We start from the raw sequence: 45,762 nt of genomic DNA, 5'->3' as shown, positions 1-45,762 counted from the left end.
GCGGCTCGCTCCGCTCACCGCCAGGCGCCCGGCTCCGCTCGGGCGCCAACCGCAGGGCAGGCGCCCCGCGTTGCGGGGCGCGGCCGGCCTCCGGCCGACCCGTGGCCTCCGCTGCGCTCCAGCCACTCCAGGGCGGACCCCCCAACTCCCGCGCGGGCAAGGCGTGCCACGCTCCGCGCGGCCCACCCACAGGGCTCACGCCACAAGCAGCAGCAAGAGGAGGGGAGGTGACGGGCAGTCGGGAGAGTGACGGAGCACGGGAGCCGGGCCACCCGCAGAGGGGGAACGGACTGAGGGGCCGTCAAGGCTCTGGATTGGCTTGCGATAAGGCAAGACTAACAGCTTTCAGCCACGTTAGGGGGAATCTCGGGGTTCGGTGTGCTTCATTTTTGGAGCCGAGATAAGCTATGGACTCAGAGCACACCACCCCTGACCGCTCCGGAGGGTTATCGAGATCCATCACACGGCCTTGCCGGTGCTCCGGTGAGGAAGAGTAACCAGCCGATCGCGTCAGTCCAACCGTAGCCCTTGCGGCTCCTCTACGTGCAGGTTTCCGTTTCCCGCCGCTCGAATCGACCGGGCGGCACCCCAGGAGAAGGCAGGCGAATATGTCGAGCACAGACCGCGCTGATCAGCGCGAGGCGGCCCAGCGAGAAGCCATTGACGCGGTCCTGCGTGCCCTCGAATTGCCTGCAAGATCGCTTGTGCCGGAGCGAGGGCTTCGAACGCAGGTGATCATGGCGACGGGGTCCGGGAAGACGAGGGTGGCGGTCCGCAGCGCGGAGGAGCTCCACGCGGGCCGTGTGCTGGTGCTCGTGCCCTCGCTGGACCTGCTCGCGCAGACGGAGGCCGCGTGGCGCGAGGGGGGCCGTCGGGGGCCGATGATCGGGGTGTCCTCGCTGCGGGGTGAGGAGGTGTCCTTCCCCAACACCACGGACGTGGACGAGCTGGTGGAGTGGACGCGCGGCCTGGACAAGGTGACGGTGTACGCCACGTACGCCAGTCTCGGTCTGGGCACGCTGGAGCGGGCGCACGCTGCGGGTTTGTCGGCTTGGGACCTGATCGTCGTGGATGAGGCCCACCGGGTTTCCGGCCGGATCGGGAAGCCGTGGGCGGTCGTGCACGACAACCAGAAGATCCCTTCCCTGCGCCGGTTGTACATGACGGCCACGCCCCGGCTGTGGCAGCTCGGGGACGAGGACGAGGCCGGCGCACCGGGCGAGCTGGTCGCGAGCATGGAAGACGACCCCGAGGGCCCCTTCGGCAGCAGGGCGTTCACTTTGACGCTCTCGGAGGCCATCGATCGGGGAATTTGTGCCCCCTACCAGGTCGTATGCGTGGATGTCACCGACACCGCGCTCCAGGCCGCGCAGCTCCTGGGCGCGGAGGGCCGGTCGGCAGAGGTGCGTGGGGCGCGGCTCGCGGCTCTGCAGACCGCCCTGGTGAAGGCGTCTGCGGAGGAGGGCTTCCGCCGCACGCTGGTCTTCCACCACCAGGTTCGCGAGGCCGAAGCGTTCGCGGCCGGCCTTCCCGACGTCGCCGCGCAGCTGCACGCATCCGACCCCGAGCTGTACCCGGCCACGATTTGGGCGGACTGGCTCTGTGGCGACCACAAGCCGCTCCACCGGCGGCGTCTGCTGGGCGAGTTCGCCGAAGGGATCGCCACGGACGGCACCGTCGTGGAGAAGTGCTTCCTGTGCTCGGTGAAGGTCTTGGGTGAGGGGGTCGACACCAAAAAATGTGACTCCGTGTACTGGGCGGATGTACGCGGGTCGATGCCGGACCTGGTCCAGGCGGTGGGCCGGGCGCTGCGGATGCAGCCGGGCGAGGGCAAGGTGGCAAGCCTGGTGGTGCCGGTGCTACTCGGGCCGGGTGAGACGGCGGACAACATGCTCACGTCCCGGGCGTTCGGCGGGTTGGCCAAGCTGTTGGAGGCGCTGCGGGCGCACGACGCGAGGATCGTGGAGAGCCTTGCGGAGCAGCAGGCACCGAGCCGCTACAAGCCCGTCAGCAAGGACAACAGCGGGAAGAGCACGGGCGGGAGCGGTGAGGGCTCCGGGGGCGTCAGCGGCCCCGCCAAGGCCCTGCTGAAGTTCTCCACGCCCCGCGACCCGGCCGCCCTCGCCGCGTTCATCAACCTGCGGGTCCTCAACCCCGAGCACGAGCACTGGCGGCGCGGCGTGGAGGCCGCCGTCATCTACGCCCGCCTGCACGGCGACTTGAAGGTGCCGTTCACGTTCCGTGTGCCTGCCGTCGACGACCAGGAGGCGGAAGCTGAGGGGTGGCCGGCCTCGCTCGCCGGGTTCCCACTTGGGCAGTGGACTGCTGACGCTCGCCGCTTCTATGCCCGCGGTGACATGGACGAGGACCGCGTCGCCCAGCTGGAGAAATTGGGCATGATCTGGAGCCACTTCGACGTCGCGTGGGAGGAGGGCCTGTCCGCCGCGCGCGGGTGGGCGGCCGAACACGGCCACCTCCTAGCCCCGCTGGACGCCACCTACCAGGGCGCGAAGGTGGGCATCTTTCTGAAGAACGCGCGGGCCGCCGCCCGGAAGGCTGCCGAGATCGAGCAGCGTCGTGCGGAGGGGCTGCCGGTGGAGTCGTCGGCCGGGGCGCTGTCGGACGAGCGGCGCGAGCAGCTGGAGGAGATCGACGCGTCTTGGTGCCCGGCCTGGCCTGTGACGTGGCAGCGGTGCTTCCACCTGGTGCGGATGCACCTGGACGCGGGCGAGGCGCTGCCCACCGAGGCGGGCGAAGTCCTGCGCCAGGGCGAGGATCTGGGGCGGTGGGTGCAGTCGGTCCGGCTCGGGTGGGACCAGCTCACGACCGTGCAGCAGTGGATGTGCGAGCAGGTCCTCGGGATCGAGCCCGCCAGCGAGGACGAGAAGCCGCCGCCGCGCCGTACGCAGGCCGACAAGTGGGCGATGAACTACGAGGCCGCCAAGCAGTTCTACGAGCGTGAGGGGCACCTTCAGGTCCCCAGGAAGTGGGTCGAGCGGATCGTCGGCGAGGACCAGACGGAGCGGGAGCACAAGCTGGGGGCCTGGATCGGGAATCAGCGGAGCAGGGCCGCGACGCTGACACCGGAGCGGATGGAGCTGCTGTCCGCGATCGGGATGCGGTGGTCGTGATAGGCGCCGTCGTCACCGCGGCCGTCGCGCTCGCGGCCGGCTATCTGCTCGGGCGGCTGCGCCCGTGGCAGCGGCTGGGCGACTGGGCGGCCGATCAGGTCCGCTTCACCGGGGCGTGGGTCCGGGGCGGCTTCGGCCGCCAGGCCGTCGTCGTCCTGGTCCACGCCGTCACCGCGCCGCGCACCAGCTGGCGCATCATGCGCGCCCCCGCCACCGAGACGCAGGCGCCCACGCCCGTACGCGATCCGGACTGGGTCGCCAACCGCACCCGCACCGACCAGGGAGGCACCACGTGAGCACCGAGCAGCACGACGCCGACGCGTACGGCCAGGAGCTGGCCCGCATCAGCCACCACCAGCACGAGGCCACCGACGCGCGGTTCACGGTCTTCCAGGCCCTGGCCGCCGTCGGCATCGGGCACGAGCAGGCCGACGACATCGTGGCGAAGCTGGAGGCCGGGGCGGTGGCCGGCGCCCACACCTGGATCTCCGAGAGCAGCCCCCCGCACGGGTCGGAGCAGCGGTTCGAGGACGGCTGGTTCGCCGGTGTCCGTGATGTCGCCAGCTACCTGCTGCGCATCGCCGACACCACTGCCAACGCGGGGCGCGGCCGCGCCGCCTCCAGCGCCATGCTCCTCGCCCACTTCCAGCAGCCGCACTCCCCCGCCCCGGCAGAGGCTCCGGCGGAAGACCCGGCCCCGGCCCCGGCCGTGGAGCTGGACGCGAAGGACGTCCTGGCGGCCGCGGAGCGCTTCCCGTGGGCCGTGGCCGCACCCGGTGAGCGGCACTGGCCGGACGGCGGTGACTTCCTGGACGTCGCCCTGAGCGCGGTGCGCCCCGAGGAACGCGAGGGGTACATCGAGCGCCTGGAGGCGTTCGTGGAGCAGCACCGCCCGCGCCTGGAGGAGATGCTGCGCACGCACGGGCCGGGCAGCAAGCCCGCCTCACACGGCCGGTACGCGCTGATCGGACAACCCGAGACCCTGGTCATCGTGGAGCGGATGGAGAGCGCCCCGTTCCTCCTGCGCGGCCAGTGGGAGAAGGAGCTGGAGACGGTCTTCCTGGACGACCTCGAGTTCGTGTGGGGGCCGCGTATCCGGCTCAGCCGGTGAGCAGCCAGGAACCAGCAGCGGGGCCGGGCAGGGTGATCCTGTCCGGCCCCGCTGTCGTCGGGGCACCCGAGCGCACGGGCTTGCCCAGGGTGGCCTTGGGCTTGCCCGCGGCCGCCGGCGGCTTGCCCGGCTCAGCCGCGCAGACGGGAGAGCCAGCCGGTGGCCTTCTGCTTGGGCACGGCCTGATCCTGCTCCTGGTCGGGCTCCTCCTGCCGGTGACTCACGCCCCAGGCCAGGTTCAGCTCGGCCTCGAACCGCTGGTCGCAGTCCCCGCACAGAGTCGGGCGCTTCGCCGGGGAAGGGCCCCAGCCGACGCGCGCGGTCACCTTCCATCGTTCGTCGGTAAACGCGGCACCGCATTCGGTGCAGACGGGGCGCTGGGGGTCGGGCCAGAAGTCGTCCGGCCCCGCCTCGCCACGCACCGGCTCCTGGCGCTCCTGCGTGCCAGCCGCCGGGCTGACGACGGCACCGGCCTTGCAGCCGTCACACAGGTGCGGGTGGGAGTCCTTCGGGGTGCCCCAGTCCGTCGCCTGTGCCGCCCTCCACCGTTCGTCGGTGAACTTCGCCCCGCAGCCGGCGCACACCGGACGGCGCGCCTCACGCTCGGCTGCCTGCTTCGCGGCCTGCTCCTCCGCCGCGCGCTGCACCTTCGCCTGGTACTCCGCCTGTGCACGCGCGGTCTCTTCCCGGGCGCGAGCTTCGGCGGCCTCACGGCGAGGGTTGCCGATCGCTTCCCACAGGTGCTGCTTGTGGTCACGGCCGAAGCGGAGGAACACGGCGCCGGCCGGACCGTGCTCGCGCAACTGGTTCAGGCCGGTCGCGATGATCGGGATACACCCGTCGTAGTCGTGGAAGCCCTTCCGCCGTTGCCCCTGCCACAGGTGCCGGGTGAGCTCCATGAGCCGTGGGACGGTGCGGTTGGGGTTGCGCTCGCCGATGCGGTTGAACACCAGCAGCACCGGCGGGTGTATCGCGTCGCCGGACCAGGTGGCCGGAGCGTTCCAGCGGGTGCGCCACATCGGGCGCTCGCGGCCGTCGGTGTCCTTCACCTTCCGCCGGAAGAACCGGGCGTACTTCTCCAGCTTGTCGGCGAGCTCCTCAGCGGTCTCGTGGCAGTTGTCGACCTCGATGAACAGCAGCGGCACCCGGTCCTGCGGAGCGGTCAGGACGATGTCGGCCTGGGCGCCGCCCTTGCCGGGCGCGTTCCATGTGCCGGTGGCGGGCAGCGAGACTTCGGTCCAGTACGAGGCGATGGTGCCCACCCCGCGCGGTCCGTCGACGGCGGCCTGGGCGGCGGCCTGGACGTGCGGCGGGTCGACGGTGAGCCTGGCCATGTTCGGCTTCGGGCGCAGCAGTGCGATCACGGTCTCGTTGACGGCCATCGGGTGGGAGGCGCCGCTGGAGCCCGCGCCGCGGGCGGTGGAGCCCATCTCCGTGACCGGGCGCCGCAGCTCGTAGGAGGCAGCTTGCAGGCCCTTGGGGGTGAGGTTCCGCAGGGAGTCGCCCGTCTCGGTCGAGCCGCCGTTCTCGGACAGTCCGTGCTTGCGCATGTCGGAGAGTGCGGCGGTGTGCGAGGCGGTGCGGGCCTGCTTCTGCTTCGAGGGGGTCGGCTTGTCGGCGTGCCGGAAGGTCAGGTGCGGGGCGCCGATCCGCTGGATCTGATCAGCCGTGGCGACCTTCAGCGCTCCGAGCACTTCCAGCACGTCGCCGCGGTAGTTGTTCGTCGATCCCGCCGGGTTGTTCTTCCGCTTCCCCGCCATCAGCTCTGCTCCCTCGTTGCTCGCGACCGGCCGCCGGCCGACCGCCACCGCTGGCCGCGCCCGGCCTGGGAGGGCGTCCGGGCCCCCCGGAACCCGATGCTCTCCTCCAATACGGACATCAGGAGTAGAGAAGAGGGTTGTGACGGCGCGGTTTTCGCGCCGATTGCGGGCCTGACAAGGGGTTTTCCTTCGGCCCGGGGTGCCGGGCACCAAAGGGGGTTCCCAAGGGGCCTTCGAAGTGGGCATCCAGGGAGTCCCCTTGGGCTTGCCCAGCGCGGGCCGGCCTTCGGGTGTGATCGGCCCGAGCGGTGCCGCTGCCCGGCCCTCGGGTGGGTGCTTGTCATCGTCTCGTCTCCTTCGCTGCCCCGGCCGGGGCGGTCGGGGTGAAGGAGCAGCGTGCAGGGGACCCCCTTGTCCGCGGTCTAACCGTGGCCAGGTCAAGGAGAAACGCGGCCGTGGTCGGGCGGTAGCAGAGGTGGACAAGGGGTCAGGGTCGGGTTCGCGGTCGGGCCGACCACCCTGGACAAGGGGGCCCGGTTTGGCCCTTGCAGCCCCGATTCGCCCCTTTCCCTTGAAGCAGTGATTGTGTCGGTTGGAAGCGGCAACGCGTGATGGTGAGTTCGGGGAACGCTTGAGGCGGTTCGGCTGCAGAAATGTCGGCGAGTTTCAGCAACACCAGGGCTCATCAGGGGACCCGCTCGCGATATTCGAGTGAACGCGCGAGATAGGTGTGCATAGGGTGACTGGCGTGGATCCAGCTGACTTTTACACAGGCATCGTCGCAGAGCTCTACGGACCGTTGAAGTCCTTCTCCCAGGACCCCGAGCCATATGCGGCCTTCATTCAGCAGACCGGCATGCCGGCATTGGAGCTGGGATGCGGGGACGGTGATCCTCTGCTGGAGCTTTGCCGACGTGGCCTGGAGGTCGAGGGCGTCGACTCGTCCGCGGACATGCTGGAGCGCCTCCGGCGCCGGGCGGACGAACAAGGCATCGCTGCCACTGTGTTTCATCAGCGCATGGAGGCCCTGGACCTGCCTCGCCGATACCGGGCGATCTTCCTCGCCGGGCCCACCTTCACCCTGCTCCCCGACGATGCCACCGCGTTGGCCGCCCTGCGCGGCATCCGTGCTCACCTGGCGGAGGGCGGCATCGCCTTGGTGCCCCTGTTCACCCCCGAACCGACGCCGGCAGCACAGATCGGTCGCGTGCGCACGACCACCGCACCCGACGGCGCCGAGCTTCGGGTGTCTGTCGTCGACGAACAGCGCGACGAGGCAGCTCGGACACAGACGACGCTTCTGCGCTATGAACGCCACCACGGCTCAGACAGCAGCGTTGTGGAGCGGCCGTGGGTCTTGCACTGGTATACCCGCGATGGGTTCGAGGAACTGGCCACGGCCGCCGGCCTGGCCGTGACAGCGGCCACCGATCAGCACGGCAAATCCGCTCCCTCCAGCGCCACCGCCGTGCACTTCCGGCTCCAAGCCGCCGCCTGATCACTTCCTTTGAGTAGGGTGGGGACCGGACCCCGGGCATAGCCCGCCGTGCCGGTCCCCACCGTGCTCAGGTCATGGCGGCCTGTTCGGCCTTGGCCCGGGACTGGGCAAGGCGGTAGGAGTCGGTTCCGGTCTCGATGATCGTGCCGTTGAAGGTCAGCCGGTCGACGATGGCCGTGCAGAGCCGGGGGTCGGTGAAGGTTTTGGTCCAGCCGCCGAAGGCTTCGTTGGAGGCGATGGCGACGCTGTTCTTCTCCTCGCGTTCGGTCAGAACCTGGAACAGCAGCTCGGCGCCGTGCCTGTCGAGCTCCATGTAGCCGAGTTCGTCGATGCACAAAAGATCGACACGGCCGTAGCGGGCGATCGTCTTGGTCAGCTGCTTCTCGTCCGCGGCCTCGACCAGTTCGTTGACGAGCTTTGTCGCCAGGGTGTATTTCACCCGGAACCCGGCCATTGCGGCCTCGGTTCCGAGTGCGATCAGCAGGTGGGACTTGCCGGTGCCGGAATCGCCGATCAGGCAGAGCGGCTGCCCCTTCTTCACCCACTCGCAGGTGGCCAGGGTGTGGACGACAGCGGCATCGATGTTGGGGTTGGCGTCGAAGTCGAACTCCCGCAGCGACTTCTGCCTCGGGAAGGCCGCGGCCTTGATCCTGCGCTCCGAGCGGCGCCGGGCCCGGTCGTCGCATTCGGCCAGCAGCAACTCGGCGAGGAAGGCGAGATAGGACATCTGCTCGCGGGCGGCCTGCTCGGCCAGGTCCGGAAACTTCCCGCGGATGGTAGGCAGCCGGAGCATCCGGCAGGCGCCAACCACGGCGGTCTCGGCCGCCTGCTCGCTCATCCGACGGCGGCTGGTGGCATTCATGGCATCTGCTCTCCCTTGTTGGCAGCGGTCGTGCCGCGGGTGCGGCGGCCAAGGAGCTGGTCGTAGGGGGCCGGTGAAGGCAGCGGCCGGGTGTCCGGCGGCAGATGGGCCAGCCGCCGCGCGGTCAGGAAGGTCACCGTCGGTTCCCGCCGCCGCGGCGGTTCAGGCTCGAGCGGTGCCATGTCGGCGTCATCGGCCTCCTCAGCCTTGCGGGCCTCCAAGGCGACGGCGTCCGCGGTCAGCGCGCCCACCCGCAGGGTGGCGGCGAGCCCGGCCACCAGGTGCTCGTGCGGGATGCGTCGGCCCAGCAGGAGCACGTCGATCAGGGCCCGGGTGCCGTTGCGGTCGCCGCGGGCCTTGCAGGCCGCGGCCCACCACGCTTCGTGAACCGGAGTGAACCTGCCTGCGGCTTTGGCCTGTTCGAGCGCAGTTGCCCCGGGCAGGGCGCCGGGCTTGCGCACCAGGGCTTCCAGATAGTGGTCCAGCACCAGCCGTTCCCCGCCCTTGGCGATCAGCCGTTCGTGCCGGGCGATCTGTGTGGCTCCGTCGTAGACGACCAGCTCGTTGGCGTGCAGCACGGCCCGCACCCGGCGGCCGATGTAGCGGACCGGCACCGAGTAGCAGTTGGTGCGGACTGAGATCCGGCTGTGCCTGTCCACCCGCAGGGCGAAGGTGCGGCTGGTTTCGAACGGTTCGTCCGGCAGCGGCTTCAGGAGGGGCTGTTCGACGGCGAAGTACTCGCCGACGGTGCGCGGCCGCATCCGGATGCGGCGGGCATCGTCCTGTTCGTCCCATTGCTCGACGAGCAGGTTCAGCTCGGATAAGGAGTCGACGTCGGGGACCGGGACCAGGTGGTTGCGGCGGAAGTAGCCGACATCCCCTTCCACTCCGCCCTTCTCATGAGCGCCGGCCAGGCCGGGGCGGCAGTAGAAACTGTCCAGGCCGTAGTGCTCGCGGAAGGCGAGCCACCGCTCGTTCTCGCGTCTCTCCCGGGCGAACCCGATCACCTTGGCGACCGCGGCCTTCAAGTTGTCGTAGCGCACCTTGCCGGTCGGCGCCCCGCCCAGGACGCTGAGGGCGTGCACGTGGCCCTCGAAGAATGCTTCCTGCCCGCCGGACGCGAAGATCCGGTGCACTGCCTTGCCCGAATACGACAGGCGGAAGCTGAACAGATAGCAGGTCACCGTCTGCCCGGCCAGACGCACCGTCACATCCCCGAAGTCGACCTCCGCTTCGACACCGGGGCGGTGCGACTGCGGCACGAACGCCTCGACGGGACCACGGCCGGCCATCGCGCGGATCTCCCCACGGCGCACCGCGACGTAATCGCGGACCATGCCGTAGGAGACGCCGCAAGCGTGATGTTCCTCCAACAGCCGGTCGAAGACGCGTTTTGCAGTGTGCCGCTGCTTGCGCGGGGCGTCCAGATCGGCCCGCAGCATCTCGTCGATCACCGGTTTGTACGGGTCCAAGCGGGTCGGCCGCGGCGGCAGCTTCTTACGCGGCCGGGGCCAGGCCGACTCCAACGCGTTCTGCACCGTCGGGTGGCCGACGCCGTACTTGCGCATCACGGCCCGCTTCGACAGCCCGGCACGGCAGTCCCTGCGGATCGCCGCGTACAGCTCGACCTTGGTCTTCGGCGCCATCGACGCCTCCTCGCAGCACGGAGCATGCCCATGCTCCCACCGCAAGCCCTCCGGTGTTGCCGAAACTCACTGACACTCGTACACCGCAACCCGAGGCGTTCACGGCGCTGACCGACACACGTTCTCGAAACTCACCGGCACACCCAAAGCAGGGAGAAATCTCTGGGCTCTGTCCACAGGCCCGCACGCCAACCATGCGATGAGCACGCCGCGAGTCGCGCGGCGGCCATCGTGAGGAGAGCTTGATGCCGTACCTGACCCCGTCCCGTACGCCGCTGACGCCCGAACAGGTGGAGCAGGGCTTCGACTACCTCCTGGCGCTCCAGATGGGCGGCGGGAACTACGTCTCCGGCCGCACGTCGGCCACTCCAGAGCTGGCCTTCCTGCTGCTGCGGCTCGCCGAGAACATCGTCTTCCCCGTCACGGGGGTCCTGGGCGACGGGGAGCCTCACGCGGACTCCTTCGCCCTGGACGAGGTCGGATGCATCTTGCTGTCCGCCCTGCGGGACTGGACGCGCGACTCCCCCACTACGGCCGTGCTGGGCATCGCCCGCAGCATCATCCGCTTCGTCGAGAACGTCATCCCCGACCCCGACGACCACGGAGACACCCGCGCCACCCTGGAGACCATGCGCGATGAACACCTGGAGTGGGCCCGCGCCGTGCAGTCCATGACCGCGCGCCCGTAGCCAGGCCGGATGCGCACCGGTGCGGTGAAGCGCACCGAGTCCATCCGGTGCGCATCACGTCCATCCGGTGCGCCTCCACTCGGTGGGCGGTGCGCGCACCGGTGCGGCCAGCGCGCGGGAGTAGTGCGCGCCGGGTGGATGGTGGTGCGGTGGAGTGGGCCCGGGTGGAGGCGGTGCGATTCTCCTTGACCTGAGCCGAGGTCAAGCAGAAACGCACCGGGTGGATGCGCGGCCCCACTCCCGTCGATGCCGTCCGCTTCCACCCGGTGGGCTCCACTCGGTGGAGTGGATGCCGAGCCGGTGCCGTCCACTCCCGGACGGTGGACTCCACTCAGTGGAGTGGAGCCGGGCGTCGTCGGTGCGCACCACCGCACCGGGTGCGCGCCATCGGGTCCACTCAGTGGCCGGCCTCCCGGCCGCGGTGCGGTCCGGGTTGCTGTGGGCGGTGCGCCTGTTGGTCGTCCGGGCGCACCGGGCGCACCGCGTCGGCGTCGGCCTGTGCGGTGTGGCGGTCCGCGCGGGCACGGGAGTCGTTGACCATCTTGGTGGCCGCCTCCTGGATGCGGCGCAGCCGGTCGGCGGTGAGATCGAGGGCTTCCACGTCCGTGCGGGACTTCCGCAAGGCCCGCAGCGCCGTCATGTCGATCGCCTCCCCGCGACCGGCCTCCGGCTCCTGGTCGTCGTGCTCGGGGTCGGCCGGCTCGGGCGCGAGCAGCTGCTCGGGCATCGCCGCCTGCTGGTGGGCGACGACGTCGTACGCCCGGCCCCGCACGGCGGCGGTAGTGGTGGTGCGCAGCCTCTCCCGCACCACCGCACCGGCGAGGACGGCCCGGTCGTACTGGAGCGGGATGCGGGGTACCTCCCACTCCCCCGCATCCTGGCCCGGCGGCCGGAGCGCAGCCGGCTCGCCGGGATCTGCCGGGGGCTGCCGGTCCGGGCCAGTTGCGGGAGTGGGTGGGCGGGGCCGGGCGGGGAGGTCGGCCAGGTCCCACCGGGCGGTGTAGAGGCGGTAGTCCGCCAGCAGGCCGATCGTGGTCTTCGGCTCGCTGATGTCCAGGCAGTGCGTGGAGATGGCGGCGGCCACGATCTCCTCGTCCAGGCCGGGGTCGCGGCGGCGGCCGCGCAGGACCAGGGCGAGGTGGCGGCGGGCTTCGGCGAGCAGGTGCCGGCGGTGGAAGCGCCCGCCCTCGTTCATCACGAACACCGTCGCGGTGACATCGACGGCCGCCAGGGCGACGTCGACCACGGCCGCGACGCGGGCCCGGATCGCGGCGGCCGCGGCGCGGGCGTGCTCGAGAAGGGAGTTGATGACGTCGGCGGCGACCTTGGAGGTGAGGATCGCGCTCACCTTCCACCAGGCGCGCAGCTGCGCGAGCGGCTGGGTCTTCTGCTTGGGCGGGCGGGTCTTGCGGGCGGCGATCTGGTTCATCTTCGCGCGGGCCCGCTCGGAGACCACGGGCAGGAACTTCAGCTCGCCGTCGTCGTCGACGGCGGTGACGTACTCGTGCTCCAGCTCGGCCAGGCAGGCGGCGATCTGGTCACTGCGCCGGGCGGTCCAGCGGATCAGCTCGTGCGGCACCCCCGCAATCTCCATCACAGGCCGGCGCCCCGGGGTGACGATGCGCGGCTCGGTCGCCAGCCCCAGCGCCTCGCAGACCTCGGAGGCGACCAGCTCGTTGTAGAGCGCGGAGGCCGCGACCGTGTTCTCGTACAGGGCCGTGGTGTGGATCGACCCCCACTTCCCGTCCAAGCGCTGCCCCTTCACGCTCAGAAGCAGATGGTCGTGGAGCAACGGCCGACCCGACCTCGCCTCGTAGTGGCGGAAGCGCGCGGCGACCAGACCACCGGGCGGCCGCACCCGATAGATCCCGTCCTTGCCGTACCGGATCACCGCCACCTCGTCCTCGATCCACTCCAGCACCCGCTCGATCGCCCGCTCGTGCGCGGCCTCGATCACCAGACGGGTCTCCTCATCCCCCAGCGCCCACAACAGGTAGATCGTCGGCTGCGGCCGGAACACGAAGTCCACGCCCGTCACCGTCACGCGGCGTCCGAGGGCGCCGGCCTTGAACGCCTTCTTAGGGGAGTCACCCGCGGCGAGCCGCTCGGCCTCGATCCGGTCCGCGTACGGGTGGCGGCCGCGCTCGCCGAACAGGTTCCGCAGCTGCGCCTCGGTGACCTCCTCACCCGGCGCAAGCCCGAGCGCGGCAAGTCCCCGGCCCATCCAGCGACCGACCGGGACCCCGGCTTGCTCCTGAGCGGCGCGCAGCGGCGTGCGGGCCGGGCGGCGGCCGTCACCAACAACGGTCTCGCGGAGGTAGTAGCGGTACATCTGACCGGCCCGAATGACCCTGATGTCGACTGTCATGGAGACCACGCCACACGGCTCTGACCTGCAAGGAAAGGCCGATCAGCGGGACGTCCCGCCAGGCGGGAGCAGGGGCCGAACTTTCTTCACCGCATCCCGCCTGACGGGAAGCGGCACCGGGCCGGACGCGAATGTCATCGCTCTCCGGCAGCCCTCACAGCACGACCCGAACGACACCAACAAGCACCACTGAACATCACCACGCCCCAAGGAACGCGCACCACCAACGAGCACCGCCTACAGCAGCCTCCGGCACCCGCCGGGGGCTTCGTCGTGCTGCCCGGAGGAGACCACCGTGCCCACCTTCGAGACCCTCCCCGCTTCACCGCCGACCTCCAGCACCTCACCCCCGCCCAGCGCCGGCGTTTCCGCCGCGTCGTCCTGGACGCCTTCGTGCCGGACCTGCGCACCGGCCGCCAGTTCCGCCCCGGGTTACGGGAAGCGCGCGAGTTCGCGGATTCCTGGCGGGGGCAACCGCTGAACACGCGCGTCGTCACCCCCCTGAGCCGGGAACGAGGGCGGGTTCGTCTGAGTCTGCAGGGGTGTGCGGGGTGTCAGGGCTGAGGCGATCGGCGCCGGAGGCCGCCGGTGGCGGTCCACGGTGCGATGAGCGAGGCGGCTGCGGAGAAGGTGGCCAGGAGGAGGAAGAGTGGTGTGTAGCCGTCGAGCGGTACGGCCAGGGTGGCGCCGGCGAACGGCGCGAGGGCTGCCGCTGTGGTTGCTGGTGCTGCGAGGAGTCCGGACAGGCGGCCGTACTGGGTGGTGCCCCAGCGGTCGGTGATGGCGGTGGCCTGGAGGAGGGTGAGGTTGCCGCGGACCATACCGGCCACGATCGACACGGCGATGATCAGGGCGTACGGGCCGGGGACGGCAGCGAAGGCGGCAGTAGTGAAGCCGCCGAGCGCGATCAGGGTCGTGGTGCGGGCTGTGGCGGTGGTGCGGCGTGCGAGGGCGGCGTACAGGGTGCGACCGAGGGTTTGCCCGGCGCCGCCGATACCGAGGGCCCAGGCGGCCTGGCTGGTGGTGTACCCGCGTTCCAGCAGGAGCGGGACGAGGGCGACGACCACGGCGTACATCGCGAAGCCGGACAGGGTGAAGGCGGCGGCGAGCAGGAGGAACGGTCGGCTGCGCCCGACTCCGTCGGCGCCTTCGGCCGTATGTGTGGGACTGGTTGGTGCGTCGGGCCAGGGGGCGCGCAGTGCCAGGGCGTGGGCGGGGATGGTGACTGCGGCGAGGACGGCGGCGAGGACGAGGTAGGTATGTCGCCAGGTCAGGTGGTCGGCGAGGGTCGCGGTCAGGGGTGCGAAGACGGTGGAGGCGAGCCCGCCGGCGAGGGTGACGACGGTCAGGGCGCGGACGTGGTCGGGCGCCCACCAACGGGTGAGGGCGGCGAACGCGGGCTGGTAGAAGGTGGCGGCCATCGCGAGTCCGGCGAGCATCCACCCGGCGATGAAGAGCGGGACGTTCGGGGCCGCAGCCACGATCAGCAGGCTGATGACGCCGAGCACAGACCCTGCGGTCATGACGGCGCGCGGGCCGCGCCGGTCGAGGATGCGCCCGACGCGGATTCCGGCGAGGGCGGAAACGACGAGACCGAGGGAGAACGCCGCGGTGGTCGCCCCGGCCGACCAGCCGGTCGCGGCGGTGATCTGCGGATTGAGGACGGGGAACGCGTAGTAGACGATGCCCCAGCTCACGATCTGCGTCAGGCAGAGGGCGGGCAGGGCGGCGCGGGGGCGCCCAAGCTGGTCACGAGCCGCAGCAGCCGCCTGCCGGCACCTCTTCGGCAGCCACGCCGACCGCGGCCGGGGCGCCGAGCTGGACGAGCTGCGGCGCCGGGGCGCAGCAACCGCCGCCGTCTACCTGAGCGGCGTCGGGGGCGTCGAACAGGCCCGCACCGCCGCAGACTCCGGTCTCGGGCAGGGTGAGTTCGACGCGGTCGGCGGCGTCCAGGTCGCCGGCGAGGGCGGCGGCGACGGAGCGGACCTGCTCGTAGCCGGTCATCGCGAGGAAGGTGGGGGCGCGGCCGTAGGACTTCATGCCGACCAGGTAGACGCCCTGTTCGGGGTGGGAGAGCTCGCGGTGGCCGTGCGGGTAGACGGTGCCGCAGGAGTGCTGGTTGGGGTCGATCAGCGGAGCCAGCTCGATGGGGGCCTGGAGGCGCTCGTCGAGGCCCAGGCGCAGCTCGGAGAGGAAGGACAGGTCAGGGCGGAAACCGGTCAACACGATCACTTCGTCGACCGCGTCCAGGCGGCGCCCGTCCTCGCTGACCAGGATCAGCCGGTCGTCGGCGTCGCGCTCGATAGCCTCGGTGCGGAAGCCGGTGACCGCGTCCGCGTGACCGGCGTCGACGGCGGCCTTGGCGGCCAGGCCCAGGGCCCCGCGCGCCGGGAGCTGGTCGGCTTCTCCGCCGCCGAAGGTGGAGCCGGAGATGCCCCGGCGCAGGATCCACACGCCCTTCGTGCCCGCGCCGTCGTCGGACTTGGCGAGGTCGGCGAGGTAGGCGAGGGCGGTGAACGCCGAGGCACCGGAGCCGATCACGGCGATGCGCTTGCCCGCGTACCGGGCGCGCACGGCCGGGTCCTTCAGGTCCGGGACGCGGTAGGTGATCCGGTCGGCCGCGGCCTTCTCACCGAGCGCGGGCAGTCCGCTGCCGCCGGCCGGGGACGGCGTGGCCCAGGTGCCGGAGGCGTCGATGACAGCGCGGGCGAAGGCGCGCTCCTCACGGCCGTCGGCGTAGGTGATGTGCACGACGAACGGCTGCTGCTCCCGGTCGGCGTCGACGATGCGGTCCCGGCCTGCCCGGGAGACACCGGTGACGGTCGCACGGACGCGGACGCGGTCGCCGAGGACGTCGGCGAGCGGCTGCAAGTAAAGGTCGGCCCAGTCGCCGCCGGAGGGGTAGGTGGCCGGGTCGGGCCGCGTCCAGCCAGTGGGGGCGAGGAGCTTCTCGGCGGCTGGGTCGACGACCTCGCCCCAAGTGGAGAACAGCCGCACATGCGACCACTCGCGCACCGCGGCGCCAGCGGTGGGCCCAGCTTCCAGGACCAGGGGTTCGATGCCCTGGTCGATCAGGTGGGCAGCGGCGGCCAGACCGGCGGGGCCGGCCCCGATCACGACGACGGGCAGCTCGGTGGTGGCGGGCGCGTTCACGGCGACTCCTTGCGTGTTTCGACATCTGTCGATGGCTTGCGCGGTTCAGCATGACACCTGTATTGATAAGCGTCAACATAGACATTCATCGAACTCAGGGGGATTCGCTGATGGAACGCATCGACGTTGCCGTCATCGGCGGTGGCCAGTCCGGACTCACCACCGCCCACGCACTGCTGCGGCGCGGGCTGCGGCCGGTGGTACTGGAGGCGTCCGACCGCGCGGCCGGGTCGTGGCCGCACTACTACGACAGCCTCACGCTGTTCTCACCCGCCCGGTACAGCTCCCTGCCCGGGATGCCGTTCCCCGGCGCCGACCGGGACCGCTACCCGCACCGCGACGAGGTCGTCGCCTACCTCACCACCTACGCCGACCGCCTGGACGCTGACATCCGCACCGGCAGCCGCGTCACCGCGGTCCGCCGCACTGAGGACGGCTTCGCAGTGGAACTGGAGGGCGGCGGCCGGCTGTCCACGCGGGCCATCGTGGCGGCCTCCGGGGCCTTCGGGCGCCCGCACCGGCCGGTACTGCCGGGCCTGGAGGAGTTCACCGGGCAGGTGCTGCACGCCGCCGACTACCGCAGCCCGGCCCCGTTCACCGGCCGCCGGGTGGTCGTGGTCGGGGCCGGGAACTCCGCCGTGCAGATCGCCGCCGAGCTCGCCGAGACGGCACGGGTCACGCTCGCCACCCGCGGGCCGGTGAAGTTCACAGCCCAGCGCGTCCTCGGCCGCGACCTGCACTTCTGGACGACCCGTACCGACCTGGACACAGCGCCCCTCGGCCGGTTCCTTGCGCGCCCGCCAGCGCAGCCGGTCATCGACCACGGCCGCTACCGGGCCGCCATAGCCGCCGGCCGACCCGACCGGCGGCCGCTGTTCACCGGTACCGACGGGGCCAAGCTCGTCTGGCCGGACGGAAGCAGGGAGGAGGTCGACATGGTCGTACTCGCCACCGGCTACCGCCCCGACCTGCCCTACCTCACCGGCCTCGACGGCGCTCTCGACGCCGACCGGAACCCCCGCCACCGCGAGGGCCTCGCCACCGGCGTGCCGGGGCTGGCGTTCGTCGGACTGGAGTGGCAGCGCAGCCTGTCGTCGAACTCACTGCGCGGCGTGGGCCGGGACGCGGAACGGATCGCCCGACGCCTGGCCGCCCACCTCGCGCGCCGGTGACGGACTCCCGCGCTAGTTCGACATGTGTCAACATAGACGCATGTCGAATGCCAAGGTGCTGCCGCTGCTCGAAGCCGACGGTCAGGTTGTGGTGCCGTGCTGCCCGCCGCTGACCGAACGCCCGATGACCGCTGAGGAGGCCGAGACAGCGGCGCGGATGTTCAAGGCGCTCGGGGACCCGGTTCGGCTGCGGCTGTTCTCCGCCGTGGCCTCGCACGAGGGCGGCGAGGCGTGCGTGTGCGACATCTCCGACGTCGGCGTCTCCCAGCCCACCGTCTCCCACCACCTGAAGAAGCTCAAAGAGGCCGGGCTGCTCACCTCCGAGCGGCGCGGCACCTGGGTCTACTACCGCGTCGAGCCGTCCGTGCTGGCCGCGATGGGCAAGCTGCTGACCCTGCCGGCCGCGGCCTGACGACCGGACATGACGGAGGGGAAGACAGTGAGCGGGGCGCTGAGTGCGGTGATCGTACCGCTGACCGGGGAGCATGCCGAGCAGGTGCTGGGCATCTACCAGGCGGGCATCGACGAGGGCAACGCCACCTTCGAGACCAGCCCACCGTCCTGGGAGGCGTTCGACGCCGCGAAGCTGCCCGAGCACCGCTTCGCCGCCCTCGACGAGAGCGGGGCGGTGCTGGGCTGGGTCGCCGCAAGCAGGGTCTCGGACCGGTGCGCGTATGCGGGAGTGGTCGAGCATTCCGTCTACGTTCACCCCTCCGCTCGCGGCCGTGGCATCGCCTCCGCCCTGCTCAAGGCGCTGATCGACTCCACCGAGCAGGCCGGGATCTGGACCATCCAGGCCGGGATCTTCCCCGAGAACGCTGCCAGCCTCGCTGTTCACCAGCGGGCTGGCTTCCGTGTCATCGGCACCCGGGAGCGAATCGGTTGCCATCAGGGCGTCTGGCGCGATGTCGTCCTCATCGAGCGCCGCAGCACCGCCGTCACGTGACCCTCAGAGCAGCTGTGCGATCGCGCGGGCGGCGTCGCGGGCCGGGCGACCGACACCGATGAGAGTGGCTGACGCCGGGCCGGTCCAGTCGCCGTAGCCGAGCAGGTGCAGCCGCGCTTCGCCGAGCGCGCGCGTGCCGTCGGTGGGAATGTGTCCGCGCGCACTGCGCAGGTTCAGCGGGGCGAGATGGGCGAGCGCCGGGCGGAAGCCGGTGCACCAGATGATTGCGTCCGCCCTGGCGTGGCTGGCGTCGGCCCAGCGGACGCCGTCGGCGGTGAGTTGGGAGAACATCGGCTTCGCGACAAGGAATCCCGCGTCGCGAGCGGCGCGGACGGGCGGCACGGCGACGATGTCGCCGAGCGAGGCGACCCCGCCGGTGTCGCTGCGGCCCTCCTCGAGGGCGCGGCGGCGGGCGGTGGCCACGTCGAACAGGGCACGGCCGTCGATGTCATCGGCCAGGAAACGCGGCGGGCGCTGGGTGACCCATGTCACCTCGATGTGGCCGTCCAGGGCGAGGTCGGCGGCGATCTGGGCGCCGGAGTTCCCTCCTCCGACCACGATGACCCGCTGCCCGGTGAAGTCGGCCGGGGAGCGGTAGTTCACCGTGTGCAGTTGCCGACCGGCGAAGAGGCCGCGGCCGGGAACGGCGGGGAGGAAGGGCCGCGACCAGGTGCCGGTCGCGCTAATGACCGCCCTGGCCCGCCAGGTGCCGGTGTCCGCCTCGACCAGGAGCGCCTCGCCGTCACGGCGTACGGCGTCCACGCGGGTGCCGTGCCGGACCGGCAGGTCGTAGCGCTTTTCGTAGTCGGCGAGGTAGTCCACCACGTGCCCGGCGTCCGGGTAGAGCTCGCCCGCCTGGGCGGGCATGAGCCGCCCAGGCAGCGATGAGTGCTCGGCCGGGGAGAACAGGTGCAGGGAGTCCCACATGTGCTGCCAGGACCCGCCCGGCGCCGGATCGGCGTCCAGGACGGTGAAGTCCAGGCCCTGGCGGCGCAGGTGGTAGCCGGCGGCGAGCCCAGCCTGGCCGCCGCCGACCACCACCACGTCGACTCGGTCTGTCATGGGGCCGTCGTCACCGCGTCGGCGGCGAACTTCTTTCGCCAGGCGAGCGCGACGTAGACCAGGCCGATCAGCACCGGGACCTCGATGAGTGGCCCGACGACGCCGGACAGGGCCTGGCCGGAGGTGACGCCGAAGGTGGCGATGGCGACCGCGATGGCCAGCTCGAAGTTGTTGCCCGCCGCGGTGAACGCCAGCGTCGTGGTGCGGTCGTAGGCCAGGCCCAGGCCCTTGCCGAGCAGGAACGTGCCGAAGAACATGATCGCGAAGTAGACCAGCAGCGGCAGCGCGATCCGCACCACGTCCAGCGGCTGCGAGGTGATGGTCTTTCCCTGCAGGGCGAAGAGGATGACGATCGTGAACAGCAGCCCGTACAGGGCCCAGGGGCCGATCTTGGGCAGGAACTTCGCCTCGTACTTCTCGCGGCCCATCTTCTGTTCGCCGATGCGGCGGGTGAGGAAGCCAGCCAGCAGCGGGATGCCGAGGAAGATGACGACGTTCAGCGCGATGTGCCAGACGGATACGTCCAGGCCCTGGCCGTCTCCGAGGTTCATCCAGCGCGGCAGCAGGTCGAGGTAGAACCAGCCCAGCAGGCCGAACGCGATGACCTGGAAGACCGAGTTCAGTGCGACGAGGACGGCGGCGGCCTCGCGGTCGCCGCAGGCGAGGTCGTTCCAGATGATGACCATGGCGATGCAGCGGGCCAGCCCGACGATGATCAGCCCGGTGCGGTACTCGGGCAGGTCCGGCAGGAAGATCCACGCCAGCGCGAACATGACGGCGGGGCCGACGATCCAGTTGATGACCAGCGAGGAGATGAGCAGCTTGCGGTCGCTGGTCACGCGGTCGAGCCGGTCGTAGCGGACCTTCGCGAGGACCGGGTACATCATGACCAGCAGGCCGAGCGCGATCGGCAGGGAGATCCCGCCGATCTCGATCTTCGCGAGCGCGTCGTTCATCCCCGGGATGAGGCGGCCCAGGCCCAGGCCGACAGCCATGGCCAACAGGATCCACACCGCGAGGTAGCGGTCCAGGGTGGATAGCTTCTTGACGATCGAGTCGTCCCCGGCCGGGCCGGCGCCCTGGGTGGGGGCGGTGGTGGGCTCGGTGGAGGTCACGGGCAGGCCCTCTTGTTCTCGGCAGCGGTGCGGGCGGAGTCGGCGAGCGCGGCGAACTGCTCGGAGAGCCCGGCCAGGACCTCGGGGCGCAGCTTGTAGTAGATGAACCGGCCGCAGGGCTCGGTGTCCACCACGCCGGCCTCGCGCAGGATCTTCATGTGGTTGGAGAGGTTGGTCTGCTTGGCGCCGGTCTCCTCGACCAGGTGCGTGGTGCACAGGGTCTCGCGGGCGAGCAGGGTCACGATCTTCAGCCTGAGCGGGTCGGCCAGAACCCGGATCAGATCAGTGTCGACTGACGTCATCATGGACTGATACTGTCACATCATTCGGCACTGACACCAGTCCGCACTGAACTTGCTGGGCCCGTCGAAGGGGTTCCCATGTCCGTCTCACCACCTCCCGCCTGGCCCGACGAGCGGCTCAGCGCCGGGGCCGCGCGCCTCGCCTCCCGCCACCAAGCGCACTTCTCCGTGGAGACCGTGCAGCAGCTGCTCACCGACTCCTATCGGCTCCTCGCCGAGAACGCCCGGGTCCGTACTCACCTGGTGGTGCTGGCCGAGCGCCTGACCGCGGAGCGCCTCGACGCTCTCGCCCACACCCAGACGCCGGGCCCCGGCGCCGCGGTACGCGTGCTGTTCGTGTGCGGGCACAACGCCGGCCGCTCGCAGATGGCCGCCGCCCTCCTGGCCCACCGGGCGGGCGAACGCGTGGTCGTCTCCTCCGCCGGGACCGACCCGGCCGCCGAACTCGAACCGCACGTCGCCCAGGTGCTCCTGGAAGCGGGCCTGGCCGTCATGGACGCCTACCCCAAGCCCCTGACCAGTGAGGTCGTCGAGGCCGCCGACTACGTCATCACGATGGGCTGCGGCGACGCCTGCCCCGTGGTCCCCGGCCGGCACTACCTCGACTGGCCCGTCGCCGACCCCGACGGTGCCCCGATCGGCGTCGTACGCACCATCCTGGGCGACATAGACGCCCGCATCACCGACCTCCTGGCCGCCCTCCCGGACGCCTGACGACACTGTCCGCCCCACCTGCTGATCCGCTTCACCACTTCACCACTTCACCACTTCACCAAGGGAAGAACGATGTCCGACAAGCCCTCCGTCCTGTTCGTCTGCGTCCACAACGCCGGCCGCTCGCAGATGGCCGCCGCCTGGCTGACCCACCTGGCCGGAGACCGCGTCGAGGTCCGCTCCGCAGGCTCCAACCCTGGCACTGCCGTGAACCCGGCCGCCGTCGAGGCCATGGCCGAGGTCGGCATCGACATCTCCGCCGAGACCCCGAAGATCCTTACCGTCGACGCGGTCAAGGAGTCCGACGTCTGCATCACGATGGGGTGCGGCGACACCTGCCCCGTCTTCCCCGGCAAGCGCTACCTGGACTGGAAGCTCGAGGACCCGGCCGGCCAGGGCGTCGAGGCCGTACGCCCGATCCGCGACGAGATCAAGACCCTGGTCGAGGGCCTGATCGCCGAGATCGCCCCGGAGAAGAAGCCGTGAGCGAGATACACGAAGTCGTCATCATCGGCTCCGGTCCCGCCGGATACACCGCGGCCCTCTACACCGCCCGCGCCCAGCTGAGGCCCCTGCTGTTCGGCAGCAGCATCTTCGTCGGCGGCTCGCTGACCACCACGACCGAGGTGGAGAACTTCCCCGGCTTCCCCGAGGGCGTCGACGGCCCGGTCCTCATGGAGAACATGCGGGCCCAGGCCGAGAAGTTCGGCGCCGAGATGATCGACGACGACATCGTGTCCGTCGACCTGACCGGCGACATCAAGCTGCTCACCGACTCCGTCGGCACCGTCCACCGCGCTAACACAGTGATCATCGCGACCGGCTCCGGCTACCGCAAGCTCGGCCTCCCGAACGAGGATGCGCTGTCCGGCCGCGGGGTGTCCTGGTGCGCGACCTGCGACGGGTTCTTCTTCAAGGGCCGCGACATCGTCGTGGTCGGCGGCGGCGACACCGCCATGGAGGAAGCCACCTTTCTCACCCGCTTCGCCAAGTCGGTCACCGTCGTCCACCGCCGCTCCACCCTGCGCGCCTCCAAGGTCATGCAGGACCGGGCATTCGCCGAAGACAAAATCTCCTTCGCCTTCGACAGTGAGATCGCCGAGATCAAAGAGACGAACGGCATGCTCAGCGGCGTCATCCTGCGGGACATCTTCACCGGCGTCACCCGCGACCTCGACGTGACCGGGCTGTTCATCGCCATCGGCCACGATCCCCGCACCGAACTGTTCACCGGTCAGCTCGACCTCGACGCCGAGGGCTACATCACCGTCGCCGCCCCGACGACGCGTACGAGCCTGCCCGGGGTCTTCGCCGCCGGCGACGTCGTCGACCACACCTACCGCCAAGCCATCACCGCCGCCGGCACCGGTGCGGCCGCGGCTCTGGACGCCGAGCGGTACCTCGCCGCTCGCAGTGTCCGCGACATCGACGAGCATCAGGCAGCCCTCGCGCTCTGAACCCCGGCCGCCCACGGGCACGAGGGGCCTCACCCGCCTCGGCTCCAAGAGACCAGGAGCCGAGGCGGCGCCACGCTCTCCTTCGGCCGACCGGTCAGCGGAGAGGGGTCCTGCTGGTGCTGCTGTGCCCGTGCGTGGACTATGTCATCGTCTTCTTCGGACCCGCCGGCGGCTCCAGCCGCCGCCTGCTCGCCGCGACCCCAGTCCTGCTGGTCGCGCAGATGCTGTTGCTCCCGGAGTTCCTCTACCTGTTCATGGGCTCGGAGCTGGCTGCGTTCGCCGGCAAGGCCGTGGCCCGCCTGTTCCGCCTGGACACACCCGCGAGCCGCGCGATCGTCTTCACCGGGGCGACCGTCATCCTCCCCTCGCCCATGCGCTGCCCGGCGACCTGGCCGTCGCTGCGGTCGTCGTGGTCACCCAGACGCTGGTCGAGGTTCTCGGCATGGTCGCCTATATCCGACTGATCCCTCGCCTGGTGCCCGGCCGAGAGCAGCCCGCAGCGAGCCGGTCGCACCCTGAAGCGTCACCGGGGCAGCTTCGCCGTGCGTTCGGGGTGGGCGGCGGTGACGTAGTGCATGGCGGTCTTCTCCGTGACCCCGAAGAGCCTCATCAGCCTGAGGGGGTCGGCGGTTTCGGCTGCCTCGTGGAGGATGCGGTCCTGGCGCAGGCCGACCAAGGTGAGCCCTTGGGGCACGTCGTCGCGGAGCAGGGTCTTGCCGACCGCGGGATGGTCGGGGTCGAGCGCCGATCTCTGGCTGACGATCAGGCGGGGATTGGTCGAGGCGGGCCAGCGGCGGTGGCGGTAGTCCAGCCAGTCGGCTGCGATCTGGTGGGTGAGTTCCTCTAGGTAGAGGGTGTGCCGTCGAAGGCCGCGGCGGATGACGAGGGTGCCACGTGCAAGGTCCAGGTCGCAGGTCAGGATCGTGCGGAGTTCGTGGACGGGCACAGCGTGGACAGCGGCCAGGACGAGGACCAGACGCCCGAGCGGGGTCTTCGTCTGCTGCAAAGCGTTGGCCAGCAGGTCACTGGGGACCGGCTTGGGGATCCCAGTCGGGCTGCCGACGCGAAGGTGCTGGGCGGGGTCCCGGAAGACCACCCGTTCCCTCTTCAACGTCCTGAACAGGCTGCGCAGGGCGAGGGCGAGCTGGCGGCGGGTACGTCCGGAATTGCCGTCCACGGCCGCATCGACATGGCGCCGGGTGATCTCTCGAAGCGAGAGCACACCGGCCTCCGCCCAAGAAGTGAGCACAGGCTGGAGCGAGGCCAAGTACGGGCGGATCCCGTCGTAGCCGCGGACCTCGCCCGCGTGACGCCCCCGACTTCGCAGCACCATCACCCACTGCCCTACTTCGTCGGCGACGATCTCCGGCAGCAAGGCGAGGGTGATGTCGATCCACGCCAGATCGACGTCGCGGTGGAGGTCGGGGTCCTGGAGAAGGAGGCCCCGGTCTCGCAGGAACTGGCAGACGGTCTTGGCCTTGAGGTCTGGGCCGGTCCGGGCCAGGTCATGGACGTCCCGTTCGGAGATGGCCGCTTGGGCGCCGCACCAGTAGAGGAGGATGCTCAGGGTGCGGATGTTGCTGTTGTGGCTGGGTGACTGCCGCTCGTGCAGAACCCGGCTGAAGTCCTCGACCAACCGTGCGGTCGTCCCAGTCAGCACCAGTTCGGCCGTGCTCCGGCCCTGGAGGTGTGGCAGCAGCCGCGTCCAGTCGCGCCGGATGGTAAATAGCTGCTCCTGTCCGGAGGCGGCGTGCGCTGGAGCGGGCGGCAGGTCCGGGTGAGGTGGTTCATCGACCGGGATTGGCGGGGGCGGTCCGGATCCGCCGACGGGCACGTCGATCAGCAGCTGTGTGTATTGGGTGGTGGTGGGCTGGGCGTCGTCGAGGAGACGGTACGGGCGGCAGCCGCGGCAGCGGCCCTTCCGCAGCGGGAGTTCCTGCCGACGGCAGCGTGTGCAAGTGCTCCGCGCCAGCTTGGCGTGCCAGTGCTGACAGGGAGTGCAGCGAGAACCGTACTGGCCCGAGGACATCCACGCCTGGCAGTCCGCACACGAATGCGGCATCCGGCACCAGGGCACCCGGCCAGCCACGGTCCGGGGTGGGCGCCGACCTGCTGGCAACAGTCGCAGGGGTTCCGGCTCAGAGGCCAGCAGCCCGGCCCGCTGAAGAACGAGGCGGATGGTGGTCCGGCCAGCGGGCAGGTCTCGCAGGAGCACCTCGGGCAGCAGCCAGGTACCTTCGGCCGCGCGGACCGCCAGCGCGAGCCGCAGCAGCGCGGCCTTGCGGTAGCGGTTTCCGCGGCTCATCCCCTGTTCAGCAGCGATCTCCTCCAGCACCGCCTGGGCTCTCTCCCACCCGGGCACCGGACGGGCCGCGACCGCCCGGACCGTGTCTGCGGTCAAAGTCCTGGGGATCGTGAACATCGGGATCTGCCCCCACGCGCCCGGCTCCAGCACCGCGGGCCGATGCTCGGCGCCCGCGCGCTGTTGCCTGAGTCTGAGGTTCCACACCTCGCTGGTCCGCGGCCCGGTGCCGCCGGCCCGGCTCAGCTGGCGGGCTGAGTCCGCGCGGTCGTGATAGACGCCGACCGTCAGCTGGAGGTCACGCGGCGGTGCCCCCTCGATGCCCAGGGCCCACTCGGCGTCGTCCATCAGCCGGATCGCCTGCAGGCAAGAGCGGCACAGCCCGTCGGAGTTCAGCAGCCTCTCGTGCCGGCACCGCGGACACGTTGCCCGCTCGCGGTAGTGCTGTCGCCAGCGCCTGCAACCGGCGCAGGCTCCCCTCTGGTTGAGGACGACCCAGCCCAGACAGTCCGCACAGCTCCGGGCCGTTGCCCGGTCCGCGGCCACCGGCGCTCAGCTCGGCGGGAGCGAGCGTGGCCCGCTCCCCCGGCGGCTTCCCGGCACCGGCCGCACCGGTCCCGACGGCAACTCCGCGCCGTCGGCCGTCCGCTCCCCTTCCTCCGGCACCGCCTGGGCCCCGGCGAGGGGCTCGGCCTGCAGCAGATCCGCGACGGTGCAGCCCAGCGCGGCGCACATCAGGTCCAGGTCCTCCAGCCGCACCGTGACCGGAGTGCCGCCCCACAGCGCGGCGACCTTGCTCAGCGACGGGTTGAACCCGACCTGCCGGAACGCGGCCAGCACCTCGGTCGGCCGCCACAGATCCCGCTGCGCGGCCACCATCCGCAGATTCCACTTCACCTCAGGTTCCCCCTGTCCATCACCAGTCGTTGGGCCGCCCGGGAGCTGGCCTCCAGGTTCGCGTGCTCAGGATCGGCCTGCGCGGTCGCCATGTACCGAAGAGTCGTGGTTGCCCAGGCGTGTCCGAGGACCTTCTGCACCTCCCACAACGTCATCCCGCGCTCGTAGTTGTGGGTCGCGCACGCGTGCCGGAGAAGGTGCGGGAAAAGGTCGGTGACCGGCCCGCTCAGGTAACTCGCCGCCGCGCTGTGCAGGGCGCGACGGAACGTCGAAGGCACGATCACCGGCGCGATCGGCAGGTTCAGAGCCGCGACCGCCGTCGGCTTGCGCTCCGACGGCCACAGCGGCGCCCGCGGGTGCTCGGCATCGTCGCCGAACTCGCCCCGGATCTCCTCGATGTACCACCACAGCAGAGCCCGGCCCTCCTGGAACAGGTACGCCTCGCGCGGCCGCGGCCCCGAACCGCTCGCGCCCTTGCCCAGGACGACGAACCGGCCCCACTGACCGTGCTCCCAGTGCACGTCCCCCATGCAGACCCCGCACAACTCCGCCGCACGGACTCCTGAGAGGTAGGCGATCTTCGTCATCACGTAGTCGCGGCAGGCGACCAGGTACTTCCGCGACCGGGGCAGTTCCTCGCGCCAGCGGCCGAAGAAGTCCTTCATCGCCACCTGCGACGGCGGGATCCGCAGCCCGAAGTCCCCGCGGTGACGGGGCCTGTTGAACGGATCGATCGGCGACTCGACCACAGCCCCGAAACGGCTCATGATCTCGCCCGCGTACCGCTGCTCCAGGAACGCGAAGTACCGGTCGATCTTGCCGATCTTGTACCGCATCGTCGACTGGGCCCGCTTCCCCGGCCCGGCGAAGTACCGGTCGACCTCACGGGAAGAGAGCAGCCACGGCACCGTGCCGTAGAACTCACAGACCTCAATCACCGGCTTGATCAGCCCATCCAGCGTCTCCTGCGCCAGCCCCGCCGCGTCCCGGGCCCACTGATACTCCGACAGCGTGTCCAGGAAGAAGCTCTCCTCATCGTGCGCCGAGATTCTCGCCTGTCGGCGCCGCTGAAGCGTCACAACGTCAGCGAGCCCGGCCTCGACCGACACCGAGGCCGGGTCCACCGGCACGCCTGGCTCCGGCACGGTGCGTACGAGCGACAGGGTGCGACTTTCGAGATCCGACACAAAGCCGTAGATTACGGCGATCACTCGCAGAATCTGCGAGTTATTTCGGAGATCTCACACCATCGAGTGAACGGGTCCAGCACGCTGATCTACCAGCTGAAATGCGACGTCGACACGCCAGACGGCCACGAACGAACCCGTACGTACTCCACCAGTCAAGCGTGTCCGGCTCGCCCCCGGCGTCTACGAACTCACCTGGTCTGCGGGCACCGGCTCTGCCGGGCGCGCCACCTGGGAGTACGGTCCCGAACACCGCACCGGAACCCCGCACGTCGTGTGGCACTTGATCGGTACGCACAGTGTCCGGGACCAGCCACTGAGCGCACGTCATCTTGCGTGGTAGTGCGCCATTTGACTCGGCAAGGCCCCGTCAGGTCGGTCCAGCTCAGCGGGTGAGACCGGCGGTCGGAGCAGTCGAGGCACTTGTTTGCTTGTTGTCCGCGGACAACAAGCGACGCGATCAGCTTTGTCGTAGCTCTGCGATCCGGAAGGTGAGTAAGGTAGCGCCATGACTGCCCCTTATGATCCCGCAGAGCGGCAAAAGGTAGTAGCCAAGCTACCGGCTGAGCTCCGTAAGGAACTCAAGGTCCGAGCTGCTGAAATGGATACCGACATCCAGGACGCCGTGACGCAGGGCGTCGAAACCTGGCGCCAGACAAAGGCCAAGGGCTACCCCGCTGTGGACACGGCCGGTGGTACCTCGTTCGCGACCTATCTCCCAGCTGGGCTGTACGACAAGCTGAAGCGGGACTGCAAGTCCCGAGGCATCAGCTACAACCAGGGCATCGCCCAGTCGATCCGGTTGTGGCTCGATGAGCACCCCTCACCCCGCCCGAAGCCACAGCGAGCTACCGGGGCGCGCCGCTTCATCTTCGGCAACCAGAAGGGCGGCGTCGGGAAGACGTCCGTGTCCGCCGGCGTCGCCCAGGCCCTCGCCGAGTCCGGACACCGCACTCTGCTGATCGACTTCGATCCTCAAGGTCACCTGACCAAGCAGCTCGGGCACCCGCTCATCGACATCGACTCCCCCAGCCTCGCCAAGCACGTGCTCGCAGAGGTGAAGGACGGACAGCTCGCGGACCTGCTGGTGCCCATAAAGGGCGGGGACTTCGAGGACCACCTCTGGTTGCTGCCGGCCTGCAAGGACGCCTTTCTCCTGGACGCCAAGCTCGCTACGAGCCGCGCCGTGCGGATCAAGGAGACGGCGCTGGAAAAGGCTCTCGAGCCACTGGAGCACGACTTCGACTTCATCGTCGTCGACTGCCCGCCGAGCCTGGGCTACACCATGGACACGGCCATCTACTACTGCCGCACCCGGGAGGGTGAGGAAGAGGGGGCTTCGGGCATCGTCATCCCCGTCCTGTCCGAGGACTCCTCAGCCGACGCCTACGACATGCTGGACGAGCAGATCGGCGACCTCGTCGAGGACATGGACATCTCCATCGCCCAGCTCGGCTTCGTCGTCAACATGTACGACAGCCGCAAGGGCTACGTTGCGACATCCTCGCTGGAGGAATGGCAGAAGCTCGGCGAACCGCCCGTGCTCGCCATCGTGCCGGAACTCAAGGACCAACGAGAGGCCGTACGGCTCAAGCAGCCCCTGCTGGCCTACGCCCCCTACTGCGAGCAGGCAGAGGCCATGCGGACGATTGCACGGAGGATCAGCGGATGAGCGTCGCCGACAAGCTGGGAACCGGCTCCTCTTTCAGCGGTGCCCGGCGCAGCCGCAGCGCCCGCGGCCGCGCCAAGGCCGTCACGCAGGGAGACGTCCCCGCATACGAACTGGTGCGGCTCCATCTGGACGAGGTCTCCCCCACCCCCCTCAACCCGCGCCGGAACTTCGGCAGCGACGAGGACAAGACCCGGTTCGGTGAGGAACTCCGCCAGGCGCAACTCGCAGCGTGCGTCGCTGTGACCCGGGCGGCATACCTGGCCCTGTGGCCCGACCACGAAAGCCTGATCGGCGATGCCGCGCACGTCCTGGTCAACGGTGAACGGCGTTACCGCAGCGCCGTCCATGTCGGCTTGGAGGCGCTGGACTTCGTTGTCCGCGACGACCTCGCCGCAGACCGCGAGACCTTCGTCAACCACCTGCTGAAGGAGAACCTCGAGCGGGAGGACTTCGACGTCATCGAACGCGCCCGCGGCGTCCAGGAACTGGTCGTCGTGTGCGCGGAGACCACGGAACGGGGGGCCCGCACCCGCGCCGCCGAACAACTCGGCAAGGACCGTTCGTGGGTGACCAACCAGCTCGTACTGCTGGAGCTACCCGAAGAAGTACAGCTCATGCTCAGCTCCGGCGCCCTGCCCGAGCGCGACGGACGCATGCTGGCCCGGTATGCCAGGGACAATCCCGGGGTCGATGCCGCCGCCCTGCTGGACCACCTGAAGGCCTCGAAGGAAGCAGCAGCCCTGGCCAAGGAGGCCGAACGCAGCCAGCTCGAGGCGCTGCGCCGGAACAACCCGGGCTTGTTGTCCGCGGACAACAAGCCCGCCGAGCTTTCGCCGGCCACGAAGCCCGTCCCGGCGAACGGTGGCTTGGGCGACCAGGCACAGCAGACGAAGCCGGGGACAGGTTTGTTGTCCGTGGACAACAAACCTGCGCAGAGCACGGCCAAGCCCCCCGCCCAACGCCAGTCCACTCAGCGCACCCCAGCCCCTCCTGGCTCTGGATCCTCCACCACTTCAAAGCCAAACACTGAGTCGTCAGCCGGTACAAAGCAGGGCGAACAACCCCGCCCGCTGCCATACGACGATGCCCACTTCGTCGTCAACCATCTGCACCGCAAAATGGAGCCAGCGGTCTTCACGGAGTCGGCACGGCTGCTGCTCAGGATCCTGCGTGAACAGCACCCAGACGAGTACGTGGCACTGGTGAATGAGATCACCCACCAGGAGCAGTCAGTCTGAGACCATCTCCGCAGCAGGAGGCCCCTTAGGCAGCATCCGTGGCAAACCCGTCGACTCCTCTGCGGCTTGTTGTCCGCGGACAACAAGTGAAACCGGCATAAGCCGAACGAGAGAGGCCCGGCGCCCTGCAACTGACGAGCAGGGAAGCCGGGCCTTCGGCGTCCAACGGCCCGAGCCACGGGCAAAGAGCGTCCGAGTCGACTATGCCGCGGCGGCCACTGACTCGACTGAATGGTGCACGCTCTGCGGGACGACCGCTCAGCCGCTCAGCCGAGGGCGAAGCACGTCATTGAGACGGGCCGGGAGTGCCGACCATCGAAGCCCGGGCTCCAAGAGGTGTCACACGTTGAGCACCGGCCGTCCCAGGCCTGCGCTCAGGGTGGCGGCGAAGTTCTCGGCGCGGGTCAGCTGGACACGAAGCTTCTCCACCTGCTCGGCGACGGCCTGCTGGTAGGTCCGCACCCGCTACAGCAGCATCTCGCACCCGCCGCCGACGAAAGCGCCACCGCTGTCCAGGTTGTCGGTGGCGTCCAGCAAGTCGCGCTTTTGTTTCAGGACGAAGCCGAGCTGCTTCATCGGACGGGCTCCTGTTCGCTGGTGGGGTGGGTCCAGCGGAGGGCGAGGCCCTCGTCGGCGGTACGGGGGACGAGGTGGCCGTGCAGGTGGAACACGGTCTGTGTGGCATCCGGGCCGCAGGAGGTGAGGTAGCTCCACCGACCGCCGATCTGCGCGGCAAGCTCGGCGGCGCGCAGCTGCACGGTGGCGGAGACGACAGGGTCGGTCGTGAAGTCGGCAACGTGACCGCGTGGCAGGACCAAGAGGTGGCCGTCGGTGCAGCCGCCGCTGCGGGGCACGATCAACCGGCCATCGGTACCCCGCAAACACCCGCGCCCCAACTGCCCGTTCTGCCGGATCACCACGACTGCAGCGGTCGCAAGGGCGTCGTTCCACTCGTGGACGACGATGTGGTGGTGGATGACGTGGACGCGGGAGCCGGTCTCTTGCATCCGGTTCCCGATGGCGGGTGCGCTGGCCGGACTAGGTTCTGTCTCTCCGATCACGACTGGAGAGATAGACCGTCGACGTGGCATCTGCTCAGTTCTTATGTGCGGTGACCAGGGCGAAGGAGAGGAACTCTCCTTCGTCTGCGATGAGCATGTCGATAACAGGCTGGTTCGCGCTCTGGCCGTCGGGATGGTGTTCGGCGCTGGCCCGGACCCAAAGCAGCCAATCCTGCCAGGCGTCCTGCTGCAGCCGCGCGGATGTGACCTTCACCAACTCGGTGATGTCCCACTGGAAGCGCCACCACTCCGCCGTGTGCCAGGCGATCGCTTCCCAGCCGACCACTTCCTTGATGTGCGGCGGGATCATGCCGAGTTCACGAATCTCCCGTGTCATGGCGGGGGTCGCCATGCCCAGCTGTCCCCCGGGCCGGAGGAAGCGCAGCAGGTAAGGCAGAAAGTTGTCCGCCGTACCGAAGTACTCGAAGGCGTCCACGCTGACGATCGCGTCGAAGCTCTGCTCCTCGAACGGCAGGGCGTGCGCCTCCGCTCGCACAGCCTTCACCTGGTCGCCGACACCCGCCTCGGCGAAGACCGCTGCCGCTTGTTCGGGGGCGATCCACAGGTCGGCCGCGACAACCTCGACTCCGTACTCGCGTGCCAGGAACACCGACGTGGCGCCCTTGCCGGAGCCGAGGTCGAGAACCCGCATGCCCGGGCGCAGGTCGAGATCGTGGGCGAGATCTTCCAGCAGCCAAAGCGGGTTCGGCCCCATGTCAAGGTCGAGCAACCAGGCGGGGTCATAGCTAGAGGAGCGTGGGTAGCGGTCCGGACGGACGAGATCGTTCAAAGCAGTCACGAGCACGGACCCAACCCGATCACGTGCCCGGCAGCAATCCGTTTTCGTCTCACCGCATCGGCTCCTGTGCTTGTTGATCGCGCACTCGACGGTATAGCGCTTCTTGGAGCGGTCCTTGTCGAGCCCGGGAGGCCGTCCGCCGCGGCATCCTCTGCGCAGACGCCCAGCTGCCTGATCCCGCCTCATACCCGGGGCGATGGACATGGAGGTACTCGACTGTGGCGTCGTGGCCGCGTTCGCGACTGGCGGATCGGTAAAGACCGGCATGCCAAGGTCGACCAGCTGTGGCCGGCCTGCGCCGCTGCGCCCAGGATGCGGGTGTCGTCGAGGAAATCGGGGGCGAGCGTGGCGGCGAGGTCTTCGGATGCGGCGGGGTCGTGGTGGGCAAGCGCGGCCAAGGCATGGTCGGTGCGGAGGGCCGCGCACTGCGTCCGGACGTCGGTGTTGGCGTAGGCGACGGCCAGCAGCCGGGTACGCAGGCGGGTGAGGTGGGTGGAGGCATCCGTCATGGGGCTGCTCCTGGGTGAAGGAATGGGTACGAAGGCCGGCGGGGCGGTCGGAGCCCGGGCTGCGGCCGCCCCGCCGCGGCAGGAAGCCCCCGGGCCGGGGCGGGGGGCGGGGTCAGTGGGCGGCGAGGGCGGCTCGGTCTCCTGGTGGTGCTCGGCGGCTGCGGGCTCGGCGAGCTGCCTGACGTGGTGGGGCCGGCCGACATCGCCGTGCTCGGAGCAGACGACGGCATACGCGGTACGGCCAGGGCAGCCGGAGGCGGGGTTGCGTGGCTTGCCCGAGGGCTTCACCGCGTGCTTGCAGGGGGTGTTGTCGGCGTGCCGGGATTTTACGCGGATGGTGATGCTGGCCATGGGTCTCCTGTGGGGATGCGAGGGAGCGCCGTGCCTGCCGGTGGGCGGGGCACGGCGCTCGGGGTTGAGGTGGTCAGGTACGGGCGTTGCCGTCAGGGTTCGGGGTCCTCGAGGTCACAGACGTCGCCGAACATGTCGTCGATCGCGCGGGTGACCTGCATCCGGTTCTCGGGCCGTGTGGAGCTGAGGACCGTGCCGGTGAGGCTGACCAGGTCGATGTCCTCGAACAGCTCGGTGATGTCGGCGATCGTCCGGGAGTCCGGGACGGTGCCCGCGTCGGGGCGTTCGCTGTCCAGGTGGCAGCCCATGGTGTGAGCCTGGTCGGCGAGCTGGTGGGCGCGGGCCGGGGTGATCACGATGCTGTGGCAGTGCTGACGGCCCGAGCCGAGGACTCCGGTCGGGCTGATGTGGATACGGATTCCCGTCTCCGGGCCGTGGGCGCCGGCCAGGGCGGTGAGGGCTTCGGCTAGGGCTTCGATCGCTGTGTCACGCTCCGCGTCCGCGCCCCTTGCGGTCACGGTGCCCGCATCATCCCCGTCTCCGTCCAGGGCCAGTGCCGGGGCTTCCCAGAGGACTTCGAGGGTGTCGGCATGCAGCCGGATGACCCCGTCGGCGGTGTCCGGGAGCGTGAGGTGGCCGGTGACCCGGAGCAGGTCGCCGGGCTGCCGCTCGGTGAGCAGGGCCTGCGCGATCTCCGGCTTGATGGTGGTGCAGGGGATGACCGCTTCGTCCCGCAGGTGGTCGGTGCCGGCGGAGCAGGTCAACCGCCAGCAGACGGCGCCCTCGCGGTCGCCGGGTTCGGCGTCGTCAGCAAGGAAGCCGTCCAGCACGATGGGAAGGGCGTCCATCAGCTCGCCTCCGCCCCGTCGGTGGTGCGGTGGGCGGCGTCGTAGGCGTCCAGAACGGCCCTGGGCGGGGTGCCCCGGTTGGCAATCTGGTGCCCGTTGTCACGTGCCCATACCCGGACCGCAGCCAGTTCCTCCCTGCTGCGCTTGCCGCTCCGCGCCGCAGGGGCCCCGGCAGGGACCAGGAGCGCGGCATCCTGGTCGGCCGTGGCGGCACGGGGACCGGTCTTCACCGCACGCAGCTGCGCCTGCGCGGCATCCTGGTCGGCCTTGGCCTTCGCGACGCGCTCCTCAGCCCGCTGCTGGGCGGCGTCGGCGGAGCGGCGCTCCGTCAGTTCGGTGAGGTCGCTGCGTACGCGGGCGGCCCGGTTGCGGACGCCGGCGGCGGGGTGCCTATCCGCCCAGACGAGCAGCGCCTCGATCCCGCCTGTGTCCGCCGTGCCCACGGTGCTGCCGGACGTAGTCGCCACGGCGGACGCCTCCGGGGCGCCGGGGCTGTCGTCCAAGGGCGGCTCGGAGAGAGCAGCGGGGGCGGCTGTGTCGGCGTGCCGGACGGCTTCGGTGAGTTCGTCCTTGGACAGTCCGAGCGTGGTGCGAACGTGCTCGGGGCTGTCGCCGCTGGTGAGCATGGAGGCAGCCGTGGCAGTGAAGGCGTTGACAGGCATCGTCTCTCCGGTCGGGATGTCGTCGGCGGGCGAGGTGAGGGAACAAGCGCACGAGATCGGCCTCGGCGCAGGGCAGTCCGAGCGCGCTCAGCAGGTCGGTGAGGTCGTCCTTGTCGCGGGCGTAGTGGGCGACCACCCGGGAGGCGGCGCTGCGCTGTCCGCTGCCGAGCGGGGTGAGTTCGAGGTCCTCGGCTGCGAGGGCCTCTTTCATGTCGGTGAACATGACCGGCGCCCTCCTATGCGGCCTTGGTGCGGGGCTTGCGCTGGGCGATGTCCAGCAGCTCGCGGTTGCGTTTCTGTTGGGCCGGGGTGAGCGGCCGGGCCTTCGGGCCGCGGCGGTGCCACAGCGGGGAGGCGGGCGGCTCGGGGTAGGCGAGGGCGTGGTCGACGTCACGATGGGTGCTGCTCAAGGGGGGCCTCCAGACGGAGGGATCAGGCGTGGTCGTCGTCGCGCTGGCGTTTGGGCTGGACGTCGGAGGCGAACCGGCCGAGGCGGGCCTCAACAGGGTTCGCGGCGATCCAGTCCTGAGCGCACGCCTTGTGCACGGGCTCCCCGTAGTGGGAGCGCATGGGCGTGGGCTTGTCGCACATTGCGCAGGGGCGGTCCTGCCAGTGGTCGAAGTGCTGGCTGTCGCGCCAGTCGAGGAGAGCGCCGGGAGCCGGGACGCAGCCCGGCTCGAACAGCGGCTTCTTGCCCCGGGTGCGGGTCACGGCCGGAAGCCGGGAAGCTGCTGGAACACCTGCGTCAGCAGGTCCGGCTTCGGCTTCCAGGTGGAAAGTGCGCCCGTAGCAGGCACGGGCAGGGCGAGCTCCTGGACGTCGTCGAGGACCAGGTGGTGCGCGCCGCGCTCCGCCCAGGGGCTGGTGCACTGCTCGGGTCCTTGGTCCGGGTGGCAGCCGGTGAGGCGGGCGACGCCGATGACCGCACCGAGGTGCAGTTCGCGGCCGCGGATCGCGGTGGCGACCAGCGGGTCATGCAGGGCGTGCCGCTGCAGCTTCTGCCCGGCGTGGATCAGGATCCAACCGCGCCACGGCCAGGGCCTGGGACGGTTCTCCGGGTTCTTCCCGGCGAGGATGCAGGTGGCGTAGGGCTGGCGGATCGTGATGCCGCGGATCCAGTCGCCCTCGGGCTGGGGCGTGATGCTCACGCGGCTCGCCCCCACAGGCTCGTGCCCGGGCGGCCGGCCAGGCGGTCGTTGACGGACGGCAACGTGGCGAGCGCGGCGGTGGCGATGGCCGCGCGGCCGCAGTACTTGCCCTCGTAGAGGGCGGCATCGGACGCACGCTGCAACGCGGACAGGTCGCGGGTGCCGATGACGTCGCCGGTCGCGGTGCCGACCGAGGCGGTGACGTCCACCGCCTGGCCGTCGTCCAGGGTGACTGGTGTACGCAGCCTCTGCACCAGCTGCGCGAGGCGGATCTCGCGGCGGGCGGCGGGCAGCTTGAGGACGACGGCGAACTCGTCACCACCGAGGCGGCCCACGGCTGCGCGCGGGCCCGCCCAGGCGGTGAGCCGGGTCGCGATCTCCTTGAGGACGGCGTCCCCGGCCGGGTGGCCCATCGTGTCGTTGACGTCCTTGAAGGACTTTTCCCGGACTACGGCATCGGGGCTTGTGTGCTTGATGGCAAGATCGCGTTTCATGACTTCCGTTCCGTGGAGTACTCACGCTGTCGAGCTCCAACCCGGCAGTGTGATCAAGAGGTTTCGGCGCGAGAGGCGTGAGGGGGGCGAGCGGGAGTGGCGTGCGCTGACGCTGCTCGCTGCGTATGCACCGGACTTGGCCCCTGTGCCGCAGAGCGCGGACCTTGTGGCCGAAGAGCCGGTCGTGGTTATGTCGCGCCTGCCAGGTGAACCGCTTCGAGGACAGTGGCTCAGTGCTCAACAGCTGAAGGCCCTGGCTGCTGCAGCAAGTGAGCTCTATGCGGCCGTGCCTGCGGACGTCCTGAGCGAAATCCCTGTCAGGCCCGGTCGCCAGCACGAACTCATCGCCCAAATTCGTGCTTGGGCGCCGCAAGCTCGTCCACGAGTCAGCAGTGCGGTGGGCGAAGCCATGGACCGCGGCCTTGCATGGCTGACCCACTCGGGGATGGACCGTGTCGACCAGCCGGATGTCCCTCTGGTCTTCGGTCCCGGCGACGGCAATCTCGCCAACTATCTCTGGGACGGCTCCCGCGTACGGGTCGTCGACTTCGAGGACTCTGGTCTCAGCGACCGTTCTTTCGAACTGGCAGAGATCACCGAGCACGTCGCCAGCTGGGTCGACCAGCCTCTGGATGTTGAGGCGTTCTTGGGTCAGTTCGATTTGAATGCTGCCGAACGTGTTCGGCTTCCGAAGGTCCGCAGGTTGCTGGCACTCGTGTGGTTGTTCCTTCTGTCCTTCGACGACCCTGAGCGCCCTCGTAATCCGCCAGGAACGGCCGAGCAACAAGCTGCCCGGCTGTCCAGGCTTCTCGCCTGAGACCACGCTCCGGTCTTCAGCGCCCAGAGCTCAGGTGGCATTCGAAGCACCATGATCGTGCCCTGGACGCGAGGCGCGGCGTAAGGTGGGCCGCGCCTCGCGCGTGTCAGGGTTTCCTGATCTGCGGGATTCCGAGATCGGCGATCCGGGCTGTGTTCTGGTTTCGGGCGCGATCCAGGGCGGTGAGCTTGTTGCGTGCGGCTTCCAGGCTCACGCGAAGGCCTTCTTCTTCGCCGAGCCAGCCGTTGAGCTTGGCCTTTGCGATGCGCTCGGTCAGGCTGCGGATGATTTCAATAGGACCGGCCACAGGCGGTTGCTGCCCCATTCGGGGTCGACGACGGACACCTGCGCCGCCCCGAGGAGTTCGTCGAGCGCTTCTGAGCCGATGTGGCCTTCCCACTGATGGCGCAGGTTCTGCTCGTCGAGGTGCCGGCCGACGGCGGCGCAGGGACGGCCGTCGCGGGTGGGCACCGGAACAGCGGTCGCGCCCCGGCCGGTCGGGGCGGTGCGCACGACGATCAGGCCGGCCGCGTCAGCGGCGGCAGTGAGCCGGGCCAGCATCTGGGGGTCGGTGGTGAACCCGGTGGTGAAGGCGCGCTGGGTGTACTGGTGGCCGTCCCGGCCGGGCTGGGGCGGGTGGCCGGGCTGGGAAATGTCCGTCACGTATCCGGCCCGGCAGCAGGCGGTGAGCACGCGGTCAAGGAGCTCCGGGCTGCCGACGCCGAAGAGATCGCCCAGCTCAAGGCCGACGTCGAAGCTCTGGTCTGCGCCCTCCACCAGTCCACGGTGGAGAACCGTCTGCTGCGCCAGCAGCTGACCGAGCGCGCTCCCGTGGTACGGGCGTTGCCCGCCCAGCCACAGATCCCCTCCGCGAGCGTAGATCGCGGCAGTCCAAGCCCTGAGCAGGCCTAAGGCAACCCGCCTGGAAAGCTCCACATCCCTGGCCTCTGGCCTGGCGTAGTGGCGGCGCCGACACTGCAGAATCGCCTGAAACTGCTTGTGAGCGGAGGCGACTGCCCAGGCTGATCAGCCGCTCTCTGCAATCCCTAACCACTCACTGGTCTCGCCGGTGGACGCTGGTGACGGCAATCGCACATGCGACGCCCGCCCACACCGTGTAGACGGTCCAGGCTCCGCCGGTGCTCCACGGGAAGGCAATTGGGGAGTAGTTGACATCGACGAGCCGGAGCCACGCACGGTAGGGCAGGGTGTGCCCGGCGACCGACGACCAGTGGCGACCGTCGGTCAGCAACAGCGGCAGCACGAGGATGACCACCACCGAGGTGATCATGGTGGAGGCGGTGTGTCGGATGACGGCGCCGAGCGCGACGCCGGCGAGCGCGCACACCGGCGCGAGGAGGGCGGAGGCCAGGACGACGCGGAAGGCTCCCGGGTCGCCGATGGAGACGCCCGCGTCCCGGCGATCGAGAATGGCCTGCGTCAGAGCGAAGGAAGCACCGGCGACGACCGCGCCGAAGACGGTCGTCACCATCACTACGACGACCGCCTTGGCCGCCATCACCGAGCGGCGGGCCGGGACGGCCGCGAACGTCGTCCGGATGGTGCCCGTGCTGTACTCCCCGACGATCACCAGGGCGCCGATGGCGCCGATGGCGAGGGCCATGAGCAGTGCCGCGTTCGCGGTGAACGCCTGCTGCAGCGCGATCCCGTCGCTGACGAAGGCGGCGCGGTCCTTCGACACCTGCAGCGTCCAGTGGCTGTACGTGTCATAGGCAGTGCCCGCGTTGAAGCCGATGACGGCCAGGGCGGTGGCCCCGTAGGCGATCCAGGTCGAACGCAGCGACCGGTGTTTGAGCCACTCGGCGGCGACCAGATCGCGGAAGCGGGCGCCAGGGTCTCGGGCGGCGCGTTCGCCGCCGGGAACGTCCATGGTCGTGGTGGTGGTCGCGGTCATCGGGGATCTCCTCCGGGGAACTGGATACGGTCGGCGGTGATCTCCATGAAGGCCTCTTCCAGCGAGGCGGACCGGGTACTCAGCTCATGCAGCGGGAGACCGCGCCGTCGGGCGATCTCGCCGATCCGCACCGCGGTCAGGCCGGTCACGGTGAGCTGTTCTCCCTCCGCGTGGACGGCCGCGCCCTCGGCGGTCAACAGATCCCTCAGCGCGGTCGCGGCGGGCGTGGTCACGGTGACGCTCCGCCGGTCGCTGCGGGCTGAGAACTCAGCGAGGCTCTCCGCCGCGAGTAGTTCGCCACGGCCGATCACGATCAGCTGGTCGGCGGTGTGCTCCATCTCCGACATCAGATGGCTGGAGACGAACACGGTACGCCCTTCGGCGGCGAGCCGTCTGAACAGCTCACGCACCCACTTCACTCCCTCGGGGTCCAAGCCGTTGAGCGGCTCGTCGAAGAGCAGCACTGGCGGGTCGCCGAGCAGGGCGGACGCGATGCCGAGCCGTTGTTTCATGCCGAGCGAGAATCCGCCGATGCGGCGCCGGGCGACCTCGGCGAGACCGACCTCCCGCAGCACCTCGTCCACCCGGCGTCGGGGGATGCGGTTGCTACGCGCCAGCGCCGACAGATGCGCCGCCGCGCTGCGCCCGCCGTGTACGTCGTGCGCGTCGAGGAGGGAACCGACATGACGCAGGCCGCGAGGGCGATCACGGAAGGGCTGGCCATCAATGGTGGCCGCGCCGCTGGTGGGCTCGTGCAGGCCGAGGATCACCCGGAGCGTGGTGCTCTTGCCGGAGCCGTTCGGCCCGAGGAATCCGGTCACCTGACCGGGGCGCACGGTGAAGGTCAGGCCTTTGACGGCTGTCGTACCGCCGTATCGCTTCGTGAGCTCGTTGACTTCGATCACGGCGCCCACGGTGCCGTCCGCCGCCCCCACTCGTCGTCGGACCGGTGCTGACAATCGCCGGGCACGGTGTCGACCCCGGTTGTACGACCGCAGGCCGATGCCCTGTGGCGTGTACGCGCTTACGATCTCGGCATGCCCGCCTCACCATCACCGCCGTTGCCGCTGCTTAGGCGCATACCGCCGGGCCTGTGGACGGCGCTGGTGTGGGTCGTGGCAGCAGTGCAGCCCATTGTCGAGTACGTCCTGATGCCGCCGCGGCATGAGTATTCCCTCAGCTATCCCCGGGACGGCCTTGACTCGCTCACGGCCCAGGCGCTGCTCGCCCTTGCCTTCCTGGTGGTCCTGACCGGCAGCGCGCTGCTGCGCCGTCAGACGGCAGTGGCGTACGGTCTGGTGATCGTCGGCACGATCATCTCGTCGGTGGCCTGGCGGCAGGACGAAGTTCTGCCCCTGCAGTATCTGGGGGTGGATGTCGCCCTCTGCTACGTCGCGGCCACCCGGCCCAGGCGCACCGCGATCACCGCAACCGCCGGAACGCTGGGCGTGCTCGCCGGATACCTCGTCCTGCGGTGGGCCACGGGAGGGGAATCCGGCACCGCCTCCGAACCGTTCGTCGCCCTGACGGTCATCATCGCCTGGCTCATCGGCAACTCGGTGCACCAGGCCCGTGCCCACACCGCGGAGCTGCACGCCCGGGTCACCGCCCAGGCGATCACCGCCGAACGGCTGCGCATCGCCCGCGAGATGCACGACACGGTCGCCCACAGCATCGGCATCGTCGCCATGCAAGCCGGAGCCGCAGCCCGAGTGGTGGAGACACAGCCGGCCAGGGCCCGCGAGGCCATGATCACCGTGGAACAGGTAGGGCGTGAGACGCTGGCGGGACTGCGGCGGATGCTGGGCGCACTGCGGCAGGCCGACCAGGAGCAGGAACCCTCCACCCGGGATCAGGGACCAACCGACCACGACCAGGGGCATGCACAGGCTCCTCTGCGACCGTCCGTCGGTCTGGCGGATCTGGAACGGCTCGCCGCGACGACCACGGCCGCCGGTGTCCGCGTAGAAGTGTGGTGGCAGGGCAAACGCCGCCCGCTCCCCGTAGACATCGACCTCGCGGCGTTCCGGATCGTCCAGGAGGCGGTGACCAACGTCGTACGACACGCGGCTGTTGATCACTGTCAGGTGAAAGTCGTGTACCGCGAGGACGAACTCGTCGTCGAGGTCGTCGACCAAGGGAAGGGCAGCGACACGAACCCGACGAACCCGCACACCGGATTCGGCCTGGTCGGCATGCGGGAGCGGATCGCCTTACTGGACGGCCGCTTCACCGCCGGGCCGCGTCCGGGGGGCGGCTTCCGAGTAGCCGCCCGGCTTCCGGTGCCGACAGCGGCAGGCGCCGACCCCGCAGCGAAGGCTGGAACCAGATGACCATCCGGGTAGTACTCGCCGACGATCAGCCCCTCATCCGCGCCGCCCTGCAGATGGTCATCACCGACACCGCGGACGTCCAGGTCGTGGGCGAGGCAGGAGACGGCACCGAAGCGGTCCGGCTGACCACGGAACTCACCCCCGACGTGGTGGTGATGGACATCCGGATGCCCGGCATGGACGGCATCGAAGCCACCCGCCTGATCACCACGGGCACCAGCACTGCACGCGTTGTTGTGCTGACGACCTTCGATGACGACGACTACGTCTACGGAGCTCTCCGTGCCGGCGCATCCGGGTTCCTGGTCAAGGACATGGCCTTGGACGACATCCTGGCCGCAGTCCGTATCGTGGCCGCGGGGGACGCCCTCATCGCACCGAGTGTCACCCGCAGACTGATAAGGGAGTTTGCCGACCGCCCTACAGCGGCGCCACCACGGCGGACGGAACTCGAGCGCATCACCGACCGGGAACGGGAGGTGCTCACCCTGGTCGGCAAGGGCCTGTCCAACGCCGAGATCGCCGACCAGCTCTCCATCAGCGTCGCCACAGCCAAGACCTATCTGACCCGGCTGCTCGCCAAGCTCGACGCACGTGACCGGGTCCAACTCGTGATCCTCGCTTACGAAGCGGGTCTAGTGGCGCCGTCCTACTGAGCGGGCTCCCTGGAGAGGCCAAAGTTCAACACGCAGAACTTGACAGAGAAGTTGTCGCTGACCGTGCCGCGCAGGGCGTTGAGGGAGAGGACCTGGGAGGCCGGCCAGGTAGGGGCCAGGGTGGACTTGCCCGCTCCGGAGGCCCCGATCAGCACGATCAGCCCGTTCTCGGGCAGGTCGGGGTAGAGCACCGAGGTCATGCGTCTTCTCCTTGCGGGTCGAGGGATCGGGCAGCCCAGTTCAGGCGCTGCCCGGCGTTGTCGGTGATCAGGGCGGCGGCCTCGTGCAGGGGGCAGGAGGCATCGCCGTCGCGGTCGGGCTCGAGCTGCTCCGCCCGCCGTGCGGCGGTGCTGACCAACTGCGCGAGGGCGGGGAAGAGACCTCCGGGAACGTTGATGCCCTCCTGGAGCTCGCGCAGGATCGCGGCGAGCTCGCGGGCGTCGATGTCGTCGGCGTTCAGGTCGTCCTCGATCTGCTGGAGGCGAGCTGGGCGATGCCGAGCGAGGCGCGCACCCGGTCCAGGCGGGTGCGGCTGGTCATCGGGTGGTCGCCTTGGTGGTGGCGACCACGGCGGCGACCGTTTCCCAGCCGTGGTGCCAGGCGGAGTCGAGGTGGAAGGCGCCGTTCATGCCGAAGTCGGCGAGCTTGTAGAAGTTGCCCTTGCCGGTCTTGGTGGCGATCCGCTCCAACAGGCCCTTGCCCGGGACGCGTCGGTCCGCGGCGTAGTGGGTCGTGAAGGAGATGGCGAGCGCGGCCGCAGCGGCGGCCGGGTGGACCCGGATGCCGAGCGCGCGGGCGCCGGCCCCGGCGACGATCGCCTGCGTGGCCGTGTAGGTGAGGCAGTGGTGCAGGCAGGCCTTGCGGCCGTCGGCCGTGCCGTGGGTCGTCTTCTCCTTCGTGGCCGGGTTCTCGTAGGTGACCGGGTGGTCGTCGGAGGCGCCCTTCACCCGGGCACAGAAGTCGTCCTGGATCCAGAAGTCGCCGGCGGCGCTGGCGGCGCGGGTCAGTCCGAGCAGGGCGGCGAAGACGGCGGGACGGTGAGCATGCATGCTTGGGGTTCTCCTGATCTCGAAAGGTGAGGGAGCGGGCGGCCGGCCTTTTGCCGGTGCTGCGGCCGCCCGGTGTGGCCCCGTCCCGGCCTGTGCGGCCGGGACGGGGTCCGCGTTACGCGGCCAGCCGGTGAGCGGCGGGAGCTGCGGGTGCGTGGTAGCTGCTGGGGTCCACGGGCGTGCCGTCGAAGCACTCGATGCAACAGCCGAGCTTCTTCGAGAGGCAGAAAAAGAACCGCCTCCCGCAGTCCCCGCAGGTCTGGCGAGCTGCCATGGCCCGGTCCAGGGCCCATTCCTGAGCGAGCGTCGGGACTCGCTTGGGCTTCGCCAGGTCGACCCGGAGCAGGAAGCCGCGGGTGGGGTGGTTGCACGACCACTGCGGCCGGTACGAGCACCACTTGCAGCGCAGAACCGCGACCGGGCCGTCGTTGCCGCCGGGGCTGAGGCCCATGTCCCTCAGCTGGCGCCGGGTGACGAGCCCTTCGGGGACCGCGCCGCGATCGATCTCAGGCAGGGTCGCCTCCGAACGGGGCACGCGCTTGATCTCGCGGCGCCGCTTCCTGCGCCTCCTGGGCATCAGCGGCTCCAGGCACCGGGCAGCAGGTCGGGGCGCTGCGGGTAGCGGGGGCCGGGACGCTGCGGGCGGGGCCGGCCGATCCGGCGGCGCGGGCGGGGGATGAGCACGAGTGATCTCCTCCAGTCGTCAGTGGGCAGCGCTGCGCCCCGTCGATGTGGTGCTGGTGTCGGCGGGGCGCGGCAGGTGGTGCGTTCGGCCGGGCGGCCTGTCCCGTCCTCGCCCGGCCCCGGGGTGCGGGGCGGGCGAGGACCGGGCAGGGCGTCAGGACTTCAGCGGGTGCGGAGCAGTCGGGCGGCCTTCTGCTTCAGCTGGTCGACGAGGGTCGGGTGCGTGTGCCGCCAGGCGGTGCGGTCCACGCCGTCCTCCGTGGCGAAGCTGCGGGAGGCCCCGCAGGTGCACGTCCAGGCGAAGGGCTCGGGGCGGGTGTCGTCGCGGGTGGCGGTGACCGTGACCGGGCGGCCGTCGTGGCGGCCGTGGTAGGTGCCGACCCAGAACTCGTTGGTGTGCAGCTTCATGGGATTCCGTTCAGTCCGGGCTCGCGCCGTGGTCGGCGCGGTGCTGGCAGGTGGGTGGAAGTGGTGCCGTGGTCAGCGCTGGAGCGGGTGGACGTTGTCCGGGTCGCCCAGGTCGTCGTGGACGGGCGCGGGCTGTGCCGGGACGTGGACCTCGGGGCGGATGTCGATGTGGGGGTGGAAGCCGGTGTGGATGACCGGGCGCAGGCTCAGGCCGCGCAGGGCGAAGACGGAGGCGATGGTCCAGGCGAGGACGGCGATCCCGGTGGCGACGGTGCGGCCGTCGGCGGGAGAGGCGGACCACACCATGCCGACGCTTGCCGCTCCCCAGAGGGTGTAGGTGATGCGGGCGCCGGTGCTGTGGAAGAAGCCGCCGACCAGGCCGAACAGGCCGACCGCCTGCCAGAAGGCGTAGACGGCGGATCCGCTGACGGCGAGGCCGGCGGTGTGCTGGGCGATGTACGTGCGGATCGGGGTGTCGATCACTGCCCAGAAGCTGTTGGAGGTCTCGGACGCCAGCTGGGTCTCCGGGGTCGCGGTGGCGATCCGGTGGGCCACGGCGGAGACGATGTCGCCGGCGGCGTCCAGCACGATGATGAACGCGCACACGCTGGCCAGGCTGAGCGCCGCCTTGATCCAGTTGGCCATCCCGTGCCAGCCCGCGAACCGCGCGTGCCGGACGTCCTCCCATCGCTCGTACAGGAAGCCGCCCTGCTTCCAGGACGCGTCCCATGCCTCGCGCAGCCCGGCGAAGCGCTTCGGGCGGGGCCAGTCCTTCTTGTCGGGCGGCGGGGGCGTCTGGTTGAGCAGGTCGAGGAAGCTCGGGTTGTGGTGACCGGTGATGGGCTGGCCGTTGACGGGCTTGTCGTCGGACTGCATGGCGGGGCGTCTCCCTCGCTCGGGCGGGTGTGGTGGGTGGTGGTGCGCAGGCCGGACGGCCTGGCCCGCACCCGACCGCGAAGGGTTCGGGTGCGAGGCAGGTGGTCCGGAGCGGTTCAGAGGCCGCGGGCGTCGGCGAGGCCGGCGGCCTGGTCGACCATGCGGAGCGGGGTGCGGGCCGATCCGTGCGCGTCGTTGAAGGAGGGCACGGAGTCGACGTCGCCGCCGAACTTTCTGCGGATCGCGTCCAGGAGCACGGAGACCGCGTTGGCTTCCAGGCCGCTGTCGCCGCGGGCCTCGATCCGGATGGCCCCGAGCATGCAGCGGGCGCCGTCCTCGTCGACCAGGGCGCCGGAGCACCAGCCGCCGGTGAGCAGCCGGTGGTGGGCGCGCTGCAGAAGGGCCGCGACCGGGGTCCGGTAGGACTGCGGCGGCGGCTGGAGCGTCGGGGTCAGCGGCATGGTGACGACGTCGGCCAGATCCACGGGATCGGTGGGGATGTGTGCGGTGTTGACCTCGTAGGCGACGGCCGCTTCGTCCAGGCGCGCGGTCATCTCCGCTTTCACGAGGGTGAGGCGTTCCTCGAGGGTCAGCTCCGCCGGCGGCGCGGCGGCCGGGACGGACTGGGTGGTCGGGGTGGGGTGGTCTATGCCGGGGGAGAGCGCGGTCTGGGACATCGGGGCTCCAGGCAGGGGACGCCGAAGGGCGCCGCCGGGGGTCGTTCTCCGGCGGCGCCCTTCGGCGTCGTGCAGCGGGGGAGGGCTAGGGCCTGTCGTTTGGATCAGGACGCAGGACACCGGCGGGACTTGTCCATGCCGGTGAGCGGGGTCTGGTGCGTGCAGCTGCAAGGCGGAGGAGGGAGTCGACGCG

45 protein-coding genes and 5 pseudogenes are annotated in these 45,762 nt (G+C 70.2%); 17 read left to right on the top strand and 33 right to left on the bottom strand.

The window, feature by feature from the left end:
• The first annotated feature begins 608 nt into the window (after window positions 1-608).
• From J7I94_RS25165 to J7I94_RS25155, 3 genes are read left to right on the top strand one after another with little or no spacing between them, the layout of a single operon-like run.
• Complete coding sequence (locus tag J7I94_RS25165; protein ID WP_215170307.1) at window positions 609-3,131, top strand: DEAD/DEAH box helicase; 2,523 nt, start codon at window positions 609-611, stop codon at window positions 3,129-3,131.
• Entirely contained in the window at window positions 3,122-3,427 is a 306-nt protein-coding gene (locus tag J7I94_RS25160; protein ID WP_215170305.1) for a hypothetical protein, read from the top strand. The genes J7I94_RS25165 and J7I94_RS25160 overlap by 10 nt, the downstream gene beginning before the upstream one ends.
• A complete protein-coding gene (locus tag J7I94_RS25155) occupies window positions 3,424-4,242 on the top strand; it encodes a hypothetical protein (RefSeq protein ID WP_215170303.1) in 819 nt (272 codons plus the stop codon). The genes J7I94_RS25160 and J7I94_RS25155 overlap by 4 nt, the downstream gene beginning before the upstream one ends.
• Before the next feature lie 131 nt (window positions 4,243-4,373).
• On the opposite strand, the gene J7I94_RS25150 is transcribed toward J7I94_RS25155, so the two are convergent.
• The gene (locus J7I94_RS25150) at window positions 4,374-6,002 is read right to left on the bottom strand and encodes a replication-relaxation family protein (protein ID WP_251075699.1); all 1,629 of its coding nucleotides are present in this window, start codon (window positions 6,000-6,002) and stop codon (window positions 4,374-4,376) included.
• Window positions 6,003-6,750: 748 nt separating this feature from the next.
• Between J7I94_RS25150 and J7I94_RS25145 the strand changes: the two genes are divergently transcribed.
• Window positions 6,751-7,500, top strand: a complete 750-nt coding sequence (locus J7I94_RS25145; protein WP_215170301.1) for a class I SAM-dependent methyltransferase — start codon at window positions 6,751-6,753, stop codon at window positions 7,498-7,500.
• A gap of 67 nt (window positions 7,501-7,567) precedes the next feature.
• Here the strand turns inward: J7I94_RS25145 and istB are convergent, their stop codons facing one another.
• On the bottom strand, window positions 7,568-8,362 hold the full coding sequence (gene istB, locus J7I94_RS25140; RefSeq protein WP_215170299.1) for an IS21-like element helper ATPase IstB: 795 nt from the start codon (window positions 8,360-8,362) through the stop codon (window positions 7,568-7,570).
• Window positions 8,359-10,008, bottom strand: coding sequence for an IS21 family transposase (gene istA, locus J7I94_RS25135; protein WP_215170297.1), 1,650 nt, complete (start codon window positions 10,006-10,008; stop codon window positions 8,359-8,361). Before istA ends, istB begins: the two co-directional genes overlap by 4 nt.
• A 245-nt stretch (window positions 10,009-10,253) precedes the next feature.
• Between istA and J7I94_RS25130 the strand changes: the two genes are divergently transcribed.
• A complete protein-coding gene (locus J7I94_RS25130) occupies window positions 10,254-10,697 on the top strand; it encodes a hypothetical protein (RefSeq protein ID WP_215170296.1) in 444 nt (147 codons plus the stop codon).
• Between the two features lie 397 nt (window positions 10,698-11,094).
• Here the strand turns inward: J7I94_RS25130 and mobF are convergent, their stop codons facing one another.
• From mobF to J7I94_RS25115, 3 genes and pseudogenes are all read right to left on the bottom strand, one after another.
• The gene (gene mobF / locus J7I94_RS25125; protein ID WP_215170294.1) at window positions 11,095-13,065 is read right to left on the bottom strand and encodes a MobF family relaxase; all 1,971 of its coding nucleotides are present in this window, start codon (window positions 13,063-13,065) and stop codon (window positions 11,095-11,097) included.
• Between the two features lie 554 nt (window positions 13,066-13,619).
• Window positions 13,620-14,720: pseudogene (locus tag J7I94_RS25120) on the bottom strand (MFS transporter); the annotation flags it as partial.
• Between the two features lie 94 nt (window positions 14,721-14,814).
• Window positions 14,815-16,218, bottom strand: a complete 1,404-nt coding sequence (locus tag J7I94_RS25115; protein WP_215170292.1) for an NAD(P)-binding domain-containing protein — start codon at window positions 16,216-16,218, stop codon at window positions 14,815-14,817.
• A 110-nt stretch (window positions 16,219-16,328) separates the two neighbouring features.
• Here J7I94_RS25115 and J7I94_RS25110 point away from each other — a divergent pair, with 110 nt between their 5' ends.
• From J7I94_RS25110 to J7I94_RS25100, 3 genes are read left to right on the top strand one after another with little or no spacing between them, the layout of a single operon-like run.
• Complete coding sequence (locus J7I94_RS25110; RefSeq protein ID WP_215170290.1) at window positions 16,329-17,390, top strand: NAD(P)/FAD-dependent oxidoreductase; 1,062 nt, start codon at window positions 16,329-16,331, stop codon at window positions 17,388-17,390.
• 40 nt (window positions 17,391-17,430) lie between these two features.
• Window positions 17,431-17,802, top strand: coding sequence for a helix-turn-helix transcriptional regulator (locus J7I94_RS25105; RefSeq protein ID WP_215170288.1), 372 nt, complete (start codon window positions 17,431-17,433; stop codon window positions 17,800-17,802).
• A gap of 9 nt (window positions 17,803-17,811) precedes the next feature.
• A complete protein-coding gene (locus J7I94_RS25100) occupies window positions 17,812-18,336 on the top strand; it encodes a GNAT family N-acetyltransferase (protein WP_215170286.1) in 525 nt (174 codons plus the stop codon).
• A gap of 3 nt (window positions 18,337-18,339) precedes the next feature.
• Here J7I94_RS25100 and J7I94_RS25095 read toward each other — a convergent pair whose 3' ends face one another.
• Genes J7I94_RS25095 through J7I94_RS25085 form a run of 3 tightly spaced genes read right to left on the bottom strand, consistent with a single transcriptional unit; the run spans window position 18,340 to window position 20,818 of the window.
• Window positions 18,340-19,398 carry an ArsO family NAD(P)H-dependent flavin-containing monooxygenase gene (locus J7I94_RS25095; protein ID WP_215170284.1) on the bottom strand — a complete coding sequence of 353 codons (1,059 nt, stop codon included), beginning with the start codon at window positions 19,396-19,398 and terminating at the stop codon, window positions 18,340-18,342.
• Entirely contained in the window at window positions 19,395-20,513 is a 1,119-nt protein-coding gene (gene arsB, locus J7I94_RS25090) for an ACR3 family arsenite efflux transporter (RefSeq protein WP_215170282.1), read from the bottom strand. The genes J7I94_RS25095 and arsB overlap by 4 nt, the downstream gene beginning before the upstream one ends.
• The gene (locus J7I94_RS25085; RefSeq protein WP_215170279.1) at window positions 20,510-20,818 is read right to left on the bottom strand and encodes a helix-turn-helix transcriptional regulator; all 309 of its coding nucleotides are present in this window, start codon (window positions 20,816-20,818) and stop codon (window positions 20,510-20,512) included. The genes arsB and J7I94_RS25085 overlap by 4 nt, the downstream gene beginning before the upstream one ends.
• 75 nt (window positions 20,819-20,893) lie before the next feature.
• On the opposite strand from J7I94_RS25085, the gene J7I94_RS25080 reads away from it, so the two are divergent.
• From J7I94_RS25080 to J7I94_RS25065, 4 genes and pseudogenes are all read left to right on the top strand, one after another.
• A complete protein-coding gene (locus J7I94_RS25080) occupies window positions 20,894-21,529 on the top strand; it encodes a low molecular weight phosphatase family protein (RefSeq protein ID WP_215170277.1) in 636 nt (211 codons plus the stop codon).
• Window positions 21,530-21,601: 72 nt separating this feature from the next.
• On the top strand, window positions 21,602-22,015 hold the full coding sequence (locus J7I94_RS25075; protein WP_215170276.1) for an arsenate reductase ArsC: 414 nt from the start codon (window positions 21,602-21,604) through the stop codon (window positions 22,013-22,015).
• Window positions 22,012-22,986, top strand: a complete 975-nt coding sequence (gene trxB / locus J7I94_RS25070) for a thioredoxin-disulfide reductase (RefSeq protein WP_215170274.1) — start codon at window positions 22,012-22,014, stop codon at window positions 22,984-22,986. Before J7I94_RS25075 ends, trxB begins: the two co-directional genes overlap by 4 nt.
• 98 nt (window positions 22,987-23,084) lie before the next feature.
• Window positions 23,085-23,473: pseudogene (locus J7I94_RS25065) on the top strand (arsenic resistance protein); the annotation flags it as partial.
• A 36-nt stretch (window positions 23,474-23,509) separates the two neighbouring features.
• Here the strand turns inward: J7I94_RS25065 and J7I94_RS25060 are convergent.
• From J7I94_RS25060 to J7I94_RS25050, 3 genes are all read right to left on the bottom strand, one after another.
• Window positions 23,510-25,636, bottom strand: coding sequence for a hypothetical protein (locus J7I94_RS25060; protein WP_251075698.1), 2,127 nt, complete (start codon window positions 25,634-25,636; stop codon window positions 23,510-23,512).
• 204 nt (window positions 25,637-25,840) lie between these two features.
• On the bottom strand, window positions 25,841-26,185 hold the full coding sequence (locus J7I94_RS25055; protein WP_215170270.1) for a helix-turn-helix transcriptional regulator: 345 nt from the start codon (window positions 26,183-26,185) through the stop codon (window positions 25,841-25,843).
• Window positions 26,182-27,309 carry a site-specific integrase gene (locus J7I94_RS25050; RefSeq protein ID WP_215170311.1) on the bottom strand — a complete coding sequence of 376 codons (1,128 nt, stop codon included), beginning with the start codon at window positions 27,307-27,309 and terminating at the stop codon, window positions 26,182-26,184. The genes J7I94_RS25055 and J7I94_RS25050 overlap by 4 nt, the downstream gene beginning before the upstream one ends.
• Window positions 27,310-27,880: 571 nt before the next feature.
• Between J7I94_RS25050 and J7I94_RS25045 the strand changes: the two genes are divergently transcribed.
• Both J7I94_RS25045 and J7I94_RS25040 read left to right on the top strand, forming a co-directional pair.
• Window positions 27,881-29,044 (top strand): ParA family protein, encoded by a 1,164-nt coding sequence (locus tag J7I94_RS25045; RefSeq protein ID WP_215170262.1) that lies wholly within the window; start codon window positions 27,881-27,883, stop codon window positions 29,042-29,044.
• Window positions 29,041-30,282: a ParB/RepB/Spo0J family partition protein gene (locus tag J7I94_RS25040; RefSeq protein ID WP_215170261.1), complete on the top strand. Its 1,242-nt coding sequence runs from the start codon at window positions 29,041-29,043 to the stop codon at window positions 30,280-30,282. The genes J7I94_RS25045 and J7I94_RS25040 overlap by 4 nt, the downstream gene beginning before the upstream one ends.
• Window positions 30,283-30,621: 339 nt before the next feature.
• Here the strand turns inward: J7I94_RS25040 and J7I94_RS38585 are convergent.
• The 10 genes and pseudogenes from J7I94_RS38585 to J7I94_RS24995 all read right to left on the bottom strand — a co-directional run.
• A pseudogene (locus J7I94_RS38585) lies at window positions 30,622-30,864 on the bottom strand (MerR family transcriptional regulator); the annotation flags it as partial.
• Complete coding sequence (locus J7I94_RS25035) at window positions 30,855-31,289, bottom strand: HIT family protein (RefSeq protein ID WP_215170259.1); 435 nt, start codon at window positions 31,287-31,289, stop codon at window positions 30,855-30,857. The pseudogene J7I94_RS38585 and the gene J7I94_RS25035, both read right to left, overlap by 10 nt.
• 88 nt (window positions 31,290-31,377) lie before the next feature.
• The gene (locus J7I94_RS25030; RefSeq protein ID WP_251075697.1) at window positions 31,378-32,073 is read right to left on the bottom strand and encodes a cyclopropane-fatty-acyl-phospholipid synthase family protein; all 696 of its coding nucleotides are present in this window, start codon (window positions 32,071-32,073) and stop codon (window positions 31,378-31,380) included.
• Between the two features lie 251 nt (window positions 32,074-32,324).
• A complete protein-coding gene (locus J7I94_RS25025; RefSeq protein WP_215170256.1) occupies window positions 32,325-32,651 on the bottom strand; it encodes a hypothetical protein in 327 nt (108 codons plus the stop codon).
• Window positions 32,652-33,094: 443 nt separating this feature from the next.
• Window positions 33,095-33,850, bottom strand: a complete 756-nt coding sequence (locus J7I94_RS25020) for a hypothetical protein (protein ID WP_215170254.1) — start codon at window positions 33,848-33,850, stop codon at window positions 33,095-33,097.
• Window positions 33,850-34,512, bottom strand: coding sequence for an Lsr2 family protein (locus J7I94_RS25015; RefSeq protein WP_251075696.1), 663 nt, complete (start codon window positions 34,510-34,512; stop codon window positions 33,850-33,852). Before J7I94_RS25015 ends, J7I94_RS25020 begins: the two co-directional genes overlap by 1 nt.
• Window positions 34,513-34,748: 236 nt before the next feature.
• Window positions 34,749-34,922 (bottom strand): hypothetical protein, encoded by a 174-nt coding sequence (locus tag J7I94_RS25010; protein ID WP_215170253.1) that lies wholly within the window; start codon window positions 34,920-34,922, stop codon window positions 34,749-34,751.
• 22 nt (window positions 34,923-34,944) lie between these two features.
• Complete coding sequence (locus J7I94_RS25005) at window positions 34,945-35,223, bottom strand: hypothetical protein (RefSeq protein ID WP_215170251.1); 279 nt, start codon at window positions 35,221-35,223, stop codon at window positions 34,945-34,947.
• A complete protein-coding gene (locus tag J7I94_RS25000) occupies window positions 35,220-35,660 on the bottom strand; it encodes a hypothetical protein (protein WP_308114692.1) in 441 nt (146 codons plus the stop codon). The genes J7I94_RS25005 and J7I94_RS25000 overlap by 4 nt, the downstream gene beginning before the upstream one ends.
• Window positions 35,657-36,154: a GGDEF domain-containing protein gene (locus tag J7I94_RS24995; protein WP_215170247.1), complete on the bottom strand. Its 498-nt coding sequence runs from the start codon at window positions 36,152-36,154 to the stop codon at window positions 35,657-35,659. Before J7I94_RS24995 ends, J7I94_RS25000 begins: the two co-directional genes overlap by 4 nt.
• Here J7I94_RS24995 and J7I94_RS24990 point away from each other — a divergent pair.
• Window positions 36,135-36,971, top strand: coding sequence for a phosphotransferase (locus J7I94_RS24990; RefSeq protein WP_306522412.1), 837 nt, complete (start codon window positions 36,135-36,137; stop codon window positions 36,969-36,971). The genes J7I94_RS24995 and J7I94_RS24990 overlap by 20 nt on opposite strands.
• Window positions 36,972-37,077: 106 nt before the next feature.
• Here J7I94_RS24990 and J7I94_RS24985 read toward each other — a convergent pair whose 3' ends face one another.
• The 4 genes from J7I94_RS24985 to J7I94_RS24970 all read right to left on the bottom strand — a co-directional run bounded on the left by J7I94_RS24985 (window position 37,078) and on the right by J7I94_RS24970 (window position 39,791).
• Window positions 37,078-37,278 (bottom strand): hypothetical protein, encoded by a 201-nt coding sequence (locus J7I94_RS24985; RefSeq protein WP_308114691.1) that lies wholly within the window; start codon window positions 37,276-37,278, stop codon window positions 37,078-37,080.
• On the bottom strand, window positions 37,245-37,748 hold the full coding sequence (locus tag J7I94_RS24980) for a hypothetical protein (protein WP_215170241.1): 504 nt from the start codon (window positions 37,746-37,748) through the stop codon (window positions 37,245-37,247). Before J7I94_RS24980 ends, J7I94_RS24985 begins: the two co-directional genes overlap by 34 nt.
• Window positions 37,749-38,025: 277 nt before the next feature.
• Window positions 38,026-38,886: an ABC transporter permease subunit gene (locus J7I94_RS24975; protein ID WP_215170239.1), complete on the bottom strand. Its 861-nt coding sequence runs from the start codon at window positions 38,884-38,886 to the stop codon at window positions 38,026-38,028.
• Complete coding sequence (locus tag J7I94_RS24970; RefSeq protein WP_215170309.1) at window positions 38,883-39,791, bottom strand: ATP-binding cassette domain-containing protein; 909 nt, start codon at window positions 39,789-39,791, stop codon at window positions 38,883-38,885. Before J7I94_RS24970 ends, J7I94_RS24975 begins: the two co-directional genes overlap by 4 nt.
• A gap of 132 nt (window positions 39,792-39,923) precedes the next feature.
• Between J7I94_RS24970 and J7I94_RS24965 the strand changes: the two genes are divergently transcribed.
• Window positions 39,924-41,219, top strand: coding sequence for a sensor histidine kinase (locus J7I94_RS24965; protein ID WP_215170237.1), 1,296 nt, complete (start codon window positions 39,924-39,926; stop codon window positions 41,217-41,219).
• Window positions 41,216-41,875 (top strand): response regulator transcription factor, encoded by a 660-nt coding sequence (locus tag J7I94_RS24960; protein ID WP_215170235.1) that lies wholly within the window; start codon window positions 41,216-41,218, stop codon window positions 41,873-41,875. The genes J7I94_RS24965 and J7I94_RS24960 overlap by 4 nt, the downstream gene beginning before the upstream one ends.
• Before the next feature lie 50 nt (window positions 41,876-41,925).
• On the opposite strand, the pseudogene J7I94_RS24955 reads toward J7I94_RS24960, so the two are convergent.
• The 7 genes and pseudogenes from J7I94_RS24955 to J7I94_RS24925 all read right to left on the bottom strand — a co-directional run.
• Window positions 41,926-42,075 (bottom strand): annotated as a pseudogene (locus tag J7I94_RS24955) (ATP/GTP-binding protein); the annotation flags it as partial.
• Window positions 42,072-42,415: pseudogene (locus tag J7I94_RS24950) on the bottom strand (hypothetical protein). The pseudogenes J7I94_RS24950 and J7I94_RS24955, both read right to left, overlap by 4 nt.
• Window positions 42,412-42,924 (bottom strand): hypothetical protein, encoded by a 513-nt coding sequence (locus J7I94_RS24945; protein ID WP_215170233.1) that lies wholly within the window; start codon window positions 42,922-42,924, stop codon window positions 42,412-42,414. The pseudogene J7I94_RS24950 and the gene J7I94_RS24945 overlap by 4 nt, the downstream one beginning before the upstream one ends.
• Before the next feature lie 115 nt (window positions 42,925-43,039).
• Window positions 43,040-43,501, bottom strand: coding sequence for an RRQRL motif-containing zinc-binding protein (locus J7I94_RS24940; protein WP_215170231.1), 462 nt, complete (start codon window positions 43,499-43,501; stop codon window positions 43,040-43,042).
• Window positions 43,502-43,770: 269 nt separating this feature from the next.
• Window positions 43,771-44,016 (bottom strand): hypothetical protein, encoded by a 246-nt coding sequence (locus J7I94_RS24935; protein WP_215170229.1) that lies wholly within the window; start codon window positions 44,014-44,016, stop codon window positions 43,771-43,773.
• Window positions 44,017-44,088: 72 nt separating this feature from the next.
• A complete protein-coding gene (locus tag J7I94_RS24930) occupies window positions 44,089-44,892 on the bottom strand; it encodes a hypothetical protein (protein WP_215170227.1) in 804 nt (267 codons plus the stop codon).
• A 116-nt stretch (window positions 44,893-45,008) separates the two neighbouring features.
• On the bottom strand, window positions 45,009-45,569 hold the full coding sequence (locus J7I94_RS24925) for a hypothetical protein (RefSeq protein ID WP_215170225.1): 561 nt from the start codon (window positions 45,567-45,569) through the stop codon (window positions 45,009-45,011).
• Window positions 45,570-45,762 lie beyond the last annotated feature (193 nt).

Source organism: Streptomyces sp. ISL-12 (assembly GCF_018614415.1).
Classification (GTDB): domain Bacteria; phylum Actinomycetota; class Actinomycetes; order Streptomycetales; family Streptomycetaceae; genus Streptomyces.
The sequence above is the reverse complement of the archived record's forward strand: the minus strand, read 5'-3'. Positions and strand labels throughout refer to the sequence as shown.

Coding starts and splice junctions, on each gene's coding strand:
- J7I94_RS25105 (WP_215170288.1), top strand. CDS start 17,431: ATGTCGAATGCCAAGGTGCTGCCGCTGCTCGAAGCCGACGGTCAGGTT.
- istB (WP_215170299.1), bottom strand. CDS start 8,362: ATGAATGCCACCAGCCGCCGTCGGATGAGCGAGCAGGCGGCCGAGACC.
- J7I94_RS25150 (WP_251075699.1), bottom strand. CDS start 6,002: ATGGCGGGGAAGCGGAAGAACAACCCGGCGGGATCGACGAACAACTAC.
- J7I94_RS24925 (WP_215170225.1), bottom strand. CDS start 45,569: ATGTCCCAGACCGCGCTCTCCCCCGGCATAGACCACCCCACCCCGACC.
- J7I94_RS25110 (WP_215170290.1), top strand. CDS start 16,329: ATGGAACGCATCGACGTTGCCGTCATCGGCGGTGGCCAGTCCGGACTC.
- J7I94_RS24965 (WP_215170237.1), top strand. CDS start 39,924: ATGCCCGCCTCACCATCACCGCCGTTGCCGCTGCTTAGGCGCATACCG.
- J7I94_RS24940 (WP_215170231.1), bottom strand. CDS start 43,501: ATGCCCAGGAGGCGCAGGAAGCGGCGCCGCGAGATCAAGCGCGTGCCC.
- J7I94_RS25020 (WP_215170254.1), bottom strand. CDS start 33,850: ATGGACGCCCTTCCCATCGTGCTGGACGGCTTCCTTGCTGACGACGCC.
- J7I94_RS25165 (WP_215170307.1), top strand. CDS start 609: ATGTCGAGCACAGACCGCGCTGATCAGCGCGAGGCGGCCCAGCGAGAA.
- J7I94_RS25095 (WP_215170284.1), bottom strand. CDS start 19,398: ATGACAGACCGAGTCGACGTGGTGGTGGTCGGCGGCGGCCAGGCTGGG.
- J7I94_RS25060 (WP_251075698.1), bottom strand. CDS start 25,636: ATGGACGACGCCGAGTGGGCCCTGGGCATCGAGGGGGCACCGCCGCGT.
- J7I94_RS25080 (WP_215170277.1), top strand. CDS start 20,894: ATGTCCGTCTCACCACCTCCCGCCTGGCCCGACGAGCGGCTCAGCGCC.
- J7I94_RS24975 (WP_215170239.1), bottom strand. CDS start 38,886: ATGACCGCGACCACCACCACGACCATGGACGTTCCCGGCGGCGAACGC.
- J7I94_RS25100 (WP_215170286.1), top strand. CDS start 17,812: ATGACGGAGGGGAAGACAGTGAGCGGGGCGCTGAGTGCGGTGATCGTA.
- J7I94_RS24930 (WP_215170227.1), bottom strand. CDS start 44,892: ATGCAGTCCGACGACAAGCCCGTCAACGGCCAGCCCATCACCGGTCAC.
- J7I94_RS25075 (WP_215170276.1), top strand. CDS start 21,602: ATGTCCGACAAGCCCTCCGTCCTGTTCGTCTGCGTCCACAACGCCGGC.
- J7I94_RS25025 (WP_215170256.1), bottom strand. CDS start 32,651: ATGACGGATGCCTCCACCCACCTCACCCGCCTGCGTACCCGGCTGCTG.
- mobF (WP_215170294.1), bottom strand. CDS start 13,065: ATGACAGTCGACATCAGGGTCATTCGGGCCGGTCAGATGTACCGCTAC.
- J7I94_RS25045 (WP_215170262.1), top strand. CDS start 27,881: ATGACTGCCCCTTATGATCCCGCAGAGCGGCAAAAGGTAGTAGCCAAG.
- J7I94_RS24960 (WP_215170235.1), top strand. CDS start 41,216: ATGACCATCCGGGTAGTACTCGCCGACGATCAGCCCCTCATCCGCGCC.
- J7I94_RS25035 (WP_215170259.1), bottom strand. CDS start 31,289: ATGCAAGAGACCGGCTCCCGCGTCCACGTCATCCACCACCACATCGTC.
- J7I94_RS25015 (WP_251075696.1), bottom strand. CDS start 34,512: ATGCCTGTCAACGCCTTCACTGCCACGGCTGCCTCCATGCTCACCAGC.
- J7I94_RS24945 (WP_215170233.1), bottom strand. CDS start 42,924: ATGCATGCTCACCGTCCCGCCGTCTTCGCCGCCCTGCTCGGACTGACC.
- J7I94_RS24935 (WP_215170229.1), bottom strand. CDS start 44,016: ATGAAGCTGCACACCAACGAGTTCTGGGTCGGCACCTACCACGGCCGC.
- J7I94_RS24990 (WP_306522412.1), top strand. CDS start 36,135: ATGGCAAGATCGCGTTTCATGACTTCCGTTCCGTGGAGTACTCACGCT.
- J7I94_RS24995 (WP_215170247.1), bottom strand. CDS start 36,154: ATGAAACGCGATCTTGCCATCAAGCACACAAGCCCCGATGCCGTAGTC.
- J7I94_RS25130 (WP_215170296.1), top strand. CDS start 10,254: ATGCCGTACCTGACCCCGTCCCGTACGCCGCTGACGCCCGAACAGGTG.
- J7I94_RS25085 (WP_215170279.1), bottom strand. CDS start 20,818: ATGATGACGTCAGTCGACACTGATCTGATCCGGGTTCTGGCCGACCCG.
- J7I94_RS25040 (WP_215170261.1), top strand. CDS start 29,041: ATGAGCGTCGCCGACAAGCTGGGAACCGGCTCCTCTTTCAGCGGTGCC.
- istA (WP_215170297.1), bottom strand. CDS start 10,008: ATGGCGCCGAAGACCAAGGTCGAGCTGTACGCGGCGATCCGCAGGGAC.